Source organism: Pseudomonas sp. LBUM1653 (assembly GCF_059716115.1).
The window spans coordinates 5,156,022-5,213,692 of the sequence record NZ_CP166803.1; the positions used below are offsets into that span (position 1 = coordinate 5,156,022).

The following is a 57,671-nucleotide window of genomic DNA, read 5'->3' on the forward strand; positions in this document are numbered from 1 at the left end:
TGCGCCCGGATCAGGAAATCCTGGTCAGCGAACACGAACACTATTCCACTAACTACACCCTGGAATTTCGTCAGCAACGCCAAGGCACGAAAGTGCGCAAACTCAAGCTGTTCGAGAACAGCCGCGACATTTCCGTGGACGAAGTGCTGGGTTCGATCGCCAAAGGCATCCGCCCTGAAACCCGCGTGCTGGGCATGACCTGGGTGCAGTCGGGAAGCGGCGTGAAACTGCCGATCGGCGAAATCGGCAAACTGGTCGAAGAGCAGAACCGCAAGCGCGACGAGAAAGACCAGATCCTGTATGTGGTCGACGGGGTGCACGGCTTTGGCGTCGAAGACCTCGAGTTTCCCGACATGCACTGCGACTTCTTCATCGCCGGCACCCACAAGTGGATGTTCGGCCCTCGTGGCACCGGGATCATTTGCGCCCGCTCCGCCGAGGTCAAGGACATCACGCCGATCATTCCGACCTTCAGCGAATCCACCGACTTCGCGACCATCATGACCCCCGGCGGCTATCACAGTTTCGAACATCGCTGGGCCGCGGATGAAGCCTTCAAGTTGCACCTGGACCTGGGCAAGGCCGACGTCCAGGGACGCATTCATGAACTCAACACCTATGCCAAGGACCGCCTGCTGGAAGAGCCGCGGATCGAACTGGTCACGCCAAAGAGTGCGCAACTGTCTGCCGGTTTCACCTTCTTCCGGATCAAGGATCAGGACTGCGAAAAGGTCGCCAGCCAACTGATGCAGAGCCGCGTGGTCTGCGACTCGGTGGACCGCGACGTCGGCCCGGTGGTGCGCATCGCCCCCGGCCTGCTCAACAGCGAAAACGAAATCGACCGCTTCATGGCCCTGCTGAATAAAACAGTATGACGGCATGACGCTGAACCCTGTGGGAGCGAGCCTGCTCGCGAAAGCGGAGTTTCAGGCAACACGAGCGTCGTCTGACACTCCGCTTTCGCGAGCAGGCTCGCTCCCACAGTGGACCTCACACTACACCCGTTTTTTTTGATCGAGATGTCTCATGAACAGTGATCTGCTGTCTCCCCTCAAGGCCCTCGCCCTGACCGCCCTCATGGCCGGCCTGCTGCCGTCTGCCGTGCAGGCCGCCACTTCCCCGCCACCGGGCAAGGTATTCAAGGATTGCAAGAACTGCCCGGAAATGGTCGTGCTGCCCGCCGGCACCTTCACCATGGGCACGCCCGATGACGAAGTCGGCCGCGAGCCCGATGAAGGTCCAATGCATGCAGTCACCTTCGCCAAACCCTTCGCCATGAGCCGCTTCCAGATCACCGTCGGTGAGTGGGACAGCTATGTGAAGGAAAGCGGCGTGACCATCGCCAATGGCGATACCCGGCCAGGTCGCGAGTGCGTCGCCAGCAAGCCACGCTACCCGCAGAGTCCGCGCCAGCCGGCGGTATGCATGAACTTCGACGACGTGAAGAACTACGTCGCCTGGCTGTCGAAGAAGACCGGGCAGCAGTACAGCATGGTCAGCGAGGCTCAGCGTGAATACGCCGCGCGCGGCGGCACCCAGGGCCCGTTCCCCTTCCCCTTCGATGAAGGCAAGGGATACAGCATCGCCAAACACGCCAACACCTACGGCCCGGCGGACGGCTACAGCTACAGCTCGCCGGTTGGCAGCTACCCGCCCAACGCCTTCGGCCTGTACGACATGCACGGCAATGTCTATGAATGGGTCGAAGATTGCGAACACCCCAACTACGTCGGCGCCCCCACCGATGGTAGCGCCTGGCTGGAAGCCAACTGCGAAGCCGTGCGCATCCGCGGCAACGACTGGGGCGAAGCGCCGGTGTTCTCCCGCTCCGGTAACCGCAATAGCCAGTACCCGCAGGAACGTGGGGACTGGATGGGCTTTCGCGTAGTCCGCGAGCTCTAAATCCACACACCCCCCTGTAGGAGCCAGGCTTGCCGGCGAAGGCGTCTTCAAGATCGCCTTCGCCGGCAAGCCTGGCTCCTACAGGGCATGCGTGGTGTCGGCAACCCCACCACCAGTCGCCCCCCCTCTAAATTAACCCCTCGACCAGACGTTCTACTGGGTATCTGCCTTCCGACCCAAGGAACCGTCTTCCATGACCCAGCCTACCCGAGGCGCCATCGGCGAATTGTTCACTCTGCTCAAACCCTTTCGACTCATCGTCGCCGCGTCCATTTTCCTGGGCATGGTCGGCGGCCTGAGCGTCACGGTGTTGCTGGCGACCATCAACAATGCATTGCATTCGGACAGCGGCCTGACCCAGGGTGTGGTCGCGCTGTTCGCCGGCCTGTGCCTGCTGGCGCTGGCCAGTTCGATCTGCTCCGACATCGGCACCAACTACGTCGGCCAGCACATCATCGCCAAGCTGCGCAAACAGTTGGGCGAGAAGGTACTGTCGGCGCCGATCGAACAGATCGAGCGCTATCGCAGCCATCGCCTGATCCCGGTGCTGACCCACGACGTCGACACCATCAGCGACTTCGCCTTCGCCTTCGCACCGCTGGCGATTTCCCTGACCGTGACCCTGGGTTGCATGGGCTATCTGGCGATCCTGTCGTGGCCGATGTTCCTGATCATGGTGGCCGCGATCCTGATCGGCAGCGCGATCCAGGCCTACGCCCAGAGCAAGGGCGTGCAAGGTTTCATGGCCGCGCGCGACGCTGAGGACGAGCTGCAAAAGCACTACAACGCAATTGCCGAAGGCGCCAAGGAATTGCGCATTCACCGGCCACGCCGCCAGCGCATGTTCACCTCGGGCATCAAGGGCACCGCCGAATTCATCTGCAACACCCAGGTGCGTTCGATCAACACCTTCGTCATCGCCAAGACCTTCGGCTCGATGCTGTTCTTCGTGGTCATCGGCCTGGCCTTGGCCCTGCAAACGTTCTGGCCGAGTGCCGACAAGACCGTCATGAGCGGCTTCGTACTGGTGCTGCTGTACATGAAAGGCCCGCTGGAGCATTTGATCGGAACCCTGCCGATCGTCAGCCGCGCGCAGATTGCTTTCCGCCGCATCGCTGAACTGTCCGAACAGTTTTCCACCCCGGAACCGCACCTGCTGCTCAGCGATCAGGGCAACATCAAACAGGCCGTGCACGAACTGCAACTGGCGGACGTGCGCTACGCCTTCCCGTCGGTCGAGGGTGCGGCGCCGTTCCAGCTGGGCCCGGTCAATCTGTCGATCAAGCAGGGCGACATCACCTTCATCGTCGGCGAGAACGGCTGCGGCAAGACCACCCTGATCAAGTTGCTGCTGGGCCTGTACACGCCGCAACAGGGGCAGATCCGGGTCAACGGCGAGGCCATCGACGCGCACAACCGTGACGACTATCGCCAGCTGTTCACCACCATCTTCGCCGACTACTACCTGTTCGACGACGTGGTCCAGGGCGACACGCAGATCCCCGAAGACGCCAACAAATACCTGCAGCGCCTGGAGATCGCGCACAAGGTCAGCGTCAAGGACGGCAACTTCACCACCACCGACCTGTCCACCGGCCAGCGCAAGCGCCTGGCGCTGGTCAATGCCTGGCTGGAAGAGCGTCCGGTGCTGGTGTTCGACGAGTGGGCGGCCGACCAGGACCCGACGTTCCGGCGGATTTTCTACACCGAGCTGCTGCCGGATCTCAAGCGCCTGGGCAAGACCATCATCGTGATCTCCCACGATGACCGTTACTTCGATGTCGCCGACCAACTGGTGCGCATGGAAAGCGGCCGGGTCGTCACCGAGCTGATGCCTGCCTGATCGCTGCTCTCATAAACGCCACACAAACCTGTGGGAGCGAGCCTGCTCGCGATGGGGTCGTCACTTTCAACATAGAGGGCGACTGATCCACCGCTATCGTCGGAACGCCGCCCGGAGCCGGCTCGCGCCCACAGGTTTCGCGTTTTTTAGCCAATGACATTTTTTTCACATTTCTTTTCCGGTTTCGCAATCGCATCTCGTCTTAATAATCATTCCTATTAACAAAAACTCTGCACGACACTTTTCAGGAGCACAGGCAAGTAATGCGATCTCTTCCACGCCGTACACCTCTCGCGCTGGCCGTACAGCGCCCGTCACTGCATAAAACCCTGTTGACCAGCGTTCTGCTGACCGCCACGTTGCTGGGGAGCACGATGGCCAACGCAGCACCTGTAAAAGTGAGTATCTCGGTTCAGCCGCTGTCCAGCGCACTGACTCAACTGGGCATGCAGACCAACCTGCAGATCCTCTATAGCCCGGATCAGGTGGCCGGCATCAAGTCCCGTGCGGTGTCCGGCTCGCTGGAACCTTCCGCGGCCCTGGCCGAGATGCTCAAGGGCACCGGCATTTCGTTCCAGATCAACGGCAACAGCGTGACGCTGGTGTCTGGCGGCTCGTCGAGCCTGCAATTGGGCGCCACCACCATTTCCGGCCAGGCCCTGGGCCTGACCACTGAAGACACTGGCTCCTACACCACAGGCGCCACCACCACCGCTACAAAGTTGCCGCTGACCATTCGTGAAACGCCGCAGTCGGTGACCGTGGTCACCCGTCAGCAGATGGATGATCGCGGCGTACAGAGCGTTGGCGATGCGCTGAAGAATACCCCCGGTATCACGTCCCAGAAGTACGACAGCGACCGTACCGAATTTTCCGCACGGGGCTTTGCCATCACCAACTTTCAGTACGATGGCGTCAACATCCCCTACGACGGCGTGTACGGTGAAAACCCGAACAACACCGACGACGCTGCCAATCTCGACCGCGTCGAAGTCATCAAAGGCGCAACCGGCCTGATGACCGGCGCCGGCGACCCGTCCGCCACCGTCAACCTTGTGCGTAAAAAGCCGACCAAGGAGTTCAAGGCTTCCGTCAGCGCCACCGCCGGTTACTGGGACAGCTACCGCACCGAAGGCGATATCTCCGGCTCGCTGACCGAATCCGGCAACGTGCGCGGCCGCTTTGTCGGCGCCTTGTCGGACAAAGATTCGTACATCGACCACTACAGCCAGAAGAGAGACCTGTACTACGGTGTTCTCGAAGCCGACCTGACCGACGATACCCTGCTCACCCTGGGCGTCGACAAGTCCAGCGCCACTCCGCGCGGCAGCTCCTGGACCGGTAACACGGTTTACTACGCCGACGGCGGCAAGACCAACTTCTCCCGCGGCTTCAACCCGGGCGCCGACTGGAGCCGTCGTGATTTCGACAGCACCACCTACTTCGCGTCCCTGGAGCAAGCGCTGGCCAATGACTGGAAATTCAAGGCCAGCTTCGACCAGAAAACCACCGATCACGATACTCAACTGGCCTCGGCCAGCGGTGGTTACCCGAACCGCGACACCGGCGAAGGCATGTTCTTTTACCAGGGGCACTGGGAAGGCCATCGCGTGCAGAACACCGCTGACGTGAACGTCACCGGCCCGTTCTCCCTGGGCGGTCGCGAACATGAACTTGTGGCGGGTTTCATGGCAGCCCACTCCCGTCAGACTGGCGCAACCTATGGTACCCCCACCGACTCCGATGGACTTGTACCGGGCAACATCTTTGACTGGACGGGCCATATCGCGAAACCGGACTTCCCGAAAAACGGCAAGTACGAACGCACCCTGAGCCAGAATGGCGCCTACCTGGCCACGCGCCTGCGTCCGACCGACGACCTGTCGTTCATCCTCGGCGGCCGCGTAAGTACCTACAAGTACAACGAGGATTACACCTACTACCCGGGCGCCGGCCTGGCCGACACCCACGCCAGCTACAAGGAACACGGCGTCGTAACGCCTTACGCCGGCGTGGTCTATGACCTGGACGATACCTACTCGGTCTACGCCAGCTACACCAGCATTTACCAGCCACAAATCAACAAGGACGCCGATGGCAAGACCCTGGACCCAGTTGAAGGTGACAGCTACGAAACCGGTCTGAAAGCGGCCTACTTCGAAGGCAAACTCAACGCCAGCCTGGCCTTCTTCCGCATCGAGCAAGACAACGTTGCTGAGTCGATCGGCACCAATGAGATTACCGGTGACGGCATTTACAAAGCCGTCGACGGTGCCACCACCAACGGCGTTGAACTGGAACTGGCCGGCGAACTGGCACAGGACTGGAACGTATCGGCTGGCTACACCTATGCCCGTACTCGCGACAAGGACCATCAACGCATTTTCGGTTTCCCGTTGGCCACCAGCAAGCCGGAACACGTGGTGCGCACCTTCACCACTTACCGCCTGCCCGGCGCGCTGGACCAGGTCACCGTCGGTGGTGGTGTCAGCTGGCAGAGCGCGTTTTACGGCCAGAGCTACAGCCCTAACGTAGGCGGTGGCGAAGGCGGCAGCACCATGCTCAAGCAAGGTGGCTACACCCTCGTCGACCTGATGACCCGTTACCAGTACGACGACCACCTGAGCTTCACCGTCAACGCCTACAACGTCTTCGACAAGCGCTACCTGACCGGCCTTGGCAACTTCGGCACCACCTTCTACGGCGAACCGCGCAACATGCAGATCACGGCGAAGTACGACTTCTGAGGCTGAGCTGAAATGAAAAATGCCCGTATTAAGAGATACGGGCATTTTTTACGGGCGTTATTTCAAAATCAAAAGATCGCAGCCTTCGGCAGCTCCTACAGGGGAATACGTACACCTGTAGGAGCTGCCGAAGGCTGCGATCTTTTGATCTTCTACTCAGGCGGATCGATTCGGTCCAGCGCCCGGTTCACCGCCAACTCCCCCAGCATGATGACCTGGGCAATCCCCAACAGGGAATTGCGGCTCGGCCCTTCCATATGATCCGCCAAATCCAACGCCATGACATTGGCCGAAGCCAGCGACTCACAGGCGTGGGCCAGCAGCGTTTCGACATCGAGCTCAGGGTTGACGATGAACATGCTGCAGAGCTTGCGCGGGGTGGCCTGGATGTCGGCAGCCGAGGGGATGCGGTCGTTGGAATTATCTGAGTCGGAATTTTCTGACGAGGATGTCGGATCGGGGTCCGGTGGATTCGGTGTGACCTTGAACATGGGTGTTTTCTCCAGAAAGGGCCACGACCATCTCGCTACTACACGAAAGGGTGGTAGCTGTGCGCAAGTTAGTAGACCGGTAAAGTCACCCAAAACCCGGCGCGCCCGAAGGCGCCATGCGCACAGCCACCATCAAGTGCAGGCATATGCCTGACTGAATGACACCTGTACAACCGAGGATAACTAGCCGGGCTACTAAACCCGATCACTGACAATCAGTGACACGAACCAAGTTACTGGGCAGCCCCAAGGCGCACAAGCCGGCGGATTCTGGAGTAACTGTAGGCGACGACGCAAGGTGCTGTGGCTTTCATGAAGTAACTGGGTGGGGCTATTAAACAGACTTGAACCTATCCACGGGAGAGCTGTGAAAAGAGATCAATCCGCGCTCGATCTGCCCCGTCCAAAGTCGCTGTTCCCCTCCCCTTCGAAAAGCCCGTAAAAAATCCTACATCAAAAGCGCTACGACACAGAGACCAATCCTACACGCGCCGTAGATATTTCCTATATCCCCGCCTGTTTACTTTTTGAGAGGTTTTCAAGTCTTAACAGCGGGTGAAAAGGGCACCACGCTGAACGCTTATCCAGGCCAGGGAAGTCTGAACATGAACAATCCAGCTCCGGTCTTTCCACCAAAATCGCCAAAACCTTGGGTTTCTGATTTTAAGCGCAGGAGTTGAAAGTAATGCAAACGATGAGAAGGAAAGAAAGGCGGCTATGGTTGCTGGGCGGGGTGGCATTTACGGTGCTTGGGTGCACTCCTGCGGATAACAAGATGGCAGGCGGTAATATAGAAGCCGTCAATCATACAGTCCATGCTATCAACTGGTTATCGGTGAACGGCTATCGAGCTCATGGCGGAGGGGGAAGTTCGTGCTGCATTATTATGCCAACCAAATGGCGCCCTGGTTTGAAGGCTCATATTGAATGGGAAGTTGATCCTGAGCCTTTTGCTGACTCTCCACCTTTAGGAACAAATGAGTTTAGAAATTTTATAATAAAACACAAAGCTAAATATAGACTTTATAGTACAACCGTAGATATTCCAGCATGGCCAGGTACAGAGTCATGTGACCTGAAGGTGCATTTTTTAACTTGCAATCGCGTGAAGGTTACTACCGCCTGCGCGGTACATGGCCAACCGAATTATCCAATCAATGAACCTATGCAGATGAAGGAGCCAGCTGTATGCCAAAAATAAAAAACAACTCAATATCTAAAGCTTGGGCACCACCAGCATTCCCTTTAGAGGGGCGTCTTCCGGTGGATGTTCGGGTCGTCACACAAAATTATCAAAAACACACTTATGAGGAGAATCGCTTCCAACGGACACCTGATGCTCAAGGGCGGCGCTCACAACTTTTCTGTTGTTGCCACAGCCTGCACATCAGTCTGTTTTTCGATGGCACGAATAACAATGACAACAACGACACCAAAAACAATCACCCAAGCAACATCGCCAAGCTGTTCCATGCCTCGCTTCAAGGCACTGAGGCCAAAAAGAGTGGTTACTTTTCCTATTATATGCCCGGTGTAGGCACGCCCTTCCCTGAAATAGGCGAATTGGACTACAGCGAAGACGGGCTGAAATATGCCACAGGCGGTGAAGATCGTATCAACTGGGCTCTGGTTTCCGTCTTTGACGCTTTGCATACGGCGCTTAACAGAACTCCGCTATCTCAGGATCGTCGTACGAAAGCTGTCGACTCTATGAGCACCTGGAAAGCCCCACTGATGTTTAGAGCTGGCCCCAGCAAGCGGCGGCGGGTGATGAAAGAAGTGCTCGGTACCTTGCTAGACCGCGTGGAGCGGGCCACACCCAAGGTATTGGGCGTCAAGCTGTACATATACGGTTTCTCCCGCGGCGCAGCAGAAGCCCGCACCTTCGTCACCTGGCTCAGTCAGTTGTTCGATACACCGGAGGGGGCGGAACTACCGTCACAGAGCCTCATCGGCCTGCCGGTGAGCGTCGAATTCCTTGGCGTACTGGACACCGTGGCCTCAGTGGGCATCGCTAACGTAGCGCCATTTTTTGCCGGGCACATGGACTGGGCCGATGACAGCCAGTTGTTGCCGGAGGCGAAAACCTTTCCGGAGCTGGTCAAATGCTGCCGGCATTTCGTTGCGTCTTTCGAACAGCGTGCGTGTTTTCCGCTCGATTCGATCCGCAACGAGAATGGCCAATACCCGGCCAATACCTATGAAGTGGTGTACCCCGGCGTGCACTCCGATGTCGGGGGTGGCTACCCGCAAAATGATCAGGGTAAGGCGCGCGGTGGTACCAGTGAGCTGGTGTCGCAAATCGCCCTGCACGACATGTATGCCGAAGCCTTTGCTGCGGGTGCGCCATTGCAAGTTCCGGAGGTTGCATTGCCGAACACTTTACGCACTGAGAAGGCGTGGCGGATGCTTGGGCTGGATGCAAAAGAGGAGTTCGACATTAACTCCCAAGTAATCGAACGCTTCAACGCCTGGCGCCAAACCCTCCCCGGCATAGCCACCGAAGCCCCCTCCAGCACCTCACCTTCGGATTATCAGCCACAACAACTGAGCACCAACGTGGAAGACACCCTGGCCGATCAGTTGGGCTGGATCACCGGCTGGCGAATTGGCCGTTATGCCAATGACCCGCTGGATAACGACAGTTACAAGCATCAGCTTTTCTTCACCCAGGCCAACGAGGTAACAGGCTACGAAGTCGATAAAGGGCGTGAGAACTATAAGAAACAGCAAGATATCGCCCTGGGAAATCGCCTGAAATCACCTCAAGCGGCAACAAATCATCCCGGCCCGCCGATCTATGAGCCACAGATCGACAAGACCCAGCTCAGCCAGGCCGCCGCCGAATTCAAGCGCGACTACCGGGGCCTCAAACGCGAGCAGACCCACTGGAGCGCCGAGATCACCGATGTGCTGTTGCGCGACACGATCTACCTGCTCAATGAGAACGACGAGGCACGGGACCACGCGGCTATTCGTGAAGCGGGCGAGCGACGTGCCAAGCAACTATTTAGTGATGGCTGGGGTACGCCGAGCAAGGATCCGGTCATGGCCCTGTTGGTGGCGCTGTTCGATGACCAGGTGCACGATTCACGCGCATGGTTCATGCATGACAAGCTTAAATCCCGGGAGCTGTGGGCCGGTTACTTCTTCTATCGCATGACCTACTTCGGCAATGAAAACAGCCGCGAGCTGTCGCCGGTAGTGGTGGCTGGACGGGTATTGGGTGTGGCGATGCTGGCCGGGGCCACGGTGTATGGCATCAAGCGCGGCGGTGCACTGGGAGGGGTCGGCGGGTTGGCGGCGGGTATTGGCGGGGCAACCATTGGCTACCAGGTCATCGACAAGGCCAGCGGCCTGGCCCTGCCGTTCCTGCCCGGTGCCGAGCAACTTTTGCAACCTACCGCGCACATTGGCGAGTTGGTGACCGGGCTGAAATGGCAGATTGCTTCAGAAGACTACGCGCAGCGCATTGATCGCGTCACCGCCATGTTGCGCGCGTCGGGCAACTTGTTCGAGCTGACCTGATGGGGTCTTACCACAGGAGATGTTCGGCAAATCCAAAACCCAGGTTGCAAACAGTTCAATTGTGGGAGCGAGCCTGCTCGCGAAGGCGAAAGTCGCCCCACCAAAAAACCTTGCGCCGGACACAAAAAGGCCGCCATCCCTTTTATGGAGATGGCGGCCTTGTTCATTTCAGATCACAACCGCGAACGTACCCACCCCGCCACTTGCGCATGAATCCCTTCCACCTCACTCACCAACCCTGCCATGCGCAAAAAGTCATGGGTCATGCCCGGTTGTTCCAGCAACGTCACCTCATTCCCCGCAGCACGTAACCGCTCGGCATAGGCCATCCCTTCGTCATGCAACGGGTCATAGCCGGCCAGGTACACCAGCGCCGGCGCCAAACCCGATAGGTCATCGGCCAGCAGCGGCGAGCAGCGCCAGTCGGCCAGGTCCGCAGGCGTGCGTGCGTAGTGGGCGTAGAACCAGTCCAGGGTCGGGGTTTCCAGCAAGAAACCCTCGGCAAAATCCCGGTGTGAGGCGCGATAAGTGGTGGCGTCGGTCACGGGGTACACCAGCAGTTGCGCCTTGGGTTTCAGCGCCAGTTCCTCTGGCTCGCGTACGGCGATTATCGACAACACCGTGGCTAGTGTCGCGCCGACGCTGTCACCGGCCAGGGCCACCCGCGTGGCATCCAGGCCGCGGGTCGCGCCTTCGCGAGCCAGCCAGTTGCCGGCGTCGCAGGCGTCCTGCACCGGGGTTGGGAAACGCCATTCGGGGGCCAGGCGATAATCCACGGTCAATACGGCAAAACCGCCCTGGGCCGCCAGGCGTCGACACAGTGCATCGTGGGAGTCGAGGCTGCCGACCACGTAGCCGCCGCCGTGGAAATACAGGATTACCGGTTGCAGGCTGTCGAGCGTTTGGCCGTCGCGGTATAGGCGCGCCAACAGGCTGTGGCCGTCGCGGGCGGTGATGGTGAAGTTGTCGCAAGCGATATTGTCCAGCGGCACGTCGAGGAACCCGGAAGATGCCTCGAAGTCGATCCGCGCCTGTTGCGGGGTCTGTTCGTGCATGGGGCGGCTTTTGCCGGTGAGGCGGCCGAACTCGGCGAGTTCGAGGAAAGCTTCAAGTTCTGGCAGTAGGGCCATGGGGGATCCTTTTACACAAAGAGGTCAAAAATCGAGCAACAGAACATCTTGATTCGGATGAAGACCTGTGGGAGCGAGCCGGCTCCGGGCGGCGTTCCGACGAAAGCGGACTGCCAGCCAATATTGATGTCGACTGACAGGCCCTCTTCGCGAGCAGGCTCGCTCCCACAGGGGATGAGCGTAAGGTGGCAATTACGCGATAGCCGGGCTGTGCTCCAACAGCTCTTCCAGTTCGTCGAGCAACTCTTCACCACGCAGCAACTCGTAGTGCCCTCCCGCCAACAGACGGTCTACACCGTGATGGCCGACCTGGGCCTCGAACACCCGGCGTTCATCCTCGCGCCCGGCCACCCACCAGCGATGGGTGCCGACCTGTACCTTCGGCAATTGCCTCTGTGCCAGGGCGAGTTGCTTGAGCGACGAGCCGGTGGCGAAGATCTGCGTCAGTTCGCTGGCGCCCAACTCTGCGTGCTCATTAGAGCCGTGCATGGCTGCCTCGATCACCGCGGCGGCACCTTCGCGCTCGTTCAGGCCTGCGCCTTTCAAGGCAATCAATGCCTGTGCTTGTTCAGACGGTTGACCGAGGACAGACTTCAGGAAATCCGCCAAATCTTCGCGCCAGTCCCCCGCCTCGGCGGTACCCGCCACATAACTGTCGACCAGCCCGGCAAACACCACCCTCTGCCCTTGGCTTTCCAGTTCATGGGCGACCAGTTGCGTCAACGCGCCACCCAGCGACCAACCGAGCAGGTAGTACGGGCCTTCGGGCTGTTGCGTGCGAATCCGCTGCGCGTAGGCCTGGGCCATGGCCAGCAGCGATGGGTCCTGCCATTGCGGATCGAGCAGCATGCGGCATTGCAGGCCGTACACCGTGCGCCGGCCTTCCAGGCGACGGGCCAGTGGCTCGTAGTCGAACACCGTGCCGAAACCGGCGTGCAGGCAGAACAGCGCCGGCACGTGGGTGACCCGGCCATTCAACGCCAGCAGCGGGTCCGGCGCTTGCGCCGGTTCTGTGACCTGATAGCCGCTGAGTTCGGCGATGCAGGGTTTCTGCATCAGGTCGCGCAGTTTCAATTCGAAGCCCAGTTGCGGCTGGCTGCGCACCCGCGAGATGACTTTGAGCACTTGCAATGAGTCGCCGCCGAGTTCAAAGAAGTTGTCGTCGATGCCCACTTGCGGCACACCCAACACCTCTTGCCAGATCGTGGTCAGCGCGCTTTCCAGCGCATTGCGCGGCGCGCGGTAACCGCCAAGTGCCCATTCCGGCACAGGTAGTGCGCGACGGTCGAGCTTGCCGTTGGCCGACAGCGGGAAGCGCTCCAGCACGAGGATCCGCGCCGGCACCATGTAGTCCGGCATCTGCGCTTGCAGATCGGCCTTCAAGCGCCGATCCAGCCCGGCAGCCGCGACGGCCACCACGTAACCGACCAACTGTTTGCCGGTCGGCGTGTCGTGCACCACCACGGCGGCATCCTGCACCCCTGCGCAGTCACGCAGACGGGCTTCGATCTCGCCCAGTTCGATACGGAATCCACGGATCTTCACTTGCTGGTCGAGCCGGCCGAGGTAGTCGATCAACCCGCACTCGCGCTGGCGCACCAGGTCGCCGGTGCGGTACATGCGACCACCGGCTGCGAATGGATCGGCAATGAAACGCTCGGCGCTCATGCCCGGCCGCTGGTGGTAACCACGCGCCAGGCATTCGCCGCCCAGGTACAACTCGCCGCTGACACCGACCGGCAACGGATTGAGGTCGGCGTCGAGGATGTACAAGCCACGGCCCGCCACACCACGGCCAATCGGTGCATAGGCCGCCTCGCAGGTTTCGCTGGCTTCGGCACGCCACAGCAACGGCGTGACCACGGTTTCGGTCGGGCCGTAGCCGTTGACCAGGCGCTGCGGGCGCAAGGCGCGCTTGACCTGTTCGAAGCTGGCGTCCGGCACCGCATCACCGCCAAAGCAGTACACCTCGACCGCCGGCGGATTGCCCAGGCGCTCGGCCACTTCGGCCATCTGTTGCAGGTACGCCGGCGGGAAGCAGGCGACGGTGACGCTGTGGCGGTGCAGCACCTCCAGGGTGTGTTCCGGGGTCCACAGGCTGTCTTCGCGAATCACCAGGCTGCCACCTGCCAACAGCACACTCAGCCAGCGCTCCTGGGCACCGTCGAAGGCGAACGACATGAAGTGCAGTTCGCGGCTGCGTGGCGCCAGTTCATAGAGGTCGATGATGCCGCGGCAATGCCGGGCAATCGGTCCACGTTCCACCGCCACGCCTTTGGGCTGGCCGGTGGAGCCGGAGGTGTAGATCAGGTACGCCAGGTGTCCTGGCAGCGGTTGCGACGCCGGGCACTCGATGCTGCCAACAAGGCTCGACTGATCAAGCAACAAGCGTGGCGGACTGTCAGCCAGTGTCAGGCGATCACCCAGATCGCTGTCGCACAGCAACAGGCTGGCGGCCGAATCGCTGAGCATGTAGGCCAGGCGCTCGGCCGGGTATGACAGGTCCAGCGGCAGATACGCCGCACCGGCCTTGAGCACGGCAAGGAACGCAACGATCGTGCGTTCCGAACGTGGCAAGGCCACCGCCACCAGGCTTTCCGGGCCGACTCCACGCCTGATCAATTGCTGCGCCAGTCCATTGGCCTGGTTTTCAAGATCGGCGTAGCTGACTTCGCGATCCTCGCAGAACAAGGCGATTTTCTGCGGTTGGCTGCGCACATGCTGATTGAAGCTGTGCAGCAGATCGGCGTTATCGCTGGCGGCTTGGGGCAGGCTCAAGCGTGCTTCGGGCAGGCCGATGTTACCGAGCAGGCAGTCAGCGTCCTCTGGCAAGGCACGGAGCAAACCTTCCATCTGCGCGCGAATGCGCTGCACTTCCTGTTCGCTGAAGCGATCACGCAGGTACAGGTACTCGACTTCCAGGCCTTGGTCATTGGCGCTGACCATCAAGTCCATCGGGAAATTGGTGACGCCGCCGCTGCCGACTTCGGCAAAGCGCAACTCACCTTCCTCGCCACCGCGCAAGGCACGATCCACCGGATGGTTTTCGAACACGATGATGCTGTCGAACAGGCCCTGGCCACCCTGCCCGGCCCAGCGCTGGACGTCGGACAATGGCGTGTGTTCGTAGTCGCGCACGGCCAGGTTGTAGTCCTGCAAGTCGCGCAGCCACTCGCCCAGCGGCTGTTGCGGATCGAGGGTCTGGATCACCGGCAAGGTGTTGATGAACAGGCCGAGCATGTCCTGGGCACCGGCCAGCCCCGTCGGCCGCCCCGCCACCGTGGCACCGAACGCCACGCTGCGTTGGCCACTGTGACGTTGCAGCAGCAACAGCCAGGCGCCTTGTACCAGGGTGTTGAGGGTGACGCGCTGACGCTTGGCGAAGCTGTGCAATTTGCGCGTCGCCTCGGCGTCGAGGTCGCTGTACATCACGCCGTGGCCGGAGCCTGTGGCACCCGATGCCGTGGCCAGGATGGTCGGTGCCTCGAGCGACGCCAGGCGCTCACGCCAGAAGCCTTCTGCCTGCGTCTCGTCCTGACGTTGCAGCCAGGCAATGTAGTCCGCGTAACGCCAGGTCAGCGCCGGCAGGCTGTCGTGGTGGTACAGGCGCAGCATTTCGCCCAGCAGGCGCGAAGCACTCCAGCCGTCCAGCAGCAGGTGATGGTAGATCCAGATCATCTGGTAACGGTCTTCACCCAGGCGCACCAGGATGAAACGCATCAGCGGCGGGCAGCTCAGGTCGAAGCCCTTGGCCTGTTCGGCGGCGGCCAGTTCGCTCAGTGCTTGTTCCGTGTCCGTGCGGTCGCGCCAGTCGAACTCTTCGATCGGCAACTCGACGCTGGCAAACACCGCTTGCAGCGGATCGGCCAAGCCGTCGCGCCAACGGAACGCTGCGCGCAGCACTTCATGACGTTCGATCAAGGCTTGCCACGCTGCACGGAAACGCGGCACCTGCAAACCGTCCACCGCCACGCTCAACTGGTTGACGTAAGGGTTGAGCTGCGGCGATTCGAGGCAATGGAACAGCATGCCCTGCTGCATCGGCGACAGCGGATAGAGGTCTTGCAGACCGTCGCGGGAGGCCACATCAATGTGGGGCACCAGCCCAAACGCCTCGACTGTCGGTGTTTCGATCAAAGCCGTTTCACGACGGCTCGCCACCGCAGCCAGTGCCCGAATGGTCTGCTGCTCGAACAACTGCTTGGGACTGAACACCAGTCCGCGCTGCCCGGCGCGACTCACCGCTTGCAGGGAGATGATCGAGTCACCGCCCAGTTCGAAGAAGTTCTCGGTGACGCCCACCGATTCCAGACCGAGCAAGTCCTGCCAGATTTCCACCAACAGCGCTTCGGCAGGCGACGCGGCGGCCACCTGATCCTGAGTCTGTCGAGTTGCTTCAGGCGCTGGCAAACCTTGGCGATCCAGCTTGCCATTCGGCGTCAGTGGCAACGAGGCCAGGCACATCAAATGCGCCGGCAACATGTGCGCCGGCAGACGGCTGCGCAGGTGCGCGGTCAGTGCCTCATGCAGGTCCTGCTCGTCGGCCAGCGGATCGCGCGGCACCACGTAACCGACCAGTTGACGGTTCACCGGACCTTCGCGGTCGATGACGAAGGCTTCACGCACGCCTTCGTGCTCCAGCAGGCAGGCTTCGATTTCGCCGAGCTCGATGCGGAAGCCACGGATCTTCACTTGCTGGTCGATACGGCCGAGGTATTCGACGACGCCATCGGCACGGAACCGGGCCAGGTCGCCACTGCGGTACAGACGCGCCCCCGGTACGAACGGGTCCGGCACGAAACGTTCAGCGGTGAGGTCCGGACGCTGGTGATAACCACGGGCAACGCCCTCGCCGCCCAGGTACAACTCACCCGCCACGCCGACCGGCAACGGCTGCAAGCCGCCGTCCAGGATATAGGCACTGCGGTTGCCGACCGGCCGGCCAATCGGCATGAACGCCGAGTCGAATTCGGTGTCCGGATAGGCCAGCCAGATCAGCGGGGTGATCACCGTTTCGGTCGGGCCATAGCCGTTGATCAAGCGCTTGGGTTGCAGGACTTGCTGGACCTCGTCGAACGCATGCTTGGCCATCCCTTCCCCGCACGGGGTGTAGGAGCGGATCGGCAGATCACGCCCGGCTTCGCCCATGAAATCGGCGATCTGCCCCAGGTAGCTCGGGGTGAAACAGGCGATGGTGATGCCGTGTTTTTCAATCTCGGCGCAGGTGCGCTCCACGCTCCACAACTCGTCGTCGCGCGGCATCACCGCCGAACCGAACACCAGCGGCGTCAGCCAGCGCTCATGGGCGCCGTCGAAGCTGATCGAGGCAAATTGCAGTTCGCGGTCGTCCGGGGTCATGCCGTACAACTCGCCGATCTTCACGCAGTGCATGGTCAGCGGACCGTGGGCCACGCTGACGCCTTTAGGGCGGCCGGTGGAGCCTGAGGTGTAGATCAGGTAAGCGAGGTTTTCGCCGCAGGTCAGGTTGACCGGGTTGGTTTCGGCCATGCCCTCGAGCGGCTCACGGTCGATTTCCAGGACCGGCAAGCCTTCGGGCAGTGGCAGTTTTTCCCGCAACCAGGATTGGCTGATCAGCAGCGCAATCCCGCTGTCGTCCATCAGGTAGCGCAGGCGCTCCGCCGGGTAGGCCGGATCCAGCGGCACGTAGGCGCCGCCGGCCTTGAGGATCGCCAGCAGGCCGATGATCATTTCTGGCGACCGCTGCATGGCCAGGCCGACCCGCACTTCGGGGCCGATGCCGCGCCCGCGCAAGTGGTGGGCCAGGCGGTTGGCGCGGCGATTGAGCTGGTCGAAACTCAACTTCAGATCGTTGAAGATCAACGCCGTGGCGTCAGGTCGGATACCGGCCTGGGCCTCGATCAGTTGATGCACGCACAGCGGGTTTTCTTCCACGGTGAACGGTGGGTTCCACTCCAGCAATTGCTGCGTGCGTTCTGGCGCGGTCAGCAGGCCCAGCTCACTTAACGCTGCTTGTGGTGCGGCAACCATCGCCGCCAGCAACGCGGCCAGGTGCTCGCTCATGCGCGCAATGGCAGTACTGCTGAAATGGCTGCACTGGTAGCTCCAGTTCAGGCTCAGCTGGCTTTCGGCAGTGGCTGCCAGGGTCAACGGGAAGTTGGTGCGCTCGTGGTTCTGTGGAATCGAGAAACTCAAGCCGGCCGGTGCGCCCTGTTGCAAGGCTTCGGCCACCGGGAAGTTTTCAAACACCAGCAGGCTGTCGAACAGCGGTTCACCGGCACGTCCAGCCCAGCGCTGAATGTCACCGAGGGCGGTGAATTCGTGCTCGCGCAGCTCCAGGTTTTGCGCCTGCAAGCGCGTCAGCCATTGCTCGACGCTTTCGATGGCGTCCGGGCTGCTGATCACCGGCAAGGTGTTGATGAACAGGCCAAGCTGGCTTTCGGCCCCGGGCAAGTCCACCGGACGCCCCGCCACCGTGGCGCCGAATGCGACGCTGCGTTGGCCGCTGTAGCGTTGCAGCAGTAGCGCCCACGCGCCCTGGACCAAGGTGTTGAGGGTGACTTTCTGCTGACGGGCAAAATCGCTGAAGCGTTTGCTGGTGGCGACATCGAAGGTCTGGCGATGGTCGGCAAATGCGGTGTCCGACAGGTTGTTGTGGGCCAGGCTTTCAGCCAGCAGCGTCGGGTTGTCGAGGCTCGCCAGTTGCTCGCGCCAGAACAGTTCGTCAGCCTCGGCATCCTGACGTTGCAACCAGCCGATGTAATCGGAGAAACGCCCGGTTGGCGCTTGTACGTCTTGCTCGGCATAACGCTGCAGGACTTCACTGAGCAGCAGCGAATTGCTCCAGCCGTCGAGCAGCAGGTGATGGTGGGTGTAGATCAATTGCTGGCGATCGTCATCCAGGCGCACCAGGGTCAGGCGCATCAACGGTGCCTTGGTCGAATCAAGTTGCAGGCGTTCACTGTCGATCAACTGCAGCAGCGACTCGGCCTGATGGTCGCGGTTGCGCCAGTCGAGGCAGGTCATCGGCAATCGCAGATGACGATGCACCAGTTGCACCGGCGCCTCGAACCCTTCGGGGAAGTGGAAGCTGCTGCGCAGGATCGCGTGGCTGTCGAGCACGGCTTGCCAGGCACGCCCGAGGCGTTCGGCGTCGAGGCCACAAGCCTCGACGCTGAGCTGGTTCACATAGGCGCCGGACTGCGATTCGTAGAGGCTGTGGAACAGCAAACCGGCCTGCATCGGCGACAGCGGATACACGTCCTCGATCTGCGCCGGCGGTACCGGCAGCGCGTCGAGTTGCACTTGGCTCAAACGCGCCAGCGGGAAGTCCGCCGGGGTTACGCCACCCGCGCCATCGCTCAGGCAATGGTCGATCAGCGCCAACAGTTCAGCGTGGAAATCGTTCGCAAGGGCTTCGATCTCGCGCAGGTCAAAGCATTCGCGGCTGAAGGTCCAGTCGAGTTTCAGTTCACCGCCATAGACCTGACCGTCCACCGACAGCCAGTTCGGCAACGGTGCATCTGCCGATTGCGCAGCACCGCTGGACTCCCGGGCCGGCGTGAACAAAGCGTCTTCGGCAAAGCTCTGGTCGAACTGGCCGAGGTAGTTAAAGGTCACCCGAGCCTGAGGCAATGCGGCCAGGGCCGCTTGTGCCGAAGCATCGCCCATGTAGCGCAACAAACCGTAGCCCAGGCCTTTGCCGGGGATTTCCCGCAGTTGCTGCTTGATCGCCTTGATCGAGCCGCCGAGGTCGGCAGTCGGCGTCAGGCGCACCGGGAACAGGCTGGAGAACCAGCCGACGGTGCGGGTCAGGTCGATGTCGTCGAACAGCTCTTCGCGGCCATGGCCTTCGAGCTGGATCAATGCCGACGCGTGACCGGTCCAGCGGCTGAGGCTGCGGGCCAGCGCGGTCAGCAGCAGGTCGTTGACCTGAGTGCGATAGATTGCCGGGGCTTGTTGCAACAGCTGCCGGGTTTGTTCGCGGTCCAGGCCGATGCTCACGCCCTGACGCAGATGCCCGGCCTGACTGGCTTGGGCGTTGGCTGCCGGCAGCGAATCACTGGCACCGGCCAGTTGCGCTTGCCACCAGTCCAGTTCATTGGCGGCGGTTTCGGAGCGTGCGAAGGTATCGAGTTTTTCTGCCCAAGCCTGGAAAGCGCTGGTCTTCGGTGGCAGTTCTTCACCTTGATAAGCCGCCTGCAAATCCTCCAGCAGCACTCGCCAGGAAACCCCGTCCACCGCCAGATGGTGGATGACCAACAGCAACCGCTGCGAACCATCGGCCTGGGCGATCAGCGCCACGCGCAGCAGCGGCCCGTCCTGCAGGCTGAGGCTGCGCTGGGCTTCGTCGCACACCGACTCGAGCGACGCATCGCTGGCGACGCGGGCGGTCCAGAGCATGTCGATGACATCGGCACTGTCGGCGCCGACGTATCGCGCCGACCATTGGCCGTCGACCTGGCTGAAACGCAAGCGCAGGGCATCGTGTTGCTTGAGCACCCGTTGCAAGGCGCCTTGCAAGCGCGGCAGTTCGAGGGTTTCGCGCGGCGTCAGCAACACCGCCTGGTTCCAGTGGGCACGCTGCGGGATCGGTTCTTCGAAGAACCAGCGCTGGATTGGCGTGAGTGTTTGCACGCCATCCACTGGCCCTTGTTGCGCCAATGACGCTGCCTGTTCTTTCACTACAGCGGCAAGCGCTTGCAGGGTCTGCTGCTGGAACAGGTCGCGCGGTTGCAGGCTCAGGCCGGCACGGCGGGCGCGGCTGACCACCTGGATCGAAATGATCGAGTCACCGCCCAGTTCAAAGAAGTTGTCCTGGCGCCCGACCTGCTCCAGGCCCAGCACGTCCTGCCAGATCTGCGCCAGCACGCGCTCGTGTTCGCTGCGTGGCGCTTCGAACGCGCGCTGGCTGACTTGCGCGGTCGGTGCCGGCAGGCGCTTGCGGTCGAGTTTGCCGTTGGGGCTCAGGGGCATCTGTTCGATCAGCACGGTCTGTGCCGGCACCATGTAGTCCGGCAGGCTCCCGAGCAGATGGCTTTTCAGGGTTTCGCGCCAGCCGCCTTGCTGCTGCGCATCGACGCCGAGCAAAGCGCGATCCTGCGGCACGATGTACGCCACCAGTTGCTTGCCGCTCGGGCCGTCGAGGGCCAGCACCACGGCTTCCTGCACGTCAGCATGTTCTTGCAGGCGCGCCTCGATTTCCCCCAGTTCGATACGCAGGCCGCGAATCTTCACCTGATGGTCGATCCGACCGCAGTAATCAATGGCACCATCGGCGCGATAGCGCGCCAGGTCACCGGTGCGGTACAGACGCTCGCCGCTACCGAACGGGTCGACCACGAAACGCTCGGCGGTCAACGCGCCACGGCCGTGATAACCACGGGCCAGGCCGATACCGCCCAGGTACAGTTCGCCCACCGCGCCCAGCGGCAAGGGTTGCAGTTCGCTGTCGAGGATAAAGGTGCGCAGGTTGGCGATCGGCCGGCCGATTGGCACGCTGTCGCGGCCCTCTTCCACACAGGTCCAGTGGGTCACGTCGATGGCCGCTTCGGTCGGGCCATACAGGTTGTACAGATTGGCTTGCGGCAGGCTGCGCAGGGTCTGGCGTTGCAGCTCCATCGGCAATGCTTCGCCACTGCAAATGATGCGGGTCAGCGAGGTGCAATCCAGCGCTTCGTCAGCGCCGATGAACGCCGAGAGCATCGACGGCACGAAGTGCAGAGTGGTGATCGACTGCTCGACGATCAATGCGGCGAGACGTTGCGGATCGCGATGCTCACCCGGGGCGGCAATCACCAGCGTGGCGCCTTTCATCAGCGGCCAGAAAAACTCCCACACCGACACGTCGAAACTGAATGGCGTCTTTTGCAGCACGCGGTCCGCAGGTAGCAGGTTGTAGGCTTCCTGCATCCACTCGATGCGGTTATGCAGCGCCACATGGCGGTTGCCCGCGCCCTTGGGTTTGCCGGTGGAACCGGAGGTGTAGATCATGTAAGCGAGGTTTTCTGCCACGGCAAGGTTTGGCAGATCGGTGCCCGGCAGATCGCTCAACCAATCGGTATCACCGTGCAGGCACAGGGTGCGCACGCTGTCCGGCGTCGGCAGTTGCGCCAGCAGATGTTCCTGGGTCAGCAGCAGGGAAATGCTGCTGTCTTCGATCATGTAGCTCAGGCGATCGAGTGGATATTCCGGGTCCAGCGGCACGTAGGCACCGCCCGCCTTGAGGATTGCAAGCAGGCCAACGACCATTTCCAATGAACGGTCGCAAGCGATCCCCACGATCACTTCCGGGCCGACACCCTGGGCGCGCAAGTGGTGAGCCAGGCGGTTGGCCCGCAGGTTCAGCTCGGCGTAGCTCAAGGACTGGCCCTGGAACACCAGCGCCGTCGCTTGAGGATTTTCAACCACGCGTTCTTCGAAATGCCGCTGAACGCAGACTTCACCCGGATAGGCTTGAGCGGTGTCGTTGAGGTCGTCAAGGATGCGCAAGCGCTCGTCGGCCTCCAGCAACGGCAATTCGGCCAGCGGGGTTTGCGGGTTCGCCAGCACCCCGGCCAGCAGGTTGCGCCAATGCCGAGCCAGGTGCTCGATGCGTTCGGCGCCGAACAGGTCGGTGGCGTAGGTCAGGCTGGCGAACAGTTTGTCGCCCTCTTCCTGAGTGTCCAATTGCAGATCGAATTGCGTGGTGTGCGCCGTGGCGTTCAGCGCTTCAACCCGCAGGCCGGCCAGCAAGCCGCTGACGGCTGCGGGTTTGGCCTGCTGGTGGTTGAACATCACCTGGAACAACGGGCTGTGGCTCAGGCTGCGCTCGCCTTGCAGCGCCTGCACCAGGCGCTCGAACGGCAAGTCCTGATAATCCTGGGCATCCAGCGCAAAGGCGCGGGTCTGGTCGAGCAACTGGGTGAACGGCAGCCGGCCATCGAGTTCGGCGCGCATTACCTGGGTGTTGACGAAGAAGCCGATCAGGCCACGGGTTTCCGCACGGTTACGGTTGCCGATGGGTACGCCGATGCGCAGGTCGGCCTGGCCGCTGTAGCGATAGAGCAAGGCCTGGAAACTCGCCAGCAACAGCATGAACGGCGTGACGCCGCGCTGTTTGGCCAGGCTCATCAGGCCGCTGGCCAATGTTGAGTCGAGGGCGAAATCCAGGCGCGCGCCCTGCTGGCTTGGTTGCGCCGGGCGTGGACGGTCGGTGGGCAATTCCAGCAGCGGCTGTTCGCTGCCGAGCTTTTCTCGCCACCAATTGAGTTGACGCGCAAGCTCCCCCGCTTCCATCCAGCGACGCTGCCAAGCGGCATAGTCCGAATACTGGATCGGCAACGTTTCCAGCTCAGCGCTGTGGCCCTGGCAATGGGCCGCGTAGAGCAGGGAAAATTCCTCGACCAGTACTCCCATCGACCAGCCATCGGTGACGATGTGGTGCAGGGTCAGCACTAACACGTGGTCATCAACGTCCAGCTGCAACAGGCTGACGCGCAACAGCGGGCCGTGTTGCAGGTCGAACGGCCGGGCAATCTCCGCTTCGACTTTTTTCATCGCCGATTCAAGGCGCAGTGCCTCGGGTACGGCGCGCAGATCGTGCTGTTCGATGGGCAGCGTGTTGAAGCTCGCAAGAGCTTGCATCACTTGGCCGTCGTCCTCGACGAAACGGCTGCGCAGGCTCTGATGCCGCTCCAGCAATACATCGAAACTCTGTTGCAGCGCCGCAAGGTTCAGCGGCCCGTGCAGACGCAGGGCCGCGGGAATGTTGTAGGCCGAGCTCTGCGGGTCGAGCTGCCAGAGGAACCATTGGCGCTGCTGCGCATAGGACAGCTCAAACATCGCTTGCGGCTCGGCGGCGGGCGGGATCGGCAGTTGGCCGAAGCTCACGCCCTGCTCCTGCATTTTTGCCAGAAACTCGCGGCGCTTGTCGGCAGGCAGGCCAGCGAAGCGGGAGGCGATACGCGAAGCGGTGCTGTGTTCCATCAGTTGATCTCCATCTCGTCCAGAAGCGACTCAAGCGCATCCAGACGTGCATCGTTGTCAGTCGGGGCTTGGTGCCCGGCCGTGGCGGCATAAGCCTGAAGGTCGTTGCTTTCGAACAGCGCGCGCAGCGGCAGCTCGATACCCAGTACCAGTTCCACACGGGCACTGGCCTGGGCGGCGAGCAGCGAATGCCCGCCCAATTCAAAGAAGTTGTCGCGCCGGCCGATCTGCGCCACGCCGAGTACGTCGACCCAGATCGCCGCCAGTTGCTGTTCGAGCTCGCCCTCGGGGGCTTCGAACGGTCGTTGCCAGTCCTCGGCATCCGGCACTGGCAAGGCCTTGCGATCGAGCTTGCCGTTGCTGGTCAGCGGCAAGGCATCGAGCAACAGCCAGTGGCTGGGCACCATGTAGTCCGGCAAGTCGACCTTGAGCGCGGCACGCAGGTTGTTGCGCCAGGCGATCGGATCGTCCGGGAGGTGTTCGGCGACGACGTAGGCGCACAGCTGCGGGCCGCCGTCATCGACATGCACGCTGATCACCGCCTGACGCACGCCCGGTTGCGCCAGCACTGCCGCTTCGATCTCGCCCAGTTCGATGCGGAATCCGCGGATCTTCACTTGCTGGTCGATGCGCCCCAGGTAGTCGATGCTGCCGTCGGCACGCTGGCGCGCCAGGTCGCCGCTGCGATAGAGACGATGCGCAGCATCGAACGGGCTTGGCACAAAGCGCTCGGCGGTCAAGCCGGAACGCCCGTGATAACCGCGCGCCAGGCCGGCGCCGGCGATGTACAACTCACCCGCCACGCCCACCGGCACCGGTTGCAACTGGCTGTCGAGCAAGTACCAGCGCAGGTCGCGGATCGGCAGGCCGATCGGGCTCTGGGCCTTGCCGTCGAGGTCGGCCAGGCGGATCGCGCGGTAGGTCACGTGCACCGTGGTTTCGGTGATGCCGTACATGTTCACCAGGGTGGGTTGCTGGTCGCCGAAGCGTTCGAACCAGGGACGCAGGCTGGCCACTTCCAGTGCTTCGCCACCGAAGATCACCTGGCGCAACGCCAGGTGGCGCGGGCTGGCGCAGGCTATCGGCAACAACTGACGGAAGGCCGTCGGGGTCTGGTTCAACACCGTCACCCCTTCATCGCAGAGCAAGCGGTGGAACTCCTGCGGTTCGCGGCTGATGTAGTACGGCACGATCACCAGGCGCCCGCCGGTGCACAGTGAACCGAACAACTCCCACACCGAGAAATCGAAGGCATAGGAGTGGAACAGGGTCCAGACATCGTCCGCGCCGAAATTGAATTCGGCAGCGGTGGCCGTGAACAAACGACCGACGTTGCCGTGGCTGAGCAATGCGCCCTTGGGTCGGCCGGTGGAGCCGGAGGTGTAGATCACGTAGGCGAGATTGTCCGGGGTCGCCAACGGCGCCAGGTTGTCGGCGCTGTAGTGGTCCAGCTGCAAGGCCGCCAGGTCCAGGACCTGCACGCCTTCGCGGGCCGGCAAGCCGTCGATCAGGTGAGCCTGGGTCAACAGCAAGCCAATGCCGCTGTCATCGATCATGTAGCTCAGGCGCTCGGCCGGGTATTGCGGGTCCAGTGGCACGTAGGCGCCACCGGCCTTGAGAATCGCCAGCAAGCCGACCACCAGCGGCATCGCCCGCTCGGTGGCGATACCCACCCGCACTTCGGGGCCGACACCCTGCTCGCGCAGTTTGCGCGCCAGGCGGTTGGCCTGGGCGTTGAGTGCGGCATAGGTGAGTTGCTCGCCTTCGCAGGACAGCGCGATGGCGTCCGGGCGTTGGGCGGCTTGGGCTTCGAACAACTGATGCAAGGTTGGCGATTGCGCTTGCGCTTCGAAGGTCGGATTCCAGTGCTGGATCAACGCGTGCTTTTGCGGCGCTTGCAGCAATGCCAATTCGGCGACGCGCTGCTGTGGGTTTTCGACCACTGCGCGCAACAGGTTCAGCCACTGCTCGGCGAAGCGCTGCATCGAGGCCTCGTCGTACAGATCGGTGGCGTAGCTCAGGCTGGCGTCCAGAGTGTCGCCCTGCTCCTGGGTATCGAGCACCAAATCGAACTGCGCGGTGTGTTGCTGCCAGTGAAGTCGCTCGACCTGCAAATCGGCTACCGCGCGCTCGACACTGGCGCCCAGTTTTTGCTGATGGTTGTAGAGCACCTGGAACAACGGACTGTGATTCAGGCTGCGGTCCGACTGCAAAGCATCCACCAGTTGCTCGAACGGCAAGTCCTGATAAGCCTGCGCGTCCAGCGCGACTTGCTTGACCTGTTGCAGCAACTTGCTGAAAGGTTGCTGCCCGTCGATCTCGGCACGCAGCACCTGGGTATTGATGAAGAAGCCGATCAGGCCTTCGGTTTCCAGGCGCGAACGGCCGGCACTCGGCACGCCGACGCTGATGCCCGATTGCCCGCTCTGGCGGTGCAGCAAGGTCTGGAAACTCGCCAGCAACAGTATGAACAGCGTCACTTGCTGTTCTTGCGCACGCTGTCGCAGACCGGCGAGCAAGTCGCGATCGACCTGCAACAGCAGGCTGGCGCCGCGTTCGCTGCGACGGGCAGGGCGGCTCAGTTCACTCGGTAATTCCAACGGCGCCTGGCTGCCGTCCAGTTGCTCGCGCCACCACGCCAGTTGCCGTGCGCCCTCGCCGGCCTCCAGCCAGTCGCGTTGCCAACGGGCGTAGTCGCTGTAAGTCACCGGCAGTGCCGACAGGTTGGCGGCACGCTCTTCAACAGCAGCCTGATACAGCGCGCTGAATTCATCGACCATCACCTGCATCGACCAGCCATCGGCGGCGATGTGGTGCACGGTGAGCACCAGCACATGGTCTTCGGCGCCGACTTGCAGCAGCAATACGCGCCACAGTGGGCCGTTGCGCAGATCGAAAGGCTGGGCGATTTCTGCGGCCACCGCACTGTTGATCGCCGACTCATTGATTGGCCGTTCGTTGAACTGCAACGGCAGCTCGACATGCACTACCGGGCGCGTCTGCTGACCATCCTGATCGAAGGTGGTGCGCAGGGTTTCGTGGCGGACCTGCAACTGCGCGAAGGTTTTGCGCAGGGCTTCGCGGTTCAGCGGGCCTTTGAGGCGCAGCGCCGCCGGGATGTTGTAGGCCGCGCTGTGCGGGTACAGTTGCCAGAGAATCCACTGGCGTTGCTGGGCGTAGGACAGGATGCGTGGCTGATCGTCCGATGCGCGTTGCAACTGCGGCTGGCCACTGAGGTTCGCTTGCGCGGCGCGCTCGGCAAACTCCGCCAGATTCGCCGCGGAGAACAGGCTGCTCACCGACAGCTCAAGTTGCAGTTGCTGACGTACACGGGAGATCACTTGCAGCACCAGCAACGAATGGCCGCCCAGCTCGAAGAAGTTGTCGTCGCGACCGACTTTCTCGACCTGCAACACGTCTCGCCATATCTGCGCGAGTTGCGTTTCCAGCCCTTGCGTCGGGGCAACAAAGTCGCGATGCATATCGCCCGCTTCGATCCGTGGCAGGGCCTTGCGGTCGAGCTTGCCGTTGTTGTTGAGCGGCAACTTGTCCAGCAGGACCATGTGGTTGGGCACCATGTATTCCGGCAGCGACTGGCGCAGGACGGCTTTGAGTCCGTCCAGATAGTCAGCCTCGTGAACCACCGGGCCGCTGGCCACGACGTACGCCACCAGTTGTGTGCCGTCCTGGGCGATGACGGCGGCTTCGCGCACCTCGTCCCGGGCTTGCAGACTGGCTTCGATCTCACCCATCTCGATGCGGAAACCGCGAATCTTCACTTGATGGTCGATACGCCCGACGTATTCCAGAGCGCCCTTGGCGTTGTAGCGCGCCAGGTCGCCACTGCGGTACAGCCGTGCGCCCGGCTCACGGGCGAAGGGGTCTGGCAGGAAGCGTTCGGCGGTCAGCGCCGGACGGTCGAAATAGCTTTGCGCCAGGCAGGCCGGCGCGCCGATGCACAACTCGCCGACGCCATCGGCCGGCAGCAACTGACCGGCCGCATCCAGCACATACAGGGCACGGCCGGCAATGGCGCGACCGATCGGAATGCCGAATGCATCGCTGGCATCCTCCAGGCGGCACTCCTGCACGCTGGACACCACCGTCGCTTCGGTCGGCCCGTAGGTGTTGAGCAGGCGCACGTGACTCAAACCGGCCTGATGCCACAGGCGCAGGCCTTCCACCGACATGGCTTCGCCGCCGACGTGCACCTGGCGCAAATCGCCGAGGCTTTGCACTACACCACTGGCACATTCGCGGGCCAGCAGGAACCAATAAGCGGCCGGCAAGTCGGCCACGGTTACGCCTTGCTCGACGATTTCAGCAGCCAGTCGACCTGCGTCCCACAGCTCATCGCCGCGCATGATCAACGCCGCGCCGACACACAACGTCGGGAAGCATTGCTCAACGAAGCCGTCGAAGCTGAAGGTGGCGAACTGCAAGACGCGGTCCGTTGGCGACAGCTTTGAGTAATCGGCGGCGGTTTGGCAGAACTCGCGTAAAGCGTCGTGGGTGATGGCCACGCCTTTGGGTTGGCCGGTGGAGCCGGAGGTGTAGATGATGTAGGCGAGATCTTCGGCGACGGGGAGACCGTCTTCGCGAGCAAGCTTCGCTCCTACAGGGACCGTGGTGTCTTCGAGGCGCAGGCGTGCCAGCCCGGCCGGCAACGGCAGGTCTTCCAGCAGACCGGACTCGCACAGCAACACGTCGAGGCGGCTGTCGTCGATCATGTAGGCCAGGCGTTCGGCCGGGTATTTCGGGTCCAGTGGCACGTAGGCCGCGCCGCTTTTCAGTACCGCCAGCAGGCTGACGATCAGTTGCGGACCGCGACGCACGGCCAGGCCGACACGCTTGCCGGGGCCGGCGCCGTTGTCGATCAGGCGCTGGGCCAGGTGGTTGGCTTGTGCATTGAGTTGGCCGTAGCTCAGGGTGTGGCCGTCCACCTGCAATGCCAGTGCTTCTGGAGTGGTAGCGGCTTGCGCGGCGATTTGTTCGTGGGCCAAAAGCGTTGTGGATAACTCAACCGCAGGCGGCTGGCTGATCGCGAGCACCGCGTTTTTGCCCTCGACATCGAGCAGTTCCAACTCACCTAACGCTGCGTCCGGCGCTGCCACCAGCTGCGTCAGCAGATGCTGTAAATTGGCCGATAGCTGAGCGACCTGAGCCGCGCTGAAACGCGCCGCATCATAACTGAACTCCAACCCCAGGCCTTCTCCCAGTTCAATGCCCAACGTCAACGGATAGTGGGTGCGTTCGTGGTTGTGCAGATTGCCGAACGACAACCCGGCCGGCGCACCTTGTTTCAACGCTTCGGCCACCGGGAAGTTTTCGAACACGAGCAGGCTGTCGAACAGCGCCGAACCCTGCTGCCCCGCCCAACCCTGAATGTCGTACAGCGGCACATGCTCGAACTCACGCATGGCCAGGTTCAGGCCTTGCAACTCACCCAGCCACTGGCTGACGCTCTGATCGGGCTTCATCGTGCACACCAGCGGCAGCGTGTTGATGAACAGCCCGAGTTGTTCTTCGATGCCCGGCAACGGCGCCGAACGCCCGGCCACGGTGGCGCCGAACACCACGCAATCCTGGCCGGTGTAGCGTTGCAGCAGAAGGCTCCACGCCGCTTGCAGCACCGTGTTGAGGGTGACTTTCTGCTGCCGGGCGAACTCGGCCAGACGCTGGGTTACGCGACGGTCGATGGCCACGCGATAATCCTCGCTGCCTTCGCCACCGACCGGAGGGCGCAAGGCTTCGGCCAGCAGCGTTGGCGCTTCAAGCGGCGCCAGGGCTGCTTTCCAGAACTGTTCGCCAGCGATCGTCGATTGCTGCTGCAACCAGCCCAGGTAATCGCGGTACTGCCCGGTGGCCGCCGGCAGCGCTTGCCCGGCGGCGTAATGCTCGATCACTTGCGCCAGCAACTGCGCATTACTCCAGCCGTCCATCAGGATGTGATGGCTGGTGTAGATCAGGTGCCAGGCATCAGTGCCGGTACGCACCAGCTTCAAACGGAACAGCGGTGCCGTACCCAGTTCGAAACCTTGAGCGCGTTCGGCATCGGCCAGCGCGTCGGTATCGGTCGCTTCAAGCACTTGCAGCGGCAACGCGACCTGACGGGCAATCGCCTGATGCGCCAGGTCGAGGCCTTGCCAGTGGAAGCTGCTGCGCAGGATGTCGTGACGCTCGAGCGCGGCCTGCCAGGACCGGGTGAAACGATCGCTGTCCAGGCCGCCGATGTCCAGGCGTAGCTGACTGATATAGGCGCCGACTTGCGGCTCGTACAGGGTGTGAAAGAGCATGCCCTGCTGCATCGGCGACAGCGGGTATAGGTCTTCGAGGGCCGCAACACTGAGCGGCAACCCGTCGAGCTGCGCCTGATCGATCCGCGCCAACGGGAAGTCCGATGGCGTGGCCTGGGGTGCTGGCAGCGTGCAGCAGTGATCGATCAACGCGTTGAGTTGCAGCGCGTATTCGTCGGCCAGACCCTGGATGGTCGCTACGTCGAACATCTCGCGGCTGAAGCCCCAGCTCAGGGACAACTCGCCACCGTAGACCTGCCCCTCAACCGTCAGCCAGTTGCCCAGCGGCGCCGCCGGGTCCTGCGCCACGCCGTTGCCTTCGGTGGAAGGGGTGAACAACGCGCCTTCATCGAACTGACGGTCGAACTGCCCCAAGTAGTTGAAGGTGACGCGCGGCTGCGCCAGCGCCGCCAGTTCGGCTCGGACCTCAGGCGTACCGAGGTAGCGCAGCGCGCCATAACCCAGGCCTTTGTCCGGAACGTTGCGCAGTTGTTCCTTGATGGACTTGATACATGCGCCAAGGTCGGCAGCGGGTTTCAGATGGACCGGGAACAGGCTGGTGAACCAGCCGACGCTGCGGGTCAGGTCGACGTCATCGAACAGGTCTTCGCGGCCATGGCCTTCGAGCTGGATCAGCGCGCTGCCCTGCCCGCTCCAAAGGCAAACAGCGCGGGCCAGTGCGGCCAGCAGCAGGTCGTTGACCTGGGTGCGGTAGGCCGCCGGGGCCTGTTGCAGCAGCTTACGGGTTTGCTCGGTATCGAGCTTGAGTTCGAGTTTGTGTTCGAAGCGGTTTTCCAGCGCACCGTTCGGGCGCTCGCACGGCAGGTCGTCTGGCGCGTCTTGCAGTTGGGTCTGCCAGTGGCCGAGGCTGTGTTCGAAGGCTGGCAGATGCTCCTGCAAGCGCGAGACCCAGCGTTGATACGAGCTGGTTTTCGCAGGCTTGGTGCCGCCGTCGTAGAAGTGCTGAAGATCTTCCAGCAGCACACGCCAGGAAACACCGTCCACTGCCAAATGGTGAACCACCAGCAGCAAACGCTCGCTGCTGTCAGCCATCGAAACAAGCAGTGCGCGCAGCAACGGGCCGCTCTGCAAGTCGAGACTGCGCTGGGCTTTATCGCACAAGGCGTTCAGTGCTTCGACCGATTGTGCCTGGCGTTGCCACAACACCGAGTCGGTGGTCGGCGCGGCATAGGCCTGCTGCCAACCGCTGGCATTCTGTTGATAACACAGGCGCAGGCTGTCGTGATGGGTGAGCAATTGTTCCAGGGCGCGGTCCAGCGCTTCGACGTTCAACGCCTCGCGCGGCACCAGCAACAGCGACTGGTTCCAGTGCTGACGCGCAGGGATCGACTGTTCGAAGAACCAGTGTTGCACCGGCGCCAACGCCACCGCGCCGCTAGCCGGGCCCTGGTCGACCAGTTGCTGCTCGCCACTGCGCGCCGCCTGGGCCAGGCTGCGGATGGTCTGGTGCTGGAACAGGTCCTTGGGGCTGAGCACGATCCCGGCCTGCCGTGCGCGGCTGACCACCTGCATCGAGACGATGGAGTCGCCGCCCAGCTCGAAGAAGTTGTCTTCCAGGCCGACGTTGTCGATGGCCAGCACGTCCTGCCAGATCGCGGCGAGGGATTTTTCCAGCGCACTGCGTGGCGCGATGTGTTCGCGTTGTTGCTGGCTGCCGTCCACCGCCGGCAACGCCTTGCGGTCGAGCTTGCCGTTGGGGGTCAGCGGCAGTTGCTCGAGGAACAGCAGGAACGCCGGGACCATGTAGTCCGGCAGGTGCCAGCGCAAGGCCGCCTTCAGGGATTCACGCAGGGTCGCTTGCGCGTCGAGGTCGTCCAGCAACGCCGAATCGTTCGGCACGATGTAGGCCACCAAGTGCTGACCGTTGATACCGTCCTGGACCAGCACTGCCAGTTCGCGCACCGAGTCCTGTTGCAACAGCCGCGCTTCGATTTCACCCAGCTCGATACGGAAGCCACGGACCTTGACCTGATGGTCGATACGGCCAACGTACTGCAAGGTGCCGTCGGCCTGATAACGGGTCAGGTCACCGGTGCGGTACAGGCGTTCGCCGGTGCTGGAAAACGGGTTGGGTACGTATTTTTCAGCGGTCAGGCCTGGCCGTGCCAGGTACCCACGGGTGATGCCCGCGCCGCTGAGGTACAGCTCGGCGGATACGCCTTGTGGCACCGGTTGCAGGTCCGCATCCAGCAGGTAGCTGGCGGTGTGCTTTAGCGGCCGACCGATATTGGCGCGGCCACCGGCTTCGCGACGGGTCCAGGTGGAATAGGTGGTGTCTTCCGACGGGCCGTACAGATCGAAGACGTGCTCGACTGTCAGCTGCTGATACAGCGCGTCAACCAGGCTCTGCTTCAACGGCTCACCGGCCAGGTTGATGATGCGCACGCTCGGCGGAATCTGCCCGTCGCGTTGCAGCGCGTTGATCGCCGACGGCACGGTGTTGATCAAGCGCACCTGATCCCGGGCCGCCAGCTGCGGTAACTCCAGGGCGTTGCGGGCAATGATCAGCGAACCGCCGTTGGCCAGGGTGACGAACAGCTCCCACACCGACAGGTCGAAGCACACCGACGTCGACGCTAGCACGCCTTGAATGTCGTCGCAGTTGTACACCGTCTGCGACCAGTCGATCAGCGCCAGCACGTTGCGATGCGCAATCGCCACGCCCTTGGGCTTGCCGGTGGAACCGGAGGTGTAGATCACGTAGGCCAGGTTGTCCGGCGTGACGCGGGTGATCGGGGCGCTGCTCGGGTAATCGGCGAGCACCGCCTCGATATCGTCCATCGACAACACTTGCGTCCCGGACGCCACGTTCAGCGTTGCGGCGACCGCCTGCTCGGTCAGCAGCACCAGGGCGCGGCTGTCTTCGAGCATGTAGGCGACGCGTTCGGCCGGGTAATCCGGGTCCAGTGGCACGTAGGCACCACCGGCCTTGAGCACCGCCAACAAGGCCACCAACAGTTGCTCGGAGCGCTGCATGGCCACGCCGACCCGCACTTCCGGGCCGACGCCGAGCTCGATCAGCTTGTGTGCCAGGCGATTGGCTTGTTGGTCGAGTTCGCGGTAGGTCAGTTGGCGGGTGGCGAAGGTCGCGGCAAGCGCATCCGGGGTCGCCGCCACTTGCTGGTCGATCAACTGATGAATGCACACAGCCTGCGGGGCGCTGTCCTCGGCGCGGTTCCAATCGTGGACGATGCGCTGGTATTCGGCCTGCTCCAGCAGCGGCAAATCGCTGATGCGCTGCTGCGAGTCGCTGACCATGCCGTGCAGCAGGTGGGTCCAGTGCTGTGCCATGCGCGCGATGGTCCCGGCGTCGAACAGGTCGTTGGCGTAGGTCAGCGCGGCGTGCAGCTTGCCGCCTTTTTCGAAGGTGTCGAGGGTGAGATCGAACTGCGTGGTGCGCCCTTGCCACTCGATCATGCCCAGCGCCAGGCCAGACGCCGTGGTCACCGTGGAAATGTCCGCGACCTGCGGCTGGTGGTTGTACATCACCTGGAACAGTGCCGTGTGGCTGAGGCTGCGTTCCAGTTTCAGCGCTTCGACCAGGCGCTCGAATGGCAGGTCCTGGTGGGCCTGGGCGCCGAGCGCGGTTTCCTTGATGCGACTCAGCAGTTCGTCGACCCGGGTTTGGCCGTCCAGTTGCGTGCGCAGCACCTGGGTGTTGACGAAGAAGCCGATCAGGCCTTCGATCTCGGCGCGGTTGCGGTTGGCGATAGGGACGCCGACGCGGATGTCGGTCTGCCCGGTGTAGCGGTGCAGCAGCACGTTGAAGGCGCCGAGCAGCAGCATGAACAGGGTGATGTTGTGTTTCTGCGCGGTGGCCCGCAGTTGCTCAGCCAGTTGCCCGTCCACGGCGAACTCGTAACGGGTGCCGCGATAGCTCGGCATCGCCGGGCGCGGGTGATCGGTGGGCAGCTCCAGCACCGGATGCTCGTCGCCCAGTTGCGCCTGCCAGTAGTCGAGCTGACGCGCCTGCTCGCCAGCCTCCAGCCAGCGGCGTTGCCACAAGGCGTAGTCGCTGTACTGGATCGGCAAGGGTGGCAGGTGCGGTTGTGCACCGGCATCGAAGGCGTCGTAGCAGCGGATGAACTCGTCGATCAGCACGTTCATCGACCAGCCGTCGGACACGATGTGGTGCAGGGTCAGCAGCAGGACGTGCTCCTGCTCGGCGAGCTTGAGCAAGGTGACGCGCAGCAGCGGGCCGGTGCCCAGATCGAACGGCAGCACCGATTGCTGCTCGGCAGTCTCGGCCACGGCCTGCTCGCGCGCGGTGGCCGGCAAGGCGCTGAAATCCACCTGTTCGATCACCAGCGGCGCCGTGGCCGGCACTTGCAGTAAGCTGTCGTCGGCCTGGGGGGCGAACACCGTGCGCAAGGTTTCGTGGCGCGCCACCAGGCTGGCGAACGCCTGCTCCAGCGCCGGCAGATTCAGACGACCGGTCAAGCGCACCGCACCCGGCAGGTTATAGGCGCCGCTTTGCGGGTCCAGCTGCCAGAGAAACCACATGCGTTGCTGGGCGTACGACAGCGCCTGGCGATCCTCGGCCTCTACCCCGGCAGGTATCGGAAACCGGGCGAAATCCACGCCCTCCTTGTGCAAGGCCGCAAGGAACATCTGGCGCTTTTCCACGGGCAACCCGATAAACCGGCGAGCAAGTTTCAAGGAGTCTTCAGCATTCATTTCTCAGCATCCGGATCAGTGGCGGGAAGCACAAAGGCACGTCGTCCCTATAAAACGAATGCAGACCGGAAAAATTAGCGAATGAGAACAACTATCAGAAGGGAGGTGGAGCGCGATGTTTGAAGGTGTTGAAAATTATTGTGGGAGCGAGCCTGCTCGCGAATGCGGTCAATCATTCAACATCGATGTTGGCTGACCCACCGCTTTCGCGAGCAGGCTCGCTCCCACAGGGGATGAGGTGATGTTTGAGATTGGCTTAACCCACAGCGGCCATCGCATGCCGACGATGGTGAGCCTCCAGCTGATCCTTGATCACCTTGAGCACCTTGGCCTCATGCTCATGGATAAAGAAATGCCCGCCGGCCAGCATGTCCACGGAAAAGCTGCCGTGGGTTTCCTTGCGCCAGCCGATCAACTGCTCGCTGGTGGCGCGGTCGGCCTTGCCGCCGAGCACGTGCACCGGGCATTTGAGCAACGGCCGCTGCAGCGGCTCGAAACGCCCGCACAACTGGAAGTCGGCACGCAGGATCGGCAGTGTCAGGCTCATCAGCTCTTGATTGGCCAGCACTTCTTCACTGGTGCCGTTCAGGCTGCGTAATTGCTCGATCAGCTCGGCATCAGATTTGGGCTCGGCAAATCCCCGGTCGTAGTCCGCGCGCATTGTCGGCGCGGCCGTGCCCGAGGCAAACAGCGCCACGGGTTCAGGGCAGCCGAGCGAGCGAAACGCATGGGCCATTTCACAAGCGAGCAACGCGCCGAGGCTATGGCCGAACAAGGCATACGGCGCCTTGAGCGTGGTGTTTTGTTCCTGCGCCAGTTGCAGCGCCAAGCGGCGCATGTCGGTGTGCAAGGGTTCGCCGAAGCGCGCACCCCGCCCAGGCAGCTCCACGGGCTGCAGCTTGATCCACTCCGGCAGCTTGCGCCGCCAGCGGCTATAGACCATGGCACTCGCGCCAGAATAGGGCAGGCACAGCAAAGTCAGCTGGGTCACCGGGCTTACCTCGAAAGTTGTCTGTAAGGAGAACGGATGAAGTACGCAGAGAATTAGTCGTGCGGATAACCCTGTAGGAGCGAGCATGCTCGCGAAGGACGTCAACGATAACGCGGGGCATCAGACAGCCCGTGTCGTCCATGCGTCCATCGCGAGCATGCTCGCTCCTACAGTTAGATCTTCATTTCAGATAGCGATAGCTTTGGATCGCGGAACCGAGGACGACCGCACCCGCCGCAATCGCCAGCCAAAACCCGCTGCGCGCCCCGAACGCATCCACCATCCACCCCGAACCCGCCGCACCGATCGCCACGCCGATGCTCAACCCGGTCACCAGCCAGGTCAGGCCTTCAGTGAGTTTGGCCGGCGGCACGATCTGCTCCACCAGCGCCATCGCAACAATCAGAGTCGGCGCAAAAAACAGCCCGGCGACGAAGACCGCCAAGGACAACCCGAGAATGTTCACCGCCAGCAACAGCGGCAAAGTCGTCACCGCCGTCGCGACCCCACCGTAGAGAAACAGTCGCGGCAATGGCACTTTCGAGCGCAGCGCGCCGAACGCCAATCCGGCCAGGCACGAGCCGATGGCGTACACCGACAGCACAATGCTTGCCGCGGCAGGTTGCCCCTGCTGCTGGGCGAAGGCCACGCTGACCACATCGATCACGCCGACGATGGTGCCCATGGCGACCATTAGCAGCATCAGCCACTGAATGTCGCGGGAGCGGATGATCGAGCCTTGATGGTGTTCCTCATGGGGGTGCACCGGCGGCTCGGTGCTGCGTTGCAACACGAAGGCCGTGACCCCGATCGCCAGCATCAGCAACGCCGCCAACGGCCCGGCCTCGGGGAACGCCACCACGCATAACCCCACCGACAGTGGTGGCCCGACGATAAAGCAGACTTCGTCCAGCACCGACTCCAGGGCATAGGCGGTTTGCAGTTGCGGCTGGCCGCGATACAACTCGGTCCAGCGCGCCCGGACCATCGCCGACATACTCGGCATGCAACCGGCTATCGCGGCGAACACGAACAACGTCCAGTTCGGCACCTGCAAACGGGTGCAGAGCAACACCAGCAACAACGCCCCCCCGCCGATCAGCGCCGACACCGGCAGGATGCGGCGCTGGCCAAACCGATCCACCAGCCGCGACACCTGTGGCGCACAAAATGCGGTGGCCAGGGCAAAGGTCGCCGCCACCGCCCCGGCCAGGCCGTAGCCGCCCTGCAACTGCGAAAGCATGGTGATCAGGCCGATGCCGGTCATGGAAATCGGCATGCGCGCGATCATCCCGGCCAGCACGAAAGCTCGGGCGCCAGGGGCTTTGAACAGCTCGCGGTAGGGGTTTGCCATGGGGTCCGGCCTCGATAAGGGCCTGCAAGTTGCCATAAGGCTGATAGCTGGGAAAGGGCCGAATTGTTGGTTGAATGTGAAGGCCCATTCGCGAGCAGGCTCGCTCCCACAATGGACGGTGTACACAGGTCAAGTGTGGGAGCGAGCCGGCTCCGGGCTGCGTTCCGACGAAGAGGCCGGCAAACCACCTTGCCATTCCAGACGAATGAACTCTCATCCGCTCAAACCAGTCAGCTATTTAGGACCTCGATGCAACCCGGAGCCCCGCGACAATGCCCGACCATCACCCCGAACGCCAAAGCCCCATCGACGCCCACGGCATCATCGGCGACATGCGCAGCGCCGCGCTGGTCAATGACAAGGGCAGCGTGGATTTTTTCTGCTGGCCGGAATTCGACAGCCCGTCGATTTTCTGTTCGCTGCTGGACACGCCCGAAGCCGGAATCTTCCAGCTGTCCCCGGACTTGCCGGACGCTCGCCGCGAGCAAATCTACCTACCCGACACCAACGTGCTGCAAACCCGCTGGCTCAGTGATCGTGCCGTGGTGGAAATCACCGACCTGCTGCCCATCGGCGACACCGAAGACAACCTGCCAGTGCTGATGCGTCGGGTCCGGGTGGTCAGCGGCCAAGCGACGTTTCACCTGCGCTGCGCCGTGCGCCACGACTACGCTCGAGCCCGCACCCTCGCCCGCCTGGATAAACAGGACGTGATCTTCGAAGCCGCCAATCAGCCGTCCCTGCGTCTGGCGGCGGACCAGCTATTGCGCGTTGACGGGCAAGCAGCCGTCGCCGAGTTCACCCTCGAACAGGACCAGACCGCCGAGTTCCTGCTGGGCGCCATCGACGATCCGCGCTTCAAGGAAGGGGCGGCCACACTGTGCCTGGCACGCACGCTGAAGTTCTGGCGCGACTGGATCGGCCAGTCCAATTACCGTGGCCGCTGGCGGGAAATGGTCAACCGCTCGGCCCTGGCCATGAAGCTGCTGACCTCGCGCAAACATGGCGCAATCCTCGCCGCGGCGACCTTTGGCCTGCCCGAAACCATCGGCGGCGAACGCAACTGGGATTACCGCTACACCTGGATCCGCGACGCATCGTTCACCGTCTATGCCTTCATGCGCCTGGGTTTCACCGAAGAGGCCAACGCTTATATGCGCTGGTTGCGCGGGCGCGTCAGCGACTGTCGCGGCCAACCGATGAAACTCAATATCCTGTATGGCATCGACGGTCGCCAGGAACTGCCGGAAATCGAACTCTCGCACCTGTCCGGCCACGGCGGCGCCACGCCCGTGCGCATTGGCAACCAGGCGTATGCGCAGGTCCAACTCGATATATTCGGCGAACTGCTGGACGCGGTGTACCTGGTCAACAAGTACGGCGAAGCCATTTCCCACGAAGGCTGGAAGCACACCGTGGAAGTGGTCGATCAGGTGTGCGAAACCTGGCAGCAGGAGGACGTCGGAATCTGGGAAATGCGCGGTGAACAGCACCACTTCCTGCACTCGCGACTGATGTGCTGGGTCGCCCTGGACCGGGCAATCCGTCTCGCCTCGAAACGCTCGTTACCCGCGCCGTTCGCCCGCTGGGACCAGACTCGCCAGGAGATCTACACCGACATCTGGGAAAACTTCTGGAACGAAGAACGCGGGCACTTCGTGCAGCACATCGGCGGCACCGGCCTCGACGGTTCGATGCTGTTGATGCCGCTGGTGCGCTTCGTCAGCGCCAAGGACCCGCGCTGGCTCGCTACCCTCGGTGCCATCGAGAAAAACCTGGTGCGCGACGGCATGGTCTACCGCTACCACAATGACGATCAGCACATCGACGGCCTGCCCGGCACCGAAGGCGCATTCGCCGCCTGCTCATTCTGGTACGTCGAATGCCTGGCCCGCGCCGGCCAGGTGGAAAAGGCTCATCTGGAATTCGAACAACTGTTGCGATACGCCAACCCGCTGGGGCTGTACGCCGAAGAATTCGACAGCCGGGCGCGGCACATGGGCAACACGCCACAGGCGCTGACGCACCTGGCGTTGATCAGCGCGGCGTGTTTCCTGGATCGGAAATTGAGTGGGGAGAAGAGTAACTGGCAGCCGTGAGTGTGATCTATCAGATACCACCTATCCCCTGTGGCTCGGAGCTTTTGTGGCGAGGGGATTTATCCCCGCTGGGCTGCGAAGCAGCCCCAAAACCTTTGATTGCGATCCGTCAGATACACCGTGCCTGAATGGTTTCACGACTGCTGCGCAGCCGCACGGGGATAAATCCCCTCGCCACAAAAGCCCGCTTGTCGAAGGTCCAATGCAGGCCAAAGTCCTACATTTTTTAAACAAAACACCCGGAAATACCCTGTTGCCAGGCATTACATCCCCACCTAACATCCCCAATCAACGGGCACAGCGGAGCTGTCCAACAAAACCCGAATTCAAGGAAAAAGAATGACCCAACGCATCCATCGCAGCATCGACCTCCCCCTTCGAACCGGCCTGAACCGCAACGAACTGTGGGAAGCCCACGACAAGGGCCTGATCAAATGCTGGGAAGTCGGCCGCCAGCGCGCCGCCCGCTTCCCCGACCTCGCCCAGCAATGCCTCGCCGGCGAACTGCCGGTGCTGGGCTGGAAAGGTGGCGTCAGCCGCAGCCTGAAAAAACTGGAGAAATACGGATCCCTCAAGTACCTCGCCCAATGGCAGGGCTTGCGCGGGGAGGATCTGGATGTGGATCTGGGCGAAGAACGGGTGCTGACCTGTGCACGCACGAAAATGGTGGTGACGTTTACCCCGGATCGGACGAAGTATTTCAACCAAATAGCGGAAGTTGAGTCCTAGGAGATAGCTGACGAATGAGTAATCACGCGCTGATCCAGTATGCCCGCACTCCCAGCCTGAACCTCGCCTACGAGGAACACGGCCCCACCACCGGTGACCCGGTGATCCTGCTTCACGGCTTCCCCTACTCGCCCCGCGCGTACGACGAGATCGTCCCGCCCCTCGCGGCCAAGGGCTACCGCGTGATCGTCCCCTACCTGCGCGGCTATGGCCCGACCCGTTTCAACAGCCCCGACACCCTGCGCTCCGGTCAGCAAGCCGCCCTCACCCAGGATTTGCTCGATCTGATGGACGCCCTTTGCATCCCGCAAGCGGCCCTTTGTGGTTACGACTGGGGCGGTCGGGCGGCGTGTATCGTGGCGGCGTTGTGGCCGGAACGGGTGCGCTGCCTGGTGACGGGTGATGGCTACAACCTGCAGGACATTCCTCGTTCGACCCGGCCACGGGACCCGGAAACCGAGCATCGCCTCTGGTATCAGTACTATTTCCACACTCCACGCGGCGTCGTCGGCCTGACGGAAAATCGCCGATCCCTGTGTGAATTACTCTGGAAACTGTGGTCGCCGACCTGGACCAAGGGTCCTGAGTTGTACCCGTTGAGCGCGCTAGCCTTCGACAATCCGGATTTCGTCGAGGTGGTGGTTCACTCGTATCGGCACCGGTTCATGTATGCGCCCGGCGATCCGGCGCTGGAGTGGATGGAAGAAGCACTGACCCAACAGCCACCGATCAGCGTGCCGACGATTTCCCTGTGTGGCGCCGACGATGGCGTGGGCCCGGCATCCGAGATCGATGACGACAGCGAGCACTTCACCGGATATTACGAGCGCCGGGTGCTGGCAGGCGTTGGGCACAACATTCCCGAAGAAGCGCCCGAGGCCACGCTCAAGGCGTTACTGGATCTGCTGCAACACTGACCGAAAACCTCTCGCGATAAGCTTGCGGCGTCACCCCCATGGCCCGCAGAAAACTGCGGCGCAGGGTTTCTTCGCTGCCGAACCCGCATTGCACGGCCACCCGCTTGATGGGCACACCGGTATCGCTGAGCAGTCGCCGTGCGGTTTCGACGCGGATCAGCTCGATGGCCCGGGCCGGGGTCTGGCCGGTGTCGGCGCGGTAGTGGCGCACGAAGCTGCGTTCGCTCATGCCAGCCTGGATCGCCAGGGTTGGAATCCCCAGATCCTTGCTGAGGTTTTCGCTGATCCAGGCGTGAAGTTCGTCGAAGCGGTTGCCTTCTTTCTGCAAAGACAGGGTCACGCTGAATTGCGACTGGCCGCCAGGGCGTTTCAGGAACACCACCAGTTGCCGGGCGACTTCCAGGGTCATGGTGCGACCGAGGTCGGCTTCGACCATCGCCAATGCCAGGTCGATGCCGGCGGTGACGCCGGCCGAGGTCCAGACCGGACCGTCATTGATGAAGATCGGATTGGGCTCGACCTGCAGTCGCGGGTGTTGCTGCGCCAACTGTTCGCAACGGGTCCAGTGGGTGACCACGCGACGGCCATCGAGCCAGCCGCTGGCCGCCAGCAAAAACGCCCCGGTGCACACCGATGCCACCCGCCGGCACTTTGCCGCGTGCTCACGCACCCAACTGACCAGTGACGGGTCCTGCGCCGCCGCATAGACGCCCCAGCCCCCGGCAATGATCAAGGTGTCGCTACCCTGCTCGGGCAAAGGCTCGGCCAGCAACGCCAAGCCCGCCGACGACATCACCGCCCCGCCGCTGCTTGCAATCACCGACGGCGCATAAGGTGGCGGCGAACCTTGCTGGCGGGCGATGTCGTTGGCCGACGCAAACACCTGCAACGGCCCGGTGACATCGAGCACTTGCACATTGGCGAAGGCGAACACGTGAATGTTTTTCGGCATGTTGGCGTAATTCGTGGGGTGATTGGCGTATACGCCAAATCCTAGGCGCCTACAGTGAAGGCGTCCACCCACTTCAGGAGAAAAAACACCATGACCTTGCAGATCGGTTTTCTGTTGTTTCCACAGGTGCAGCAACTCGACCTTACCGGCCCGTACGACGTTCTGGCCTCGCTGCCGGACGTGAAGGTGCATCTGATCTGGAAGGACCTGATGCCCATCACCGCCAGTACCGGGCTGGTGCTCAAACCGACCGTCACCTTCGACGATTGCCCGGCGCTGGATGTGATCTGCGTCCCTGGTGGCAGCGGTGTCGGGCCGTTGATGGAGGATGAGCCAACCCTGGCGTTCCTTAAGGCCCAGGCTACCAATGCGCGGTACGTGACGTCGGTCTGCACCGGTGCGCTGGTGCTCGGTGCGGCGGGCCTGCTCAAGGGCAAACGCGCCACCACCCACTGGGCGTATCACGAACTGCTGGCGCCGCTGGGAGCGATTGCAGTGAAGGATCGGGTGGTGCGCGACGGCAATCTGCTGACCGGTGGCGGGATTACCGCAGGCATTGATTTTGCCCTGACCCTGGCGGCAGAGCTGTTCGACCAGGACACCGCTGAGCTGGTGCAACTGCAACTGGAATACGCACCTGCGCCGCCATTCCAGGCGGGTAGCCCGGAAACGGCGCCCGCCAGCGTACTGGAGGAAGCTCGCCAGCGTGCCGCCGGTTCATTGAAACTGCGCGCGCAAATCACCAAGCGCGCGGCAGCGAAACTCGACCGGCAATGAAATACTGGCTGCGGGAACCCGGTTCACGTAGCCAGAATTTTTCTGACGCACATAAAAAAACCCGCCTAAGCGGGTTCTTCCAAGACCATTACAACTCCCTGTCGTCAGTATCCTTACAATGGCCGATCATCCATGATCCTGAGCACTCCCTGTGCATCAGTGGATGGGGCCAGAATACGCAACGGATCCAATTTGTAACAGACGACATAGTTGTTACCGCGTGTAAGACATTCGCTATAGCTGCCCTTCCCAAAGCCCTTGGATGGGATGTAACCAAGGGTCGAAAATTCTGCCGTCAGTCGCTCCCACGCTCGCGGGCCTTGGAGTTTTCCGCAAGGAATTGTTCGAGTCGGTTCATTTGCTCTTCCCAGCCACGGCTGTCCATGTAATACGCCTCCTTCTGGCGTATGTCGGGAATGTGAGCGAAACCTGACTCGGAAATCTTGAGCAACGTGCCGTCTTCGTAGTCTTGCAGTTCGAATTTGACCAGCGTGGTGGGCTCCTGGGAGTAGTCGATCTTCGGGTTCACCGCATAGGGGTGCCAGCGAAACGAAAACAACTGCTGCGGCTCGACCCGCTCGACCAGCACGTTCCACAACACATGTTCATAACCGGGATAGGTAACCTGCCCCTGCGTCCACTCGCCGGCGATGAAACGCCTGCCTTCGAGCGCAACACCGAACCACTGACCGAACGCCTCGGCATCGACCAAGGCTCGCCATACATGGGAGCGCGGCGACTTGAGCATGATTTTGCGCTCAAAACTATTGGGTACTGGTTTCATACGTCACCTCCTGTAATGAACAACAGTAGGCCTGTAAGACCACATGTCCAGCCCGAAAGTTGTATCAATGCGGTGTAAGTGGTCGAAATTGCAGTCTTTGCATCGCTACACTGCCCTAAATTCCCCTGTCACAGCGAGCCTCCTCCATGTATTCACGCTTTCTCCTGGCACTGACACCTTTGCTGTTCACTCCCTTGGCCCAGGCCCTGGACTGCGACAACGCCAGCGACCAGGCCACGATGAACCAGTGTGCAGCGCAGCAGCATGCGGCGGCGGACAAGGAGTTGAATGCGCTTTACCAGCAGATCACCACACGTTTGAAGGTTAATCCCGACAGCAAGAAACTGCTGGTGGGGGCGCAGCGTTCGTGGATTGCGTTTCGCGATGCCGAGTGCAAGTTTTCGGCCTCCGGGGTGGAGGGTGGGAGTGTTTATCCGCTGATCTACAGCAATTGCGTGACCGAATTGACCAGGGCGCGGGTGGAGACGTTCAAGGCTTACCTGAAGTGCCAGGAGGGGGATTTGGGGTGTCCGGTGCCGGGGGTTTGATTTTGCGGTGATTTTGAGGGCCCCTTCGCGAGCTGGCTCGCTCCCACATTTTGATCGCATTCTTACTGAAAGAACTCGGTCAACTGTGGGAGCGAGCCTGCTCGCGAAGGCATCGGCAATTACCGCACAAAAATCTGCGCAGTCGTAATCGCCATATCCCCACCCGGCAACTTGATGCTGCCCACCTGTTTCAGGCTATCGGCATCGAAGATCGCCACATCGTTGAAGGTACCGGCCAGGTATATCTTGCTGCCGTCCTTGTTGAAGGAAATGCAGTAGTAGGAGTGATCGAGCGTCGCCGCCTGGAGCATTTTCTTCTCCTTGATGTCGTATTTGGCCAAGCGGTTGAGCACGCCAAACATCAGGTTCGGGTCCTTGGGCGAACGCATGCCACTGAAGTAGATTTCCGTCAGGGGGCCGAAGTCGGTGGTTTCGGTCTTGCCGGTCTTCAGGTCGACACTGAACAGGCCATAGAGGTATTCGGCGGTCGCCGGGTCCTGTTTCTTGTCCTTGAATTTCGCCGCGGTGTAGAGCAGCGAGAAATCATGCCGGTAGGTCTGCTGGTTCCACACGTAGAGCACGTCCGGCGCGCTGTAGTTCGGGCGTTTCCAGTGACGGCTGGGGATCAGCACGTCGAACTTGCCGGTTTGCACATTGACCTTGTAGACATCCGCCCCGGCCACATACAGCGTGCCATCGTCACCGCTCTGCATGATGGTCAGCTGTCGCGGCGCCGGGAAACTGCGCACGGGCTTGGCGTCCATGCCGGCGTCGGTCTTGTACACGTCGAGCCGTGGCTGCTGCACTTCATAACGATCGTTCATCATCAGCGTCGGGTTGGCGATGGTGAACAACTCCTTGCCGTCATGGCTGACGGTGAAGGCGAACATCGATTTCGCCTTTTCCCCCGGTTTCTGCGTGATGCTGGCGTGGAACACCTGCTTGCAGCTGTCCAGCTCGACGCCGTAGACATCCGCGTAGTGGTTGTTCAGCACGTAGGCGGTCTTACGGTCCGGCGACAATTGCACGCTACCGGGGCCGAAGGCGTCCGGCATCTGGCAGGTCTTGTACAAGGTGTCGGTGGCCAGGTCGATCACGTGCAGGTTGTTTGGGTAATTGGTGGTCACCATGTATTCGTGACCGTCTTGCAACGCGGTGTTTTCATCGGCCAGGACACTGAGCGAACAGGTGCTCAGGATGGCGAAAGCGGCCAGGCCGCAGGCTTTGATGCTGTGCATGCTGGAATCCTTCTTCTTATCTGATCACTTGTCTTTGGGGAAGACAGTGCCGAGGTTGCGCCAGTTGTCGTTGGACGCCTGGGCATCCTTGTTCCAGTCCGGGTAGGTGCTCATCATGTCGGGCACCTGCGCCGGCCACCAGCACGGGTCGGAGCAGCCATACAGGTCGGCTTCCATCGGCTGGCACAGCGACGACACACCGCCAAACGCATCGATTTCCCAGCCCGGGTCGGTGGTCGAGGCACAGCCCGCCACGGAGCTCATCGCCACCACTTCTTCAATGCGGTTTTCATCCGCGGCCTGATCCAGCTTCAACGCTTTGTTATTGATTGCCTTGAGATGTTTCATATCAGTGAGCCTTGCGCGGAGTGATGTAGCTGCTGATGAACGCAGGGTTGTGAGCCATGATCCGGGTGTAGACCTCGATGCCGAAGTCGACCCAGTCACGCATCAGTTCGCAGTAGTGATAAGTCGGGTGCGTCGGGTCGCCATAGCGGGCGTAGCTTTCGTGGTAGCAGCCGCCGGAGCACAGGTTGCGGATATTGCAGTCTTCGCAGCCGGTGTTGGTTCGGTCGAGGCGCTGGGACAGAAAGTCGTTCAATTCCACCTGTTTCACGCCGCTGTGCACGTTGCCGAAAGTCGGCAGACTCGAACCGGTAAAGCGATGGCACAGGTTCAGCTCACCCTTGTGATCCACCGCCAGCATCTTCAGGCCCGCACCGCATGGCAGGGCTTTCTTGTGGCCTTCGTGGATGTCGGTAATCAGCTGGTGCAGGTTGGAGAAGCCGATGTTGCGGTGCTCCAGTGCCGCTTCCAGGTAACGCCGACCCAGTGCCTTCATGTTGGCGAACACCTGCACCAGTTCATCGCTGGTCAGGTTGAAGCTGCTGATGTCGCCGGAGGTCACCGGGGCGAAACCGACTTCGGCGAAACCCAGTTCATTGAACAGGTGATCCCAGATGGTTTCGACGTCGGTGACGCCCGTGGTCAGGGTCACCCGCGCGCCCACCGGACGGCTGTTGTAGCGCGACAGCAGCATTTCGGCTTTGCGCCGCACCACGTCGTAGGTACCCTGCCCGCCCACGGTGATGCGGTTGCGGTCGTGCACGGTTTTCGGCCCGTCGATGCTGACGGACAGTCCGAAACGGTGGGCATTGAGATAGTCCACGGTCTCTTCGGTGAGCAACGTAGCGTTGGTGGTCATGACGAATTCGACGAACTTGCCGGCCTCGCGAAAACGCTTCTCACAGTAATCGACCATGTACTCGATCAGCTTGCGATTGCTCAGCGGTTCGCCGCCGAAGAACACCACGGTGAAACGCTCTTCGTCCGGGGATTCGCGCAGCAACATTTCCACCGAGGCTATCGCCGTCTCGACGTCCATTTTCTTGCCGGCCGAGGGCTTGTCGAGGTCTTCCTTGTAGCAGTAGGTGCAGCTCAGGTTGCAGCCGGTGTTGACGTTGAGCACCACGGTATTGATCGCCGTGCGCTCGACGCGCTTGGTGGCGATGTCCGGGGTCAGCGGCGAGCCGTCGCTGACCAGTTCCAGGGCCATCAGTTCGCGCAGGGTCTCGGTGATTTCCTCGCCGTTGAAACGCGCGGCGAGGCGCTGGATCAGGTCGTCCGAGGAACAACCGGGCCCGCGCAAGGTATCGATGATGGTGCCCGTCAGTTCATCGCTGGCGAACAGCGAACTGCTGGGGATGTGGAACAGCATACGGTCGGCATCGACCTGCACTTCGTGCAGGTTGCGTTCGACCAGATTCAAGATAGCGCCCATTGCCAACCTCCTGTGCAAGCCCCGATTGCGGGGCCTGCAATCATTCCGAAAAAGTGTCTGAAGCTCTGGCGTTCAGGTCACTCAAGGAATGGGTGGATTGTTCCAGCGTTGCACGGTCACGATCATTTGGCCTTCACCGGTCAGGGATTTCCCTGCGTCGTCGACGGCGGCGATCACCTTGAGGTTGCCGGCATTGTTGGTGGACATTTTGCGCGCCGGGTTCGGCCCGGCATCGCCCGGGGTGAATACGCCGGTGTCGGCCTGCATGGTGCCGGCGAACTTGACGTCTTCGTCTTCCTTGGCGCGGTCGTCGAAGGCCTCGACCTTCCACTGCGCCGGGAACACGCCGATGCGATACGGTTTGCCATCGGCGCCCTTGCCCCAGGCTTCGGCATCGAAACGGCCCTGGACTTTCGGCGTCGATCCACCGCCCTCGCCGATCCTCGCCACCGAGAATTCCGGTACGACCTTGACCTGGGCGATCTTGCTGTAGACCGACAGGCTCGGGCCTTTGAGCGCACCGACGGTGACCGCACGCAAGCCCGGCTGGGCATTGGCCGCGGCCTTGAGTTTGACCTTGATTCGCTCCGGGCTCTGCTCGACGACTTCAACCACTTCCACGCCTTTGCCGAAGTTCGGCTTGCCGCTCAGGCCGCTGCCGATCAGGGTGACTTCGCTTTCGCTGCCGGCCTTCAGGTAACCCGGCTGCACCGCCAGCAAACGGCTGCTGCCCCGTTTGGCGGCGACGAAGTCCAGACCGCGCTCATCGTGCTCAGCTTCGAACATCCGGCCCTGCATCGCATTGCCTTGGGCGGCGAACACCTGGCGCATGGTCACACCATCGATGCTGACGTTGCCGCGCCATTCGTAGCCGGTGTAGAGAATCGCGCTGCCGTCGCCGTTGAACGGCGTGCCGTCGGCGTATTGCCCTTTGACGCTGACCTTGAAGGTGTCGCTGCCGTCGGCGGTCACGCTCATCACTCCAGCCAGTTCGCCTTTGCCCGGCAAGTGACCGCTGAAGCTCCAGTCACCCACCAGTGCCTCGCTTTTGGGCGCCGTGCTCAGCCACTTTTTCCACGCCGGGTTGTCCAGCGGATAGCGCTTGGCCAACAGCGGCACCATTTCTTTGCGAGCCTGGTCGAACCAGTCACGGTCGCGGGACAGCGCCTGGTATTCCAGGGACGGCCATTGGCCGAGGTGGAAGTTCACCAGGCGCTCCCACTCCTGGGCCGGACGTCGTTGCAGGGCCACCCGCGCACCGGAGTGGCAGCGGCCGCACATCTGGCTGGTTGGGTCGTCGAACTGCTCGACGGTGTTGAGCCGGCGCTCCATGGCATAACGCACGCCGTCGGTTTCGCTTGGCGCCAGGCCCTGGGTGTCGGCCAGGTACTTGACCAGCGTGCGGCGGTCTTCATCGCTGATCTGCAAACCGTGCATGGTCTGCATACGAGCGATGCTCATCAGCCAGCCTTCCGGCGTCTTGCGCTGATGGCTGATGCGGCTCAGGGCGTTATCGGCCTCGGGGGTGTGACAGCCCTGACAGGTTTCCTTGAGGATGGTCTGGGCGTCGCGGGCTGCCAGGCTGTGAGGCGAATGCAGGGCCACGCAAGCCGCGATGGCTAGCAGACTGGCGCTCATGCCTGAACGGAGTTTTCTCTTCATCAACGTCGAACCTCGCACGGTGTTTTCTTATTTTTGTGGCTTATCGTTTTTTGGGTTTCTGCCGCCGGCGGCAAGCCGCTGACGGAGGCAAGAGAAACGTCTGCGATGAGCAATACACGGAGCGTGCCAGCTTGTGAATATTCAGCTTAATCAATGAGTTATTGGTAATGATCGGGGTTTTGACGTGGGCGTTATCGGCGTTCCACGTTTAATTTCGCGACAACTGTTGCAACCTGAGACAAACATAGCCCCGCCTCCTGTGGGAGCGAGCCTGCTCGCGAAGAACGTCTGACCAACGCGGCCAATCAGACAGCCCACGTTATCGTTGACGTCCATCGCGAGCAGGCTCGCTCCCACAGTTATTCAATGGTGTTCGAGGAGTCTCAGGTCGTCGCAATTTGCGACGTTTGATGATGCGAAGGCGCACCGAAAAGTGGCCGGGAAGCCTGTCCGCTAGGGCTCTTGCTGCAAAAAACCGCATCTGGCACAGCCATTGCGAAAGACCTCGCCACACAACAAGACGAGGTTTCATCATGTCGCTTCCCAACCTGCTTCCCGCCACTTCGGCGTTTATCCAGCGCGCCCCGCGCATGCTCATCGGTGGCGACTGGGTCGAGGCCGCCGACGGCCAGACCATGCCCTTGCACAACCCGGCCACGGGTGAAGTGCTGTGCGTGGTGCCGTGCGCCACGCCGGAAGATGTCGACCGCGCAGTGCTCGCCGCCCGGCAGGCGTTCGATGACTCGGCCTGGACTCGCACCCGCCCCCGGGAGCGGCAGAACCTTTTGTGGAAACTGGCCGACCTGATGCAGCGCGATGCCGAGCTGCTGGCGCAGCTGGAATGCCTGAACAACGGCAAAAGCGCGGCAGTGGCGCAAGTGATGGACGTGCAGCTGGCCATCGATTTCCTGCGCTACATGGCCGGTTGGGCGACCAAGATCGAGGGCTCCACGGTTGATGTATCGGCACCCCTGATGCCCAACGACCAGTTCCACAGTTTCATCCGCCGCGAAGCGGTGGGTGTGGTCGGCGCCATCGTCGCCTGGAACTTCCCGCTGCTGCTGGCCTGCTGGAAACTCGGCCCGGCCCTGGCCACCGGTTGCACCGTGGTACTCAAACCCGCCGACGAAACTCCGCTCACCGCACTGAAACTCGCCGAGCTGGTCCTTGAGGCCGGTTACCCCGAGGGCGTGTTCAACGTGGTCACCGGCACCGGCATCACCGCCGGTTCCGCGTTGACTCACAACCCGCTCGTGGACAAGCTGACCTTCACCGGCTCCACCGCCGTGGGCAAGCAGATCGGCAAGATCGCCATGGATTCCATGACCCGGGTCACCCTGGAACTGGGCGGCAAATCACCGACCATCGTGATGGCCGATGCCGACCTGAAAACCGCTGCAGCCGGTGCCGCCAGCGCGATTTTCTTCAACCAGGGCCAGGTCTGCTGCGCAGGCTCGCGCCTGTATGTGCAGCGCAAGCATTTCGACAATGTGGTGGCGGACATCGCCGGCATCGCCAACGCCATGAAACTCGGTAACGGCCTGGACCCGAGCGTGGAAATGGGGCCGTTGATTTCCGCGCGCCAGCAGGCGCGGGTCTACGGGTACATCGAAAAGGGCCGCGAAAGCGGCGCGACCATCGCCTGCGGTGGCGAGCAGTTCGGGCCGGGCTTTTTCGTCAAGCCGACAGTGATCGTCGACGTCGATCAAAAGCATTCGCTGGTGCAGGAAGAAATCTTCGGCCCGGTGCTGGTGGCGATTCCCTTCGATGACGAAGCCGATGCGCTGCGCATGGCCAATGACAGCCCTTATGGGCTGGGCGCGAGCATCTGGTCCAATGACCTGGCGGCGGTGCACCGGATGATTCCACGGATCAAGTCCGGTTCAGTGTGGGTCAACTGCCACAGCGCCCTGGACCCGGCGTTGCCCTTTGGTGGCTACAAGATGTCGGGGGTCGGGCGCGAGATGGGGTATGCGGCGATCGAGCATTACACTGAGTTGAAGTCGGTGTTGATCAAGCTCTGATATTCGGCGCTCTCTAGGCCGCCTTCGCGAGCAGGCTCGCTCCCACAGGGGATTTTTGATCGACACAAAATCACTGTGGGAGCGAGCCTGCTCGCGAAGAGGCCAGATCTGGCACTACAAATGTCAGGGCTTGAACCCTTGCCCCAACAACCAACTGCGAACCATCCTCCCCTGCTCTACAGTCAATCCGGCCAGCGCCTGTTCAGCCGGCTCACTCCACAACCGCCGAACCAAAGGCGCCAACTCCACCCCCTGCACATGCCAGATCCCCAACGGCTGATCCGCCGTGATCACCACCTCAGCCTCATCGACAAACCCGTCACGCAGCACCGGCGCCCGCTCGATTCGCAGCGCATTGAAATCCGCCTCGGCATGCGCAACCTCGGCATCCGGCCATTGCCGTCGCGCCTGCCAGAATGGCTGATCAAGCCAACGCTGCTCATCGGCATAAAAATCCCGGCCAATCCGTGCGAACCGCAGAAACAGCTGCTCCACCCTTTGCTGATGAAAACGTTGGGCCAGCGCTGCACGTTCGGGTTTGCGCAACAGGGTGTTGATCACCGTCGGTGCCTGCAATGCCGAGGACAGCGATTGAAAGATCCCATTGCCCGATAACGGGTCCACCGCCATCGCCGCATCGCCGACCCGAATCCAATTATCGCCGCACACCTGCGGGCTGAGAATCGCCGTACTACTGCGGGCGTGCAGCTGTAAATCGGCCTCTGGATCACTGCCGAAAAATGCCCGAGCCACTGCCGATTCACCACGCCGCTGTCGACAGTAGTCGAGCAACTGCGCCTTGCCCGGCAACCCGGCGCTGGCCACGTCAACTGTCCATTGCCAGTAGCACTGACCGTCAGCGCGCCGCGCCATCCAGGCCCAGCCGTCAGCGAGGCTTTCCACGGCGCTGGCGGTAGTGCCCGGTGTGCCTTGCCAGCGATTGAGCAGACTGACCGTCTCCGGCCCACGCAAGCCTTTACCCAGGGTTGGCGCCTGACGTCCGCGCGCCTCCACCAGAAACTCCGCGACCAGGTCATCATCTCCCTCGACCTGGATGTGATGCCCTGAAGACGACGACTGCACGCCGAGCACCCGACCTTCGATCAACGCCACGCCCGCGGCGCGCAAGTCCTCGCGCAAGCCCCGATCGAAGGCCGGGCGGTCCAGCAGGAACTCGATGTTTTGCGCATGCTGCTGGCCGTTCCAGTTCACCTGGCGTTGCGAAGGCAGTGTCGCCTGCGCCAACGCCTGATGCAGGCCCGCGCCGCGCAACGCTTCCAGCACCCGCACGGAAACGCCCTCCAGCGCGGCAAAACGGCGCCACTCGCAGACCAGCGTCACCGGATACCCCAGGCGCCGCAATCCCAGCGCCACCGCCGCGCCGGCCGGGCCGGCACCCAGCACCACAATCGCACTCATGCTTCGCTGCGCCGTTCAGGGCCACGGTAACGGGCGTTGTCACGCAGCCACTGGATGACCTGCTCGTTGCTCGCCTCGGGCTGGTCGACCAGGAAACCGGCAATATGCCCGCTCAACGCCGCGCACCCGAGGCTGGCCCCTGATTGCCCGGGATAGGTGCCGTGCACGCAGGCGCCGAAATCCGCCTGGGCACTGTCGAGCCATGACCATTCGAGTTCGGCGCAGCGCGCATCGCCGGTCACCCGCAATACCTGTGGGTAATTCGCCGGAAACACGCCTTCGCCCTGGGCCGGGCTGGATGCGCACAACAGCACGCCCCGCGCCACCGCCGCCGCGCAGGCGCTGCGCAACAGGCTGCGATCCTGACGCAAGCCCAGGCTCAGATTGATCAAGCGCACGTCCTGCGCCACCAGCCAGTCGATTGCCGTGGCGATCTGCAAGGCGCTGGTCACCCCGCGCCGGTCGAACACTTGCGCCACGCAAAACAGTGCCGAGGGTGCACGCCGGCCGATGGCTTCGATCACCGCGCTGCCATGGCCCAGCGGATCATCACGCAGGTCACTTTCGGCGAGCCCGTCTTCCACCAGGGAAAAACGCCGGCCGGCGACGACTTGCACCCGTTGCGCCGTCGAGTGACCGCTGTCCACCACGCCAATCCTCAGCTCAGGTTTCATAAGGCTCAGGCTTCATGCAGCACCGTTTTCGACATCAATACACCGTCGAGCAATTCAAAGCGCAGATCGGCATCGGCCAGAGTCGAGGGGCGATGGCTGATGAGGATGCGCGTACGCCCGGCAAACAGCCGGTCGATGGCTTCGATCACTTCGCGCTCGGTGGCTTCGTCCACTGCCGACGTGGCTTCGTCGAGCACCAGGATCAGTGGGTCCTGCAACAAGGCGCGGGCGATGGCGATGCGTTGTTTCTGCCCGCCGGACAACTGCTGGCCGCGCTCCCCCAACGGACTGTCGAGGCCCTCGGGCAAGGTCGCGATCAGGCTGTCGAGTTGTGCCAGCCGCGCAACTTCGGCGATCGCTTCACGGCTGGCGTCCGGCACGGCGTAGGCCAGGTTGTCGGCCAGGCTGCCGCGAAACAGCACGATGTCCTGACTGACCACGGCTATGCGCCGACGCAACTCGAACAGGTCGAGTTCGCGCACATCCACGTCCCCCAGCAGCACCCGCCCGGACTGCGGGTCGTGGTGGCGTTGCAGCAGATCGATCAGGGTCGATTTGCCGACCCCGGAACCGCCGCTCAGGGCGACTTTCAAACCGTAGGGAATCCGCGCCTCGATGCCGCGCAGGGTGGTCGGGCGACCGGGATGGCTGAAGTGCACGTCATCGAAACGCAGCTCGCCGGATGCCGGCATCGGCTTGGGCGTGGCCGGTGTGAGCACGCTCGCTTGTTCGCCGCGCAGCTCCATCACACGCCCGAGGCTGACGGTCATCCGTTGAACCGCCACATAGAGCCCGAGCAAACTCTGCACCGGCCCCACCGCCATGCCCAGGTACGTGGAAAAGGCGATCAACGCACCCAGCTGCCAGGTGCCCTGCACCACCCAGTAACCACCAATCAGGAACGCACAGGCGCGCGACAGCGAGGTCAGCGTGCCCGGCACGGCCTGGGTGAAAAACTCGGTGACCTGCAGGCGCAGCAACTGGCTCATGTAGCCCTGGCCGAGACTCTCCAGTCGTCGCGCCTCGCGCTGTTGCTGGCCGGCGGACTGGATGAACTTCATCACTGGCAGCGTCTCGACCATGAACGACGACATGTCCGCCGAGCGTTCACGCAACTGCCGCACATCGCGCTCGACCTTGCGCCGCATCCAGCGCAGCCAGAGCACGTCGAGGGGAATCAGCACCAGCGCCAGCAACGACAGTTTCCACGACAGGGTCAACAGCATCGCCACAGCGACCACCAAACCGATCACGCTCGACACCGCCGAGAACAACGAATCCACGGCAAAGCGCTGGATCTCCGCCACGTCGCCATCGAGACGCGACATCAGATCGCCGATGCGTCGCTGGCCGTAGAAGCTCGGCGACAGGGTCTGCAAATGCCGATACAAATCATCGCGCAGGGCAAACAGCATGCGCCCGGACAAGCGCGTATGCAGATAACGATTGATCCCGGACAACGCCGTGCCCAGCAATCCAGCGACGATCATCAGCCCGGCGATCAGCACCAGCATCGGGAAATTGCGCGCCAGCAGGCCATCGTCGATCAGCAACTTGGTCAGCCACGGCTGCACCAGTACCAACGCCGAGGCGCAGACGGACAGGCCCAGCAGCCCGGCAATCGCCAAGCGGTGCGGGCGCACGAAGCTGTATAGCCAGCGCAACGCCGCTTGCAGGGCCTCGGGATTTTGGCTGTCGATCAGCCGTACGATCAGGCGCTGCATCACGAGCGCAACTGTTTGAGCTTGCGATACAGGGTCGCGCGGCTGATGCCCAGGGCGTCGGCAGCGGCCGAGACGTTACCCTGGTGGCTGTCCAGGGACTGGCGGATCATCTCCAGTTCGTTTTCCCGAATACTGCCGGCCTGGGGCCGTTCGCTGGCGTTGAGCTCGTCGAGCATGCTGTCGGGCAAGTGGTCGAGAGTGAGCACGGTCTCCCCCGGTTCGCGCATGGCCAGCGCGGTCCGCAGGACCATCTCCAGCTGCCTGATGTTGCCCGGCCAGTGATAGCCGTCGAGCAAACGGCTCAGGTCGTCGTGCAGGACCACGCTCGGCGCGTCGAGCCTGGTGAGCAGACGGCTGACCAGGGCACTGAAATCCTCTCGTTCGCGCAGCGCCGGGAGCATCACGCTGATGCCGTTAACCCGGTAAAACAAGTCCTCGCGAAAGTGCTTGTCTTCCACCAGGCGCTTGAGGTCGCGGTGGGTGGCGCAGATCAGCGCGACGTCGATGTCCTGCTCTTCGCCGGCACCCAATGGCGCGACCTTGCGGTCCTGTAGCACGCGCAGCAGCCGGGCCTGCAAGGCCAGCGGCATGTCGCCGATTTCATCGAGAAACAAGGTGCCGCCGTGGGCCTGTTGCAGGCGCCCGACCATGCCGCCGCGGCGCGAACCGGTGAACGCGCCCTCGCGGTAGCCGAACAGTTCCGACTCGATCAGGCCTTCGGGGATCGCCGCGCAATTGACCGCGACGAAAGGTTTGTCGCAGCGGCTGCCGGCCAGGTGCAGGGCGCGGGCGATGACTTCTTTACCGGTGCCGGTTTCACCCAGCAGCAACACCGGCAGCTGGTTGGCCAGGCCTTGTCGGGCCATGCGCAGGGCACGGGCATAACGGGCATTGCTGCCGGCCAGGGATTCCAGGTCCGGTTGCGCCTTGGCGGTTTTTGCGACGCTGCGTGGTGGGCTGCCGACGTTGATCGAACGTTGCGGCGCGCGCAGGGTTTTGTAGAAGAATTCGCCTTTGGCAGTCTGCAGGCTGCCGACGCCGCCCTGATGCAGGCGTGCCAACAGTTGCAGACCATCGACTCCGAGAAACTCTTCGCAGCGCCGACCGACCAGCACCGAACGCTCGGCATGCAACAACTGACAGGCCTGGGCGCTGACCGCGAGGATCTGCCCGCCCAGGCTCACCGCCAACAGGCCCTGCCATGGCGATTCGAGGTACTGGCGACGACTGTGGAACGCCAGGACGATTTCGTCCGGATAGCTGGCGTTGAACACCCGGCTCTCGATCTGGCTGACGGCCATGGCCAGCAGTGCGGTGCTGTCGTGGGCGCGGCCCAGCGGGCCTTCGCGGGTCAGGTCGAGGACGCCGAGGATATCGCCCTGGGGGCAATGGATCGGCACCGACGTGCAGGAAAAATCACTGAGGCGATCCAGGTAGTGTTCGCCGCAATCGATCAGGGTTGGCCGGGCTTCGACCAGTGCCGTGCCGAGGGCGTTGGTGCCCCGCGCGGCTTCGCTCCAGCAGGCGCCGAGGGTGATGTCTTGCAGGCCACTGCCCTTGAGGCGGTCGGCGCGACCTTCGACGGCAAGGATGGTGGCGTCGGAGTTGGCGAGGATGATCAACCCTTCCTTGCCCTGGCGTTCGGCCAGGTAATCAATCGCCGGTAACGCCGCATCGATCAGCAGGCGATTGCTCGCCAGCAACACATCGACGCTGGCACTCGATTCCAGCGCCAGCTCATGCTTGGCATTGAAATGCACGCCATGGCTGAGGCTGCGCCGCCAGGAGGCATCGATTTCCGCGCGCAGGACGCCGTCCGGTACTTCGCCTTCCAGATGCAGTTTTTCCCGGGCCAGCCGGGCTTCGCGGTGCAATTTGGGGGAGTTTGTTTTTATTAGCGTCATCAAGCGCTCCGGGTCGTCCGCCCTGCGCCTTTTTGTAACGGCGCCCTGCCGCAATCTTTACGTTAACGTCAGGGCAATGGCAAGTGCCTTACGGCGCTTGTGTTCCGGCAGGTGGATCGGTCACAGCCTGCAGCGTCATGTCCAGTTGATCCAGAAAGTCCGGTTCAGACGTGAGGATCGCCCGGTGCCTTGCTCGGCACTGCGTATTGCGGTTTGAGATGACCGTCCTGGTCGAGTAACCAGGCGTCCATGATCTGCCGCACCACGGGACCGGCGACTCGGCCACCGGCCTCGCCGTTTTCGATCATCACCGAAATTACGATCTGCGGATGTTCGGCCGGGGCGAAACCGACGAACAAGGCATTGTCGCGGTTACGCTCGCGGGTTTTCTCGCGGTTGTAACGCTCGCCCTGCTTGATCGCCACCACTTGCGCGGTGCCGCTCTTGCCGGCGATACGGTACTGCGCCCCCGCCGCTGCCGCCCGGGCAATCCCGCGGGCATCGTGCATGACCATCTGCATGCCGTGGTTGACCTGCTCCCAGTCGCGCGGATCCTTGAGCAGGATGTTGGGCATTGGATGCTCGTCCACCGGCGCGACACCGTCCACGGTCCTGGCCAGGTGCGGTCGATTCCACACGCCTTTGTTGGCAATCAGCGCCGTGGCCTGGGCCAGTTGCAGCGGCGTGACCTGCATGTAGCCCTGACCGATGCCGAGGATCACGGTTTCTCCAGGGAACCATGGCTGACGGCGCGTGGCACGCTTCCAGGCCTGGGATGGCATCAACCCGGCGGACTCTTCGAACATGTCCAGAGAGACCTTTTCCCCGAGGCCGAACATTGACATGTAGTCATGCAGCCGATCGATGCCCAGTTTGTGCGCAAGGTCGTAGAAGTAGGTGTCGTTGGAACGCATGATCGCCGCGTCCATGTCCACCCAACCGTCACCGCTGTGGTTCCAGTTGCGGTACTTGTGATCGAAGTCCGGGAGTTGGTAATACCCGGGATCGAAGACCCGGGTCTGCGGTGTTACGATGCCGGCGTCGAGCCCGGCAATGGCGACTTCCGGCTTGATGGTCGAGCCCGGCGCGTAGAGCCCGCGCAGCACACGGTTGAACAGCGGTCGGTCAATGGAATCGCGTAGCGTCGAATATTCCTTGGAGCTGATACCGGTGACGAACAGGTTCGGATCGAAACTCGGGTTGCTGACCATGGCCAGCACTTCACCGGTCGACGGATCAAGCGCGACCACCGAGCCACGACGATCGCCCAAGGCATGTTCGGCAGCCTCCTGAAGCTTGACGTCCAGACTCAGGACGATGCTTTTACCGGGCACCGGATCCGTGTGCTTGAGCACTCGCAGCACGCGGCCCTGGGCATTGGTTTCGACTTCCTCGTAACCGACATGGCCGTGCAGTTGCGACTCGTAGAATTTTTCGATCCCGGTCTTGCCAATGGATTGGGCACCTCGATACTCGACCGTATCCAGCACCTTGGACTCTTTCTCGTTGATCCG

General features: G+C 62.3%; 29 protein-coding genes (2 of these 29 cut by a window edge). 12 read left to right on the plus strand and 17 right to left on the minus strand.

Annotation, left to right across the window (positions count from 1 at the left end; genetic code table 11):
- The 4 genes from pvdN to ACA054_RS23290 all read left to right on the plus strand — a co-directional run.
- Nucleotides 1-875: the 3' portion of a pyoverdine-tailoring periplasmic protein PvdN gene (pvdN, locus tag ACA054_RS23275; protein ID WP_497686354.1), read on the plus strand. The gene continues 418 nt to the left of window position 1, outside the view; the window shows 875 of its 1,293 coding nt (coding positions 419-1,293); the start codon falls outside the window, past its left edge; its stop codon occupies nucleotides 873-875.
- A 151-nt stretch (nucleotides 876-1,026) separates the two neighbouring features.
- Nucleotides 1,027-1,902, plus strand: coding sequence for a dihydropyoverdine dehydrogenase (gene pvdO, locus ACA054_RS23280; RefSeq protein WP_497686355.1), 876 nt, complete (start codon nucleotides 1,027-1,029; stop codon nucleotides 1,900-1,902).
- A gap of 193 nt (nucleotides 1,903-2,095) precedes the next feature.
- Nucleotides 2,096-3,745, plus strand: coding sequence for a cyclic peptide export ABC transporter (locus tag ACA054_RS23285; protein ID WP_497686356.1), 1,650 nt, complete (start codon nucleotides 2,096-2,098; stop codon nucleotides 3,743-3,745).
- A gap of 263 nt (nucleotides 3,746-4,008) precedes the next feature.
- Nucleotides 4,009-6,492, plus strand: coding sequence for a TonB-dependent siderophore receptor (locus ACA054_RS23290; protein WP_497686357.1), 2,484 nt, complete (start codon nucleotides 4,009-4,011; stop codon nucleotides 6,490-6,492).
- Between the two features lie 152 nt (nucleotides 6,493-6,644).
- Here the strand turns inward: ACA054_RS23290 and ACA054_RS23295 are convergent, their stop codons facing one another.
- A complete protein-coding gene (locus ACA054_RS23295; protein WP_497686358.1) occupies nucleotides 6,645-6,983 on the minus strand; it encodes a DUF6124 family protein in 339 nt (112 codons plus the stop codon).
- Between the two features lie 685 nt (nucleotides 6,984-7,668).
- Between ACA054_RS23295 and tli1a the strand changes: the two genes are divergently transcribed.
- The gene (gene tli1a / locus ACA054_RS23300; RefSeq protein ID WP_497686359.1) at nucleotides 7,669-8,184 is read left to right on the plus strand and encodes a Tli1a family immunity protein; all 516 of its coding nucleotides are present in this window, start codon (nucleotides 7,669-7,671) and stop codon (nucleotides 8,182-8,184) included.
- A complete protein-coding gene (locus tag ACA054_RS23305) occupies nucleotides 8,172-10,511 on the plus strand; it encodes a T6SS phospholipase effector Tle1-like catalytic domain-containing protein (protein ID WP_497686360.1) in 2,340 nt (779 codons plus the stop codon). Before tli1a ends, ACA054_RS23305 begins: the two co-directional genes overlap by 13 nt.
- A 173-nt stretch (nucleotides 10,512-10,684) precedes the next feature.
- On the opposite strand, the gene ACA054_RS23310 is transcribed toward ACA054_RS23305, so the two are convergent.
- The 5 genes from ACA054_RS23310 to ACA054_RS23330 all read right to left on the minus strand — a co-directional run bounded on the left by ACA054_RS23310 (nucleotide 10,685) and on the right by ACA054_RS23330 (nucleotide 36,926).
- A complete protein-coding gene (locus ACA054_RS23310) occupies nucleotides 10,685-11,641 on the minus strand; it encodes an alpha/beta hydrolase (RefSeq protein WP_497686361.1) in 957 nt (318 codons plus the stop codon).
- A 192-nt stretch (nucleotides 11,642-11,833) separates the two neighbouring features.
- Nucleotides 11,834-23,587 (minus strand): non-ribosomal peptide synthase/polyketide synthase, encoded by an 11,754-nt coding sequence (locus tag ACA054_RS23315; RefSeq protein ID WP_497686362.1) that lies wholly within the window; start codon nucleotides 23,585-23,587, stop codon nucleotides 11,834-11,836.
- Nucleotides 23,587-34,581 carry an amino acid adenylation domain-containing protein gene (locus tag ACA054_RS23320; RefSeq protein WP_497686363.1) on the minus strand — a complete coding sequence of 3,665 codons (10,995 nt, stop codon included), beginning with the start codon at nucleotides 34,579-34,581 and terminating at the stop codon, nucleotides 23,587-23,589. The genes ACA054_RS23315 and ACA054_RS23320 overlap by 1 nt, the downstream gene beginning before the upstream one ends.
- 256 nt (nucleotides 34,582-34,837) lie before the next feature.
- Nucleotides 34,838-35,572 (minus strand): thioesterase II family protein, encoded by a 735-nt coding sequence (locus ACA054_RS23325; RefSeq protein ID WP_497686364.1) that lies wholly within the window; start codon nucleotides 35,570-35,572, stop codon nucleotides 34,838-34,840.
- 181 nt (nucleotides 35,573-35,753) lie between these two features.
- Complete coding sequence (locus ACA054_RS23330) at nucleotides 35,754-36,926, minus strand: MFS transporter (protein ID WP_497686365.1); 1,173 nt, start codon at nucleotides 36,924-36,926, stop codon at nucleotides 35,754-35,756.
- 272 nt (nucleotides 36,927-37,198) lie between these two features.
- On the opposite strand from ACA054_RS23330, the gene ACA054_RS23335 reads away from it, so the two are divergent.
- The 3 genes from ACA054_RS23335 (at nucleotide 37,199) to ACA054_RS23345 (ending at nucleotide 40,671) form a co-directional block, all read left to right on the plus strand.
- Nucleotides 37,199-39,025 carry a glycoside hydrolase family 15 protein gene (locus tag ACA054_RS23335; RefSeq protein WP_497686366.1) on the plus strand — a complete coding sequence of 609 codons (1,827 nt, stop codon included), beginning with the start codon at nucleotides 37,199-37,201 and terminating at the stop codon, nucleotides 39,023-39,025.
- A 339-nt stretch (nucleotides 39,026-39,364) separates the two neighbouring features.
- Nucleotides 39,365-39,754 (plus strand): hypothetical protein, encoded by a 390-nt coding sequence (locus ACA054_RS23340; protein ID WP_497686367.1) that lies wholly within the window; start codon nucleotides 39,365-39,367, stop codon nucleotides 39,752-39,754.
- 14 nt (nucleotides 39,755-39,768) lie between these two features.
- Nucleotides 39,769-40,671 (plus strand): alpha/beta fold hydrolase, encoded by a 903-nt coding sequence (locus ACA054_RS23345; RefSeq protein WP_497686368.1) that lies wholly within the window; start codon nucleotides 39,769-39,771, stop codon nucleotides 40,669-40,671.
- On the opposite strand, the gene ACA054_RS23350 is transcribed toward ACA054_RS23345, so the two are convergent.
- Entirely contained in the window at nucleotides 40,640-41,623 is a 984-nt protein-coding gene (locus ACA054_RS23350) for a GlxA family transcriptional regulator (RefSeq protein ID WP_497686369.1), read from the minus strand. The two genes, ACA054_RS23345 and ACA054_RS23350, sit on opposite strands and share 32 nt — an antisense overlap.
- 90 nt (nucleotides 41,624-41,713) lie before the next feature.
- On the opposite strand from ACA054_RS23350, the gene inhA reads away from it, so the two are divergent.
- The gene (inhA, locus tag ACA054_RS23355; protein ID WP_497686370.1) at nucleotides 41,714-42,400 is read left to right on the plus strand and encodes an isonitrile hydratase; all 687 of its coding nucleotides are present in this window, start codon (nucleotides 41,714-41,716) and stop codon (nucleotides 42,398-42,400) included.
- Nucleotides 42,401-42,695: 295 nt separating this feature from the next.
- Here the strand turns inward: inhA and ACA054_RS23360 are convergent, their stop codons facing one another.
- Complete coding sequence (locus ACA054_RS23360) at nucleotides 42,696-43,184, minus strand: SRPBCC family protein (protein ID WP_497686371.1); 489 nt, start codon at nucleotides 43,182-43,184, stop codon at nucleotides 42,696-42,698.
- 146 nt (nucleotides 43,185-43,330) lie between these two features.
- Between ACA054_RS23360 and ACA054_RS23365 the strand changes: the two genes are divergently transcribed.
- Nucleotides 43,331-43,732 (plus strand): lysozyme inhibitor LprI family protein, encoded by a 402-nt coding sequence (locus ACA054_RS23365; protein ID WP_497686372.1) that lies wholly within the window; start codon nucleotides 43,331-43,333, stop codon nucleotides 43,730-43,732.
- 119 nt (nucleotides 43,733-43,851) lie between these two features.
- On the opposite strand, the gene peaD is transcribed toward ACA054_RS23365, so the two are convergent.
- The 4 genes from peaD to peaA all read right to left on the minus strand — a co-directional run bounded on the left by peaD (nucleotide 43,852) and on the right by peaA (nucleotide 48,412).
- The gene (gene peaD / locus ACA054_RS23370; protein WP_497686373.1) at nucleotides 43,852-44,970 is read right to left on the minus strand and encodes a quinohemoprotein amine dehydrogenase subunit beta; all 1,119 of its coding nucleotides are present in this window, start codon (nucleotides 44,968-44,970) and stop codon (nucleotides 43,852-43,854) included.
- A 24-nt stretch (nucleotides 44,971-44,994) separates the two neighbouring features.
- Nucleotides 44,995-45,318 carry a quinohemoprotein amine dehydrogenase subunit gamma gene (qhpC, locus tag ACA054_RS23375; protein ID WP_008016081.1) on the minus strand — a complete coding sequence of 108 codons (324 nt, stop codon included), beginning with the start codon at nucleotides 45,316-45,318 and terminating at the stop codon, nucleotides 44,995-44,997.
- 1 nt (nucleotide 45,319) lies between these two features.
- Nucleotides 45,320-46,750: a quinohemoprotein amine dehydrogenase maturation protein gene (gene peaB / locus ACA054_RS23380; protein WP_497686374.1), complete on the minus strand. Its 1,431-nt coding sequence runs from the start codon at nucleotides 46,748-46,750 to the stop codon at nucleotides 45,320-45,322.
- Nucleotides 46,751-46,831: 81 nt separating this feature from the next.
- Nucleotides 46,832-48,412, minus strand: a complete 1,581-nt coding sequence (gene peaA, locus ACA054_RS23385) for a quinohemoprotein amine dehydrogenase subunit alpha (protein WP_497686375.1) — start codon at nucleotides 48,410-48,412, stop codon at nucleotides 46,832-46,834.
- A 533-nt stretch (nucleotides 48,413-48,945) separates the two neighbouring features.
- Here peaA and ACA054_RS23390 point away from each other — a divergent pair.
- Complete coding sequence (locus ACA054_RS23390) at nucleotides 48,946-50,436, plus strand: aldehyde dehydrogenase family protein (protein WP_497686376.1); 1,491 nt, start codon at nucleotides 48,946-48,948, stop codon at nucleotides 50,434-50,436.
- A 123-nt stretch (nucleotides 50,437-50,559) separates the two neighbouring features.
- Here the strand turns inward: ACA054_RS23390 and qhpG are convergent, their stop codons facing one another.
- The 5 genes from qhpG to mrdA all read right to left on the minus strand — a co-directional run.
- Nucleotides 50,560-51,855, minus strand: a complete 1,296-nt coding sequence (gene qhpG / locus ACA054_RS23395) for a flavin-dependent monooxygenase QhpG (RefSeq protein WP_497686377.1) — start codon at nucleotides 51,853-51,855, stop codon at nucleotides 50,560-50,562.
- Entirely contained in the window at nucleotides 51,852-52,529 is a 678-nt protein-coding gene (gene qhpE / locus ACA054_RS23400; protein ID WP_497686378.1) for a subtilisin-like serine protease QhpE, read from the minus strand. Before qhpE ends, qhpG begins: the two co-directional genes overlap by 4 nt.
- Nucleotides 52,530-52,534: 5 nt before the next feature.
- On the minus strand, nucleotides 52,535-54,253 hold the full coding sequence (locus ACA054_RS23405) for an ABC transporter ATP-binding protein (protein ID WP_497686379.1): 1,719 nt from the start codon (nucleotides 54,251-54,253) through the stop codon (nucleotides 52,535-52,537).
- Entirely contained in the window at nucleotides 54,253-56,157 is a 1,905-nt protein-coding gene (locus tag ACA054_RS23410; protein WP_497686380.1) for a sigma-54-dependent Fis family transcriptional regulator, read from the minus strand. Before ACA054_RS23410 ends, ACA054_RS23405 begins: the two co-directional genes overlap by 1 nt.
- A 164-nt stretch (nucleotides 56,158-56,321) precedes the next feature.
- Nucleotides 56,322-57,671, minus strand: the 3' portion of a protein-coding gene (mrdA, locus tag ACA054_RS23415) for a penicillin-binding protein 2 (RefSeq protein ID WP_497686381.1). 543 nt of this gene lie beyond the right edge of the window; 1,350 of the gene's 1,893 nt are visible here — the last part of the coding sequence; the start codon falls outside the window, past its right edge — the gene reads right to left on this strand; the stop codon is at nucleotides 56,322-56,324.

Bases quoted from the DNA above. Each gene is read 5' to 3' on its own strand.
- ACA054_RS23310 (WP_497686361.1), bottom strand. From the start codon at position 11,641: ATGGCCCTACTGCCAGAACTTGAAGCTTTCCTCGAACTCGCCGAGTTC.
- ACA054_RS23350 (WP_497686369.1), bottom strand. From the start codon at position 41,623: ATGCCGAAAAACATTCACGTGTTCGCCTTCGCCAATGTGCAAGTGCTC.
- ACA054_RS23315 (WP_497686362.1), bottom strand. From the start codon at position 23,587: ATGGAACACAGCACCGCTTCGCGTATCGCCTCCCGCTTCGCTGGCCTG.
- peaA (WP_497686375.1), bottom strand. From the start codon at position 48,412: ATGAAGAGAAAACTCCGTTCAGGCATGAGCGCCAGTCTGCTAGCCATC.
- inhA (WP_497686370.1), top strand. From the start codon at position 41,714: ATGACCTTGCAGATCGGTTTTCTGTTGTTTCCACAGGTGCAGCAACTC.
- ACA054_RS23390 (WP_497686376.1), top strand. From the start codon at position 48,946: ATGTCGCTTCCCAACCTGCTTCCCGCCACTTCGGCGTTTATCCAGCGC.
- ACA054_RS23320 (WP_497686363.1), bottom strand. From the start codon at position 34,581: ATGAATGCTGAAGACTCCTTGAAACTTGCTCGCCGGTTTATCGGGTTG.
- peaB (WP_497686374.1), bottom strand. From the start codon at position 46,750: ATGGGCGCTATCTTGAATCTGGTCGAACGCAACCTGCACGAAGTGCAG.
- qhpC (WP_008016081.1), bottom strand. From the start codon at position 45,318: ATGAAACATCTCAAGGCAATCAATAACAAAGCGTTGAAGCTGGATCAG.
- peaD (WP_497686373.1), bottom strand. From the start codon at position 44,970: ATGCACAGCATCAAAGCCTGCGGCCTGGCCGCTTTCGCCATCCTGAGC.
- qhpE (WP_497686378.1), bottom strand. From the start codon at position 52,529: ATGAAACCTGAGCTGAGGATTGGCGTGGTGGACAGCGGTCACTCGACG.
- ACA054_RS23290 (WP_497686357.1), top strand. From the start codon at position 4,009: ATGCGATCTCTTCCACGCCGTACACCTCTCGCGCTGGCCGTACAGCGC.
- ACA054_RS23365 (WP_497686372.1), top strand. From the start codon at position 43,331: ATGTATTCACGCTTTCTCCTGGCACTGACACCTTTGCTGTTCACTCCC.
- ACA054_RS23340 (WP_497686367.1), top strand. From the start codon at position 39,365: ATGACCCAACGCATCCATCGCAGCATCGACCTCCCCCTTCGAACCGGC.
- pvdO (WP_497686355.1), top strand. From the start codon at position 1,027: ATGAACAGTGATCTGCTGTCTCCCCTCAAGGCCCTCGCCCTGACCGCC.
- tli1a (WP_497686359.1), top strand. From the start codon at position 7,669: ATGCAAACGATGAGAAGGAAAGAAAGGCGGCTATGGTTGCTGGGCGGG.
- ACA054_RS23345 (WP_497686368.1), top strand. From the start codon at position 39,769: ATGAGTAATCACGCGCTGATCCAGTATGCCCGCACTCCCAGCCTGAAC.
- ACA054_RS23330 (WP_497686365.1), bottom strand. From the start codon at position 36,926: ATGGCAAACCCCTACCGCGAGCTGTTCAAAGCCCCTGGCGCCCGAGCT.
- ACA054_RS23335 (WP_497686366.1), top strand. From the start codon at position 37,199: ATGCCCGACCATCACCCCGAACGCCAAAGCCCCATCGACGCCCACGGC.
- ACA054_RS23360 (WP_497686371.1), bottom strand. From the start codon at position 43,184: ATGAAACCAGTACCCAATAGTTTTGAGCGCAAAATCATGCTCAAGTCG.
- ACA054_RS23305 (WP_497686360.1), top strand. From the start codon at position 8,172: ATGCCAAAAATAAAAAACAACTCAATATCTAAAGCTTGGGCACCACCA.
- ACA054_RS23410 (WP_497686380.1), bottom strand. From the start codon at position 56,157: ATGACGCTAATAAAAACAAACTCCCCCAAATTGCACCGCGAAGCCCGG.
- qhpG (WP_497686377.1), bottom strand. From the start codon at position 51,855: ATGAGTGCGATTGTGGTGCTGGGTGCCGGCCCGGCCGGCGCGGCGGTG.
- ACA054_RS23405 (WP_497686379.1), bottom strand. From the start codon at position 54,253: ATGCAGCGCCTGATCGTACGGCTGATCGACAGCCAAAATCCCGAGGCC.
- ACA054_RS23285 (WP_497686356.1), top strand. From the start codon at position 2,096: ATGACCCAGCCTACCCGAGGCGCCATCGGCGAATTGTTCACTCTGCTC.
- ACA054_RS23295 (WP_497686358.1), bottom strand. From the start codon at position 6,983: ATGTTCAAGGTCACACCGAATCCACCGGACCCCGATCCGACATCCTCG.